The organism is Croceibacterium mercuriale, assembly GCF_000802385.1.
Taxonomy (GTDB): Bacteria; Pseudomonadota; Alphaproteobacteria; order Sphingomonadales; family Sphingomonadaceae; genus Croceibacterium; species Croceibacterium mercuriale.
In genome coordinates this window covers 1,930,376-1,988,046 of sequence record NZ_JTDN01000001.1, presented here as the reverse complement: position 1 = coordinate 1,988,046, position 57,671 = coordinate 1,930,376, and the positions used below count along the sequence as shown (strand labels likewise).

Below are 57,671 nucleotides of genomic sequence, written 5' to 3'. Positions count from 1 at the left end.
CGCCCGCTCTATCCCGAGCAGAAGACCGACTGGGTGACGCACGAAGTCTTCTTGGATGCCGATCACGTCATGTTCAACGTGATGGGCCACAATGCGCCGCTGCGTCAGTACCCGTCCGGACTGATGGTCGCATCGCTGCGCGACGGCACAATTGAGAACCTGGGCCAGACCCGGTGGGAAGCCGGCCGCAGCTACTGGCACGGGAACGGCACCCCCGACGGCCGGCTGGCGCTGTCGGACGATTTCGACGGCAATCTCTGGCTGATCGATCGAGCAACAGGCGGCCGCCGCCTGCTGACGACGGGCCATGTCATGCGCCCGGACCATCTGCACGGCAATTTCAGCCCCGACGGGAAGCGTATCCTCGTCCAGTCCGGCATGCTGTCACAGGGCGAGAAGCTCGATCTCATGGTGCTGCCTGTCCCCGCCGAAATGCTGCCGCCGGAAGGCACCCCGCCAGCACCGTCGCGCTGATCATCGTTCAAGGAACCGCCACAATGCGCTTCACTGCTAGAGCATACGCCTTGGCCGCCGCTTCGGTCCTGGCCTTTGCCCACCTGTCCGCACCCGCAATCGCCCAGACCCAGCCGCCGATCGTCGAGCAGGTTGTCCCGCCCTTGCCGCCGGAGGGCCTGCGCTTCGACCCCGCACTTGTTCCGGATCGCGAGCAGGTGCTCGCAGTGCTGAACCATTCGGCTGCAGCGCAGATGGCGCAGCTGAAAGCCCATCCGACCCGTGTCGGTTCAGGCCGGTGGGGCGGGATCAACCCGAACTGGATCTCCGCCACCTACCTCATCGGTCTGGCCCGCCTGGCGCGGGAGGACGATAGCATCGGTGCGCGCGAGTATCTGCGCAACGTTGCGGAACACTACAATTTCGGGCTGCTGGGTGCCTGGTCGCCGCGCAACATGCTGGATGCGGACAACATCGCGATCGGCGATGTCTATCAAGAACTGTATGCCCGAAGCGGAGCCACGGGTGAGATCGCGCCGCTGCGCCAACGGCTGGATTACAACCTGCCCTACCTGCAGATGGAGCCTGAACCCGACAAGCTGGTGTGGTGGTGGTGCGACGCGTTGTTCATGGCGCCGCCGGTATTCGCCCGCATGGCACAGCAGATGCACGACCACTCCTACCTGCAGGCCATGGATACGCAGTACTGGCGCCTGTACGACCGCCTGTGGTCGGAAGAACATAGCCTGTTCTTCCGGGACGAGCGCTTCGTCACCCGGACGACGCGCAATGATCGCCCGGTGTTCTGGGGGCGCGGCAATGGCTGGGTGGTTGCCGGTCTGGCGCGGACGCTGGAGGTGATGCCGGCGAACTTCGCCAGCCGTGACCGCTACATCACGGTGTTCCGGACCATGATGGACAGCATCGCCAGGTTGCAGCGGGAGGAAGACGGGCTCTGGACCACCAGCCTGCTCGATCCGGAAGACCCGCCGGGTCCGGAGACGACGGGTTCAGCCTTCTACATCTATGCGATGGCCTGGGGCATCAACCACGGCATCCTGGATCGCGCGACCTACGAATCACGGGTGCTGCGCGGATGGGCCGGCCTGGCCAACCTCGTCCAGCCCAATGGCCTGCTCGGCTTTGCGCAGCGGGCGGGGGACCAGCCAGAACCCTCGCGAGCGAGCGATCATGCCCTGTATGGCACCGGAGGGCTGCTGCTGGCGGGGATCGAAGTGATGCATCTGGGCGAAGCCGTCCGCTCGCTGCCGGAGCCGGAACTGACCCGCGATCCTCCGCCCGAAGTGATCCGCCTGCCGATCGCGGCGCGACCGCGCCCGGCGAATGGTTCGGCGGAAGAGCTGGCCCACTGGACACGGGCGCAGGCAGAACGGCAGGCGATGATCGATCTCGGGTTTGATCCGCTGGTCGATGGCGTGGCCCTGAGCGACGCGCCGCCACCCCCGCCGCGTGCCGACGGGATCGTGCCGCCGCGCCTGACCCAGCGCCTGACGCCGCCGCCCGCGGCCGAGCAGGGCCCGCGCGCCAGTGTTGCCCATGCACCCTATCGGTTCGACGATCTGCTGTGGGAAAACGACCGTGTCGCTCACCGGATCTATGGCCCGGCGCTGGAGATGGAGGAGCCGCCCTCGGGCTCCGGCATCGATGCCTGGGGCAAGGACGTGCCCTATCCGTTCATGGAGCGGCAGCTGCAGTCGGGCAAGCAGCACGACTACCTCGGCGAAGGGATCGACTTCTACAATGTCGGCCAGTCTCGCGGAGCCGGTGCACTGGGAATCTGGCAGGACAACAAGCTGTGGACCTCCCGCAACTGGTCGGCTTACCGCATCCTGACCAACGGGCCGGACGTGGCCGATTTCGAAGTGGATTATGCGGCCTGGCCGGTCGGCGTCGGCCGCTCCGTATCTGAGACGCGGCGGTTCACCTTGCCGGTGGGCACCAACTTCACTCGGATCACCTCCACCCTCACCTCCGACAAGCCGGGGGAACTGCTGGTCGGTATCGGGATCCAGAAACGGCCGACGACCACGCCTGGCGCCGGCACCTACACCGCCGACCGGCAGGCGGGACGGTTCAGCATGTGGACGCCGGAAGACCCGGATCGCGGCGCGATGGGCGTGGCGCTGATGGTCGATCCGGGCATGATCGTCGACGTGCGGCAGGATGCCGACAATTACCTGGTGATCGTGCGGGTCCAGCCCGGGCAGCCGTTTGTCTATTATCTGGGCTCGGCCTGGAGCAAGGGTCATCAGGTGCACGACGCTGCAGGGTGGACACAGATGGTGATGGCCGAGCCGGCCGACATCTCCGCCGCGCGGTGACCGGATCGGCCCCCGTGCAGCTCCAGCCAGCGCAGCTTCCCGTTGCGCTGGCCATCATCGCCGGGCTCCCGTCCGGCCCGGGCAACGGGCAGGGCGCTGTCAGCCCTCGCCGCGCAGGCGGTAACCGATGCCGAGTTCGTTGGAGATGACGCTGCCGACTGGGCCGGGTGCCTCCAGCTTCTGGCGCAGATTGCGGATGACGATCCGCAGGTACTCGATGCGCGGATCATCGCCCACGCCCCAGGCGGCCGCGATGATCCGGTCATGCGTGACCACCCGCCCGACATGGCGTGCCAGCACCGCCAACACATCATGCTCCTTGCGGGTGAGGTGCACCTCCTGTCCGCCACGGCAGACCACGCGCCGGTCACGATCGATGACAAGATCGCCCGTGGTCAGGACCTTGGATGAGGCAGCCCCGGCGCCGCGATGGCGCAGCGCCACCCGCAGGCGGGCGAGCAGTTCCTCCGTGTCGAACGGCTTGGTGACGTAATCGTCGGCGCCCAAGTCGAGCGCCGACACCTTCTCGTCCGTCGCATCCCGGGCCGACACGACCACGATCACGCAATCGCCGCCGCTGCGCAGCAAGGGGATCAGCCCCAGTCCGTCGCGATCCGGCAGGCCCAGATCCAGCAGCACCGCGTCGGGACAGGTGGCCGCCGCCTGCGACAGCGCCTCCCGCGCGTTCATTGCCTCCGCCACGATGTAGCCGGCACGCTCCAGCGTGTTGCGGAGCAGGCGGCGGATCGCGATCTCGTCATCGACGACCAGGATCTTGGCGGGCATTCAGATGTCACCTTCAGGGGCGATGTCGCGCACGATGGACGATGGCGGGAACAGGAGCGTGAAGACGGCGCCGCGGCAATCCTGCCGGTTGCCGGCCTGCACCGCCAGCCCCATCGCCTCCGCAAAGGCCTTGACGATGGCGAGGCCCAGGCCGGTGCCGCCGACCGCCCGGTCTGACCCTTCGAGCCGGCGGAAGGTCTCGAACACCTCCGCCTCGCGCCCGGCGGGCAGGCCCAGGCCGCGGTCCAGCACCGCCAGATGCACCTGGCCGAACAGGTGCCGTCCTTCGATGACGATTTCCGTGCCCGGGTCGCCATAGCGCCCGGCATTGTCGAGCAGGTTCAGCAGGCAATGATGCAGCAGCTGCGGGTCGGCACGGACCAGCGGCAGGTTGGGCGGCACGTCCAGCCGTACGGCGTGGCCTTCCAGCGCGCGCCGCGCATCGTGCGCCGCGCCGGTGACCGCGTCGCTCAGGTCGATCGCCTCCATGTTGAACTTCAGCGCGCCAGCCTCCACCCGCGCCATGTCGAGCAGGTTGGCGACGAAACGGTTCAGCCGCAACGCCTCGCTCTCGATCGTGGCGACCAGCGGATCCTCGCCGCGCCGCCGCAATTCGGCCGCGGCGGCCAGGACGGAGGTGAGCGGCGTGCGCAGGTCGTGGCTGACCGACGACAGCAGCGCCACGCGCAGCCGGTCACGTTCGCGCACGGCATCCACGTCGCGCATCTCGCTTTCGAGGCGGAGCCGTTGCAGCACCAGCGCGGTCTGTTCCAGCAGGCTGCCCAGCAGCGTCATGCGGTCGGACCGGACCGGATCGCCGCCATCGTCCCGCGCGAAGCCCAGCACAGCCAGCATCCGCTCGCCCGCCTGCAGCGGCTGGAACTGCCAGTCGGATGCGGTCAGCGTGCCGGTACCGCGGCCGGCAGGTTGGCCGGTGTCCCACACCCATTGCGCGGCGGCGAGTTCCATCGTCTCCAGGCAGGCGCCCGCTTCGCTCTCGCCCTGCACCGTCAAGCCGGCGCCGGTCCGCTCCAGCATGACCACCCGCACGCCGAGCAGCTCGCTCAGCCGGGTGCAGGCGACCCGGGCGACCTCCAGCGGATCGCTCAGCCGGGTCAGCTGCCGGAGGTAACCCGCCAGCGCCGCGTTCGTGCGCGCGCTGATCGCGGCAAGATCGGCCTGCGCGCGCACCCGCGCGGTCAGCTGGCTGGTGACGATGGCCACGCCAAGCAGGACGAAGATGGAGATGATGTTTTCCGGGTTGCTGACGGTCAGCGTGAGGGTCGGCGGCAGGAAGAAAAAATTGTAGGCCAGGCTCGACAGGATGCCGGCATACAGCCCGGGCCGCAGGCCGAACAGGCTGGCCGCCGCCATCACCGGCAGCAGGTACAGCAAACCGACATTGCCGATATCGAGCACGCGGAACAGCGCGCTGCCCGCCGCGGTGACGGCGGCGACCATCAGCGTGATCCAGGCATAGCCCGCGCGGGTGCCCCATCCCCGACCCGGCACATGCGCCGCCGCCCGGCTCCACGCTGGCGGCGCCGCAGATGCCTCCGCCAGCGGCAGGACATGCACCGCCACGCCGGGCGTGCCGCGCACGAGCCGGTCGACCACCGATCCGTGCCGCAGTTCGAACCAGCGCGACCGGGCCGACTTGCCGACCACGATCTGGGTCGCGCGGATGTCGGCTGCATGGCGCGTCAGCCCGTCGACCACGTTCGCCGCCGGGATCGACGCGACCGTGGCGCCGAGCCGCGCGGCCAGGTTCAGGGCCGTGGCAACCTGCCGCGCTGCCGCGGCATCCAGCGTGCGGCTGCGCGGCGTCTCGACGTGGATCGCGGCCCAGCTGGCATGCGCGGCATCGGCGATGCGCTTGGCGGCGCGGACCAGCTCCTCCGCACCCGGCAATTCGCTGACTGCCACCAGGATCCGCTCGCTGCCGGCCCAGGTGCCGCCCAGCGCGTGCAGCCGCAGGTGGTCCAGCATCTGCGCATCGACCGCTTGCGCCGCCCGACGCAGTGCCAGTTCGCGCAAGGCAGACAGGTTGGACTTGGAGAAGAAGTGCGACAGGGCACGGGTCGCCTCCTGCGGCAGGTAGACCTTGCCCTCCTTCAGCCGCTCGATCAGCTCGTCGGGTGGGATGTCTACCACCTCGATCTCGGCCATCTCCAGGATGCTGTCCGGCACCGTCTCGCGCACGCGAACCCGGGTGAAGGAGGCGACCACGTCGTTCAGGCTCTCGACGTGCTGGATGTTGACCGTGGAATAGACATCGATCCCGGCGGCCAGCAGTTCCTCGACATCGCCGTACCGCTTGGGATGGCGGCTGCCGGGCGCATTGGTGTGGGCCAGCTCGTCGACCAGGGCCAGGCCGGGCCGGCGCGCCAGCAGCGCATCCAGGTCCATCTCGGTCAGGGTGCGCCCTTCATGCGCCATCGTGCGGCGCGGCAGGATCTCCAGCCCGCGGGTCAGCGCCTCCGTCTCGCGCCGGCCATGCGTCTCGACCACGCCGATCACGACGTCGGCGCCGGCCCGTTGCCGCGCGGCGCCTTCGGACAGCATCTCGAACGTCTTGCCCACGCCGGGCGCCGCGCCGAGGAAGATCTTCAGGCGGCCCCGGCCTTCCTGCGCCGCGGCGCGCAGGAAGGCTTCGGGGGCAGGGCGCCCGTCACTGTTGGCGCGTTCGCTCAACGCGGTCCGCCGAACCGGTCCAGCTGCATGTTCAGGGCCAGCACGTTCACGCGCGGTTCGCCCAAAATGCCAAGCAGCGGCTGGTCGATGCTGTGCTCGACCAGCGCGCGAACCTGCTCAGCCGGCAGACCGCGGGTGCGCGCCACGCGGGCCACCTGCGCCCGCGCGGCTGCTGGCGAGATGTCGGGATCGAGGCCCGATCCGCTGGCGGTGACGAGATCGGCCGGCACCGGCCCGCTTATGCCCGCTGCCCGCTGCCGGACCAGATCGGCCGACACGCGGTTGGCCAGTACCTGCGAGGCCGGACCGAGGTTGGAGCCGGACGAGGCAAGCCCGTCATAGCCGTCACCGGCGGCGGAGGGCCGCGTCTGGAAATAGCCGTCCGTGGTGAACGCTTGGCCCACGATGGCAGAGCCGATCGCGCGGCCAGACGCATCGCGCACCAGGCTGCCACTGGCCTGGTGGGGGAAGATCGCCTGTCCGATGCCGGTCATCGCAAGCGGATAGACCAGCCCCAGCAGAATCGCGAACAGGATCGTCAGCACGATGGCAGGACGCAGAGCGGTTGTGAAATCCTTGCCCATGGGGCTTCTCCTCAGGCCAGACCCAGGCCGGTGACGGCCAGGTCGATGATCTTGATGCCGATGAACGGCGCGACGAGGCCACCCAGGCCATAGATGGCGAGATTGCGCGCCAGCAGCGGTCCGGCACCCATGGGGCGATATGCCACTCCCTTCAGCGCCAGCGGCACCAGGCACGGGATGATCAGCGCGTTGAAGATGATGGCGGACAGGATCGCACTCTCCGGCGTGCCCAGGCCCATCACGTTCAGCACGCCAAGCTCCGGGTAGAGGACCACGAACATCGCCGGGATGATGGCGAAGTACTTGGCCACATCGTTGGCGACGGAGAAGGTGGTCAGCGCACCGCGTGTCATCAGCAACTGCTTGCCCAGGCCGACCACCTCGATCAGCTTGGTCGGGTCGCTGTCCAGGTCGACCATGTTGCCGGCCTCCCGCGCGGCCTGCGTGCCGGTGTTCATGGCGACGCCGACATCCGCCTGCGCCAGCGCCGGCGCATCGTTGGTGCCGTCGCCGCACATGGCGACCAGCCGCCCGCCCTGCTGTTCCTTGCGGATCAGGTCCAGCTTGTCCTCTGGCGTGGCCTGCGCCAGGAAGTCGTCCACGCCGGCCTCCGCCGCGATGGCGGCGGCGGTCAGGGGATTGTCGCCGGTGATCATCACCGTGCGGATGCCCATGGCCCGCAATTCGCCGAACCGCTCGCGGATGCCGGCCTTGACCACGTCCTTCAGGAACACGGCGCCCAGCAGCCGCCCGTCCTGCGCCACCGCCAGCGGCGTGCCGCCGGCCCGGGCGATCTCGTCGGTGATGCGGCGCAGTTCGGTGGCGGCGGCGGTCTGGTCCGCACCGCCATTGGCCCGCAGGATCGAATCCACCGCGCCCTTCTGGATCAGCGATCCGCCGGCCTTCACGCCCGAGATGCGGGTCTGCGCGGTGAAGGGGATGATCTCGGCACCGGCGGGAAGCGCGGTCGTGGCGATGGCGAACCTGTCCCGCGCCAGCAGCACGATGGAACGGCCTTCCGGTGTCTCGTCCGCCAGGCTGGCCAGCAGGGCGGCCGCAGCCAGTTCCTCGACGCTGGTGCCGGACACGGGGCGGAACTCAGCTGCCTGCCGGTCGCCGATGGTGATCGTGCCGGTCTTGTCGAGCAGCAGCACGTCGATATCGCCCGCCGCCTCCACCGCACGACCCGACTTGGCCAGCACGTTGAAGCGCACCAGCCGGTCCATGCCAGCGATGCCGATGGCCGACAGCAGCGCGGCGATCGTGGTCGGGATCAGCGTGATCAGCAGCGCCGCCAGGATGGCCACCGGGATCGCCCCGCCGGCATAGGATGCGAAGCCCGGAACCGTGCCGACCGCGATCAGGAAGATGATCGTCAGCCCGACCAGCAGCAGCGTCAGCGCAATCTCGTTCGGGGTCTTCTGCCGCTCCGCTCCTTCGACCAGGGCGATCATCCGGTCGAGGAAACCCTTGCCGGGCTCCACGGTGACCTTCACGCGGATCTCGTCGGAGATGACGCGCGTGCCGGCGGTCACGGCCGAACGGTCACCGCCGGCCTCCCGGATCACGGGCGCGCTTTCACCGGTGATCGCCGCCTCGTTGACGGAGGCCACGCCTGCCACGACGTCGCCGTCGGACGGGATCAGGTCGTTCGTCTCGACCAGCACGATGTCGCCGACCTTCAGCTGGCTGGCGGGCACGTCGTCGAACTCGCGTCCGCTGCCTGTCAGGCGCTTGGCGGTCAGCTCCGCCTTGGTCGCCCGCAAGGATGCCGCCTGCGCCTTGCCGCGGCCTTCCGCCAGCGCTTCGGCAAAGGTGCCGAACAGGACGGTCAGCCACAGCCAGACGGCGAGCTGCAGCTTGAAGCCGGTGGCAAGGTCGTCCTGGCCGATCACAAGCAGGATGGTCATCAGCACCGCGATCGTCGCGGTCACGAACATCACCGGATTTCGGATCAGTTCGCGGGGATCGAGCTTGCGGAACGCAGCGGTGATCGCCGGCCCCACAAGGTCGGTCGTGAACAGGCTCTTGCTCTGGGTCTTTGCCATGTCAGGCGCCCCTTCAGGACAATGTGCCGCGGATCATCGCGAGATGATCGGCGATGGGGCCGAGCGCGAGGCCCGGCAGGAAGGTGAGGCCGCCCAGGATCAGGATGATCCCGACCAGCAGTCCCACCCACAGCCCGCCCGTGGTCGGGAACGAGCCGGCGCTTTCCGGTGCGAGCTTCTTGGCGGCCAGGCTGCCGGCGATCGCCAGCATCGGCACGATCACGAAGAACCGGCCCAGCCACATCGCCACCCCCAGCAACCCGTTGTAGTAGGGCGTGTTGGCGGTGAGCCCGGCAAAGGCCGAGCCATTGTTCGCGACGGCGCTGGTGAAGGCGTACAGGATCTCCGAGAAGCCGTGCGGTCCTCTGTTGAGCGGCCCGGCAAGACCCTGTTCGAGCACCGATGACAGGGCGGTGAGGCCCAGGATCATCAGTGGCAGCACCGCGATCGCCAGCACGGCCAGCTTGACCTCGCGCGCCTCGATCTTCTTGCCGACATATTCCGGTGTCCGCCCGACCATCAGCCCGGCGACGAACACCGCCAGGATGGCGAACAGCAGGAAGCCGTAGATGCCTGCGCCCACCCCGCCGATCACGACCTCGCCCAGCTGCATGTTGAACAGCGGGATCATGCCGCCCAGCGCGGTGAAGCTGTCGTGCATGGCATTGACCGCGCCGCAGGATGCAGCGGTGGTGACGACGGAGAACAGCGCGGATGCGGCGATGCCGAAGCGCACCTCCTTGCCCTCCATGTTGCCGCCCGCAACACCCAGCTGGTGCAGCACCGGATTGCCGGCAGCTTCCGCCCAGTAGGCTACGGTCACACCGCCCAGGAACAGCACCAGCATCGCGGCCAGGATGGCCCAGCCCTGCCGGGTGTTGCCGACCGCCTTGCCGAAGCACCAGGTCAGGCCGACGCCGATCGCGAAGATCGACAGCATCTGGACCAGGTTGGTCAGTGCCGTCGGGTTCTCGAACGGATGCGCGCTGTTGGCGTTGAAGAAGCCGCCACCATTGGTGCCGAGCATCTTGATCGCTTCCTGGCTCGCCACCGGGCCGAGCAGGATCGACTGGTCCGCGCCTTCCAGCGTCTGCAGGTCGACAGCGCCGGCCAGCGTCTGCGGCACGCCGCTGCCGATGTAGAAGACCGTCAGCACCACGCAGAGCGGCAGCAGCAGGTACAGCGTGATCCGGGTCATGTCGGTCCAGTAATTGCCGACGCTGCCGGCTTCCCGCCGGGCGAAGCCGCGGAACAGGGCGAAGGCCAGCGCGATACCGGTCGCCGCGGACAGGAAATTGTGGATCGTCAGCCCCAGCATCTGGCTGAGGTTCGCCATCGTGCTCTCCCCGCCATAGCTCTGCCAGTTGGTGTTGGTGGTGAAGCTGATGGCGGTGTTGAACGACAGATGCTCGCCCACGGCGGGCAGGCCCTGCGGATTGCCGGGCAGGGCACCCTGCAGCCGCAGCACGGCATAGGTGAACAGCATCAGCACGGCATTGAACAGCAGCATGTGCACCGCGTAGCGGCGCCAGCCCTGCTCCTCCGCGGGATCGATGCCCGCCAGCCGGTAGAAGCCGCGTTCCACCGGGCCGAGCACCAGGTGCAGCGGCGTGCGCCGCCCTTCATACAGCGCGAACAGCCACAGGCCGACCGGCTTGGCGAGCGCCAGCAGGATGGCGACGAAGGCGAGGATCAGGCTCCATCCCTGGAATGTCATGAGTGCCGCCCCTTCAGAAGCGTTCGGGGCGGATCAGCACCGCCACCAGGTAGAGGAGAAGGCCGAGGGCCGTGATGGCGGCCAGCCAGAGATCGAGTGTCATGTCGCGTTCCTCACGCCCGGTCGCACAGGCGGACATAGGCCAGCGTCGCCGCCAGCAGCCCGCCCATGATCCCGATCCACAGCAGATCCTGCATGGTGCAATTCCTTTGTCAGAAAGATGCGGTGACGGTGACGAGGCCAGTGCTGCCGGCGATCGCGCCGTTGCCGTCCTGCCCGTCGCTGAAGCTCGGCTGCAGATACGCCGCGTCGCGCCCGCTGATGTCCGTGTCGACATAGGCGACGCCCACCGTCAGGTTGCGCCAGGTGGCGTCCAGACCCAGCGACCAGTCGAAATAGGCGCCGGTCGGCGCGAGGCTGGTGGCGTTGGGGCCAAGTCCGGGATTACCATCGGAGTACCCGAGATGCGCCTTGGCCGTCAGCGGCGTGCCGGCGATACCGGCGGCCGCATCGCCCCACAGATAGAGGTTGTCTTCCTTGTCGCCCGGATCGGTATAGACGCCGGCCGCCGCATCGGCGCCGCTTGCGTACCAGCGGCCCAATGCCTGCTGCTTCGGTGCGTAGGCTGCGCCCGCCAGCAGCGTCAGCGGACCGGTCGTGCCCGACAGCTTGATGTAAGGCTCGGCAAAGTCGGTCTCGTCCGCGCCGCCGGGGTACATGTACCAGGTCGCACCGACATCCAGCATGCCGCCGGCCAGCGGCACGCGGTAGCCGCCGATCAGGTCCAGTTCCATGTTGGCACCGCCGAACGTGCCCCAGCCGGCCAGGTTGGATGCCCAGACGCCGGCATACAGGCCGCTGTCATGCACGACGGTGATCCCGCCCTGCACGGCCACTTCCTTGTCGGTCTGCGAAACGCCGCGGAAGCGGTAGTCGGAGGCGAGCGTGGCCGATCCGCTGATGGTGATGGCCGGTGCCGGGCCGGACGAGTCCTGCGCCGCGACCGGAGCGGCCAGCGCGACAACGGTCGCGACCGGAACGATGAGCTTCATGAGTGCCCCTGTGACTGGTTGCCGCCGACAGCCGGGGCACCTTCAGGACCACGCGATTAGGCGCATCGGCCGTAGCTATTCGAGATCGATTCCCGCCTTTCGCATAGTGCTGGCATATGTTTGCTGCCGGCCCGATCGGTCGGGCATCGCCTTTCGCTGATCGTGCGTTGCCAACGGCCACGTCTCCGCCGATGATGGGGCATGACCGTGCCCCCCGCCCACGACAGCGCGCTTGAAGCCCGCATCGCCGCCGATCCCCGCTATGTCGCGCTGGTGCGCGATCGGCAGCGCTTCTCCTGGATCCTGACGGCGATCACCGTCATCGCCTATACCAGCTTCATCTCGCTGATCGCGTTCGACAAGCCGTTCATGGCGCGGCCGATCGGCAACGGGACGACCAGCATGGCGGTGGTGCTGGGCGTCGCGATGCTGATCGGGATCGTCGCCATCACGATCGTCTATGTCGTGCGGGCCAATGGCGAATTCGACCGGCGGCTGGCGGAACTGCTGGCGGAGCCGGCGGCGTGATGCGGCCGCTGGTGTGGTCGGCCGGGCTGCTGGCTCTGGTCGCGTTCGGCACCGGTGCGCTGGGCGCGGACCTGGCGCCGATCGGCAGTGTCGCGCGGCAGGGTCCGAACTGGACGGCCATCGCCATGTTTGCCGGCTTCGTCGCGGTGACCCTGTGGATCACCGCCGCTGCGGCCCGGCGCACCCGTTCCGTGTCCGACTTCTACACCGGCGGCGGCATCACCGGCTTCCAGAACGGCCTGGCCATGGCGGGCGACTACTGCTCGGCCGCGTCGTTCCTGGGCATCAGCGCGCAGATCTTCAACGACGGCTATGACGGGCTGATCTACGCGATCGGCTTCCTGGTAGGCTGGCCGATCGTCCTGTTCCTGATCGCGGAGAAGCTGCGCAATCTTGGCCGCTACACCTTTGCCGATGTGGTCTCGTACCGCTTCATGCAGGGTCCGGTGCGCAGCTTCTCGGCCGCCAGCACCCTGCTGGTCGTGTCGTTCTACCTCATCGCGCAGATGGTCGGGGCGGGGCAGCTGATCCAGCTGCTGTTCGGCCTGCCATATCTGTACGCCATCGTCGTCGTGGGCGGGCTGATGATGATCTATGTCCTGTTCGGCGGGATGCGCGCCACCTCGTGGGTGCAGATCATCAAGGCGGTGATGCTGCTGTGCGGGGCCACGCTGCTGGTCTTCGGGGTAATGGCGCATGTCGGCTTCTCGTTCGAGGCACTGTTCGCCACCGCGGTCGAGGTGAAGACCCGGGTGGCGCTCGACAGCGGCCTGTCGCCGGCGGAAGCGGCGGCGGAGGGGCGCACGATCATGGGGCCGGGCGGCTTCATCAAGGATCCGATCTCCGCCCTGTCCTTCGGCTTCGCGCTGATGCTGGGTACCGCCGGCCTGCCGCACATCCTGATGCGCTTCTTCACCGTCCCCGACGCGCGGGAGGCCCGCAAGTCGATCCTGTGGGCGACGGTGTGGATCGGCTATTTCTACCTGCTGACCTTCATCCTGGGGTTCGGCGCGATTGTGATGATCTCGTTCAATCCCGATTATGTCGATCCGGCTGGGCTGCTGCGCGGCGGCAACAACATGGCGGTGATGCACCTGGCCCATGCGATCGGCGGCAACCTGTTCCTGGGCTTCATCTCGGCCGTGGCGTTTGCGACGATCCTGGCCGTGGTTGCCGGGCTGACCCTGTCGGCCGCCTCGGCGGTGTCGCACGACATCTATGCCAGCGTCATCCGCAAGGGCGCGGCCGATCCGGTGAAGGAACTGCGCGTGTCGCGGATCACCACCGTCCTGCTGGGGCTGTCCGCGATTGTGCTGGGCATCGTGTTCGAGACGCAGAACGTCGCCTTCATGGTCAGTCTGGCGTTCGCGCTGGCCGCCTCTGGCAACTTCCCGGTGCTGATCATGTCGCTGCTGTGGAAGGACTGCACCACGAAGGGTGCAGCCTGGGGCGGCGGCCTGGGCCTGCTGACCGCCTTCGGGCTGACGGTGCTGTCCCCGGCCATCTGGGTGGAGGTGCTCGGCTTCGGCCAGGCGGTCTTCCCCTACAGCTCGCCGGCCTTGTTCTCGGTGCCGGTCGCGTTCCTTGCCATCTGGGTGATCTCCGTGCTGGACCGCTCGCCGCGCGCGGCGATCGACCGGGAGGGCTATGCCGGACAGCGGCTGCGGTCGGAGACCGGGATCGAGGTCCACGGCGCAGCCGCGCACTGATAGGGGGCCGTGGCCGGGTGCGGCTGATCGTCATCGTTCGAACAAGCTGGAACCCGATGCCATGATCCTGTCGCGCCGAACCATGCTGACGGGCAGCCTGGCCCTGCCGTTCCTGGGTGGCGCGGCACGGGCGGAACCGGTCGACGTGCGCCGCGCCGGGGCCAGGGGCGACGGCCGCACGCTGGATCACCACGCGATCAACCGGGCGATCGCCGATACGGCGGAGGCGGGCGGGGGCATCGTGATCCTGCCGGCCGGACGCTATCTCTGCTTCTCAATCCGCCTGCGCAGCAACATCGCGCTGCTGCTGGAGCCGGGCGCGGTGATCGTCGCCGCCGACCCGGCGCAGGACGGCGGCAGCTATGACCTGCCGGAGTTCAACCCGGACGACATCTACCAGGATTTCGGCCACAGCCACTGGCAGAACAGCCTGATCTGGGGTGACGGGCTGGAGAATGTCTCGATCATCGGCGGCGGCCTGATCGACGGCACACGCGGCCTGACCCGCCGCGGCCCCGGCGCGCGCTGGCAGGGCGGCGCCGGCAGCGGTCCCAATTCGCTGGGTCCGGCAAGCGTCCGCCCGCCGGAGGAGATGGACGCTGCCATCGCGCGCATGGCCGGGCTGGGCAACAAGGCGATCGCCCTGAAGAACTGCCGCAACGTGCTGCTGCGCGACGTCCGCGTGCTGAATGCCGGCCACTTCGCGCTGCTCGCCACCGGGGTACAGCAGCTGACTGTCGACAATCTGCTGGTCGACACCAATCGCGACGGACTGGACATCGACGCCTGCCGCAACGTCATCATCCGCAACTGCACCGTCAACACGCCGAACGACGATGCCATCGTGCTGAAAGCCAGTGCCGCGCTGCCCGACATCCGCCCGACCGAAAACGTCGCGATCAGCGACTGCATTGTCAGCGGGTTCGATCCCGGCACCGTGCTGGACGGCACCTATGGCCGCACGCAGACCCTTGCGCCGGACCGTGACGGCATGACCGGGCGGATCAAGCTGGGCACCGAAAGCACCGGCGGGTTCCGCAACATCACGATCACCAATTGCGTGCTCGAACGCAGCCGCGGCCTCGCGCTGGAAAGCGTCGACGGCGGCGTGCTGGAGAACGTCACGATCTCCAACCTGACCATGCGGGACGTGACCACCGCGCCGATCTTCCTGCGGCTGGGTGACCGGCGCCGCGCGCCGCCGGGTACCGGCGTGGCGCAGTTGCGCGGCGTGACGATCAGCAATGTGCAGGCGGCGGGCATCGATCCGGCCTTTGCCGCCACCATCGCCGGCCTGCCCGATGCGCCGGTGGAGGATGTGCAGCTGTCGGACATCCGCCTGCGCTATCGCGGCGGCGGCACGGCGGCGGATGCAGGCCGTACGATCCCGGAGGAACGCGCCACCTATCCCGAGCCCAGCATGTTCGGCCCCACACCCGCCTGGGGCCTGTATGTGCGCCACGCCAGGGGCTTGCGGATCGACGGGCTGGACCTTGCCACCGAGACACCGGACGCCCGCCCGGCGATGCAGCTGGAAGACGCGCACGACGTGTCGCTCAGCGGCCTTGGCGACCCGGGCCGGATCGTCCGCCGGGACAGTTCCGGGGTGCGGATCGCCCGCGACTGACGGTGCTCAGCGGCCTTGCGGCCTGATCACCCATTCGCCGGGCGGCGAGCCGGGCGTCCATCCGGTCAGGCCGGGGGCATCCACGCGGGGATCGTAGGCCAGGTCGCGCGTGGCCTGCATTTCCTGCGCCCGTCGTCGCGCCTCCGCATCCTGCGTCCGGGCTGCGCTGGACGGCGGACCGGATCGTTCCGCTCCTTCTGCCATGCGCGGCGCGCCGGGTGGCGGAACCGGCAGGGCCTGCATCGGCGCACCCAGGTTCATCATCTCCGCCCCGGCCAGCAGGTACGCACCGGTGCCGTACATGCCGACATCGTCCGGCGCGGTCGGCACTGGCTGGTCACCGGTCTTCTGCACCGCGCCCAGTTGCCCGTTCGGCAATATGTGGCGGTTCAGCCCGGCCCAGCCCTGCAGGACATGCGGCAGGTATTCGTCCCGTTCCAGGATGCCGTGGTTCACACCCCATGCCAGCGCATAGGTAAACAGGGCAGAGCCTGAAGTCTCCGGCTCGGGAAAGGCCGCCGTGTCCAGCAGGCTGGCGCGCCACAGCCCGTCCGGCTGCTGCAGGGGCGCGATCCGGGCGGCGATCTGCCGGAACTGCGCGACATACCGGTCCCGCGTCGGGTAATCGGCCGGCATGTGATCCAGCACGCGGGCAAGCCCCGCCAGCACCCAGCCATTGCCGCGCGACCAGAACACCTTGCCGCCCGCATCCGTGCGCCGCTCCACGAAGCGGGGATCGCGGAAGAACAGGTCCTCCGCCGGATCGAACAGCGCCGTGCTGGTGCGCCACCATTGTACGTCCATCGCATCGAGGTAGCGGCGGTCGCCGGTGATCGCGCTCATCCGCGACAGGACCGGGGGCGCCATGAACAGCGCGTCGCACCACCACCAGACCAGCCGCCGTGGCTGCGGTTCGGCGGCGAGATGCGGCAGGGAATAGTCCAGCCGCTGCTGCGTCGGCAGGATGTATCCGTCCTCCTGCCGCAGGGTGTAGAGCTCCTGATACAGCTCGCCGATCGCCTGATCATCGGCATTCAGCAGCCCCTTCGGGGAGCGGGTGCCGCGCATGGCGAAGTTGAAGTGATCGGCCACCGCGGTCAGGAACCGCATCGGCTCCGGCCGGGCAGACACGCGCGCGACGCGGGTCAGGCCGGTGTAGAAGGTGGCCGACACCCAGTTGGCGGTGATCTGGTCCACGCTGCGGCCCAGCACCTGGAACGGCTTGCGCTCCAGGTCGGCGATCTCGGCCAGGGCGGCATAGTCCAGCACTGCCAGCACCTGCGCCGGGTCCGGCACCCGATCCGGCGCGAACGCAAGGTCGGGTCGGGCGGGCAGGGTGATCGGCACCGGCGCCAGGGCTGCCGGGCGCGCCTGTCCGTCGGCGGATTGCGCGGCCGCCGCCTGCAACGGCAGCAGGGCGGCAAGGCAGGTCAGCATCACTCGCAAGGGCGCATGGCTGATCGGGATCGTGTTCAAGCAGCATCCTCCGCGGGATCGGGATATTCCGGCGACGCACGGTGCTCCCGCGCCATGCCTTCGTTCATCATGCGCACCACGTCCGGGTGCTCGGCGGCCAGGTTCCGGCTTTCCCACGGATCGGCCGACAGATCGAACAGCAGCGTGTCGCCGCCGCGTTGCAGCCGGATCGCCTTCCACTTGCCCAGTCGCGCCGCCTGGCGAAACTCGGGCGAGTAGAACTCCCAGTACATGAACCGGTCCGCCGGTATGATGTTCGCGTCACGCAGATGCGGCAGCAGGTCGATCCCGTCGGTCTGCGGCATCGCTGCGCCGGCGGCGGCGAGTGCGGTGGGCAGCAGATCGGGGAAGTAGACCGGCACGTCGCTGCGCGATCCCGGCGCGATGTGGCCGGGCCAGCGCACCAGGAACGGCACGCGCAGGCCCCCTTCGTACATGTCGCGCTTGTACCCGGTCAGCCCGCCATTGGAGTCGAAGGCATCGGCCATGCGCGTCTGGTAGGCGGCAGGTTCCGACCGCGGGCCATTGTCGGAGGAGAAGATGACGATCGTGTCCCCGTCGATCCCCGATGCCTGCAACTGCCCGAGCAGCCGGCCGATATTCGCATCCAGCCGGTCGACCATCGCGGCATAGGACTTCTCGTCATCCGGCCATGGCTGGTCCGCATACAGGCCGAAATCGGGCACGACATACGGGCTGTGGGGCGCATTGTACGCCACGTAGAGGAAGAACGGATCGGCCCGATGCCGCTGGATGAAGTCGATCGACTCGTCGGTGATCAGGTCCGTGTCGTAGATCTGCCTGGCCCCGTCCGCATTCTGCGGAATGTCGACCATCCGCGTGCCGTGCATCCGCTTGATCGGCCAGTAGCCTTCGGTCGTCGGCTCGGTCACCAGCCAGCCCTTGAACTCGTCGAAGCCGAACCTGGTCGGCACCGCATCCCGGTCATACCCGTCGAGGTGCCACTTGCCCATGATGCCGGTCGTGTAGCCGGCGGCCTTGAGGTGCTGGGCGACGGTCCGGTCGTCCGGCGTCAGGCTGGCACGGCGGATCTGCTGCTGCCCCTTGTAGCCGACATGGCCGGCCGCCAGTGCGAAATTGTCGCGGATCCGCGCATGGCCGGTATGCAGCCCGGTCAGCAGCGCGCCGCGCGATGGCGAGCAGACGGGCGCCCCGGCATAGCCTTGCGTGAACAGGCGTCCCTGCTGCGCCAGCCGGTCGATATTCGGGGTGCGGATCCTGGTCTGCCCGTGAACACCGACGTCGCCATAACCGAGGTCGTCGGCCAGGATGAAGATGATGTTCGGCCGCCGGCCGGCAGCCGGCGATGCCGCCAGCGCGGCACCGGAAACGACGGCCATGGCGGCACCTGCCAGAAAAGTTCGACGTATCATCGGCATCCTCATGTGGTCGTTCGTGCCAGCGTTCACTTACGAAAGCAAATTCCACTGGCGAGCAAGGACCGGCTCGGCCAGAACCGGGTGATGAGCATTCCGGACCAGCATCGGCGCGCAACCCTGTTGGCGCTGCTCGCCGCACCCTTCCTGCCCACCCTGGCCCGTGCGGCTGGCCCGGCGGATCGGCGGGTGGACATTCGCGACGCCGGGGCCCTGGCCGATGGCAGCACGATCAATACCACGGCGATCCAGTCGGCAATCGACCGGCTGGCCGGGCAGGACGGCGGGACGATCGTGGTGCCGGCGGGGGTATTCGTGTCCGGTGCGCTGTTCCTGAAGCCCGGCGTGCACCTGCATCTGGCAGAAGGCGCCGTGCTGCGCTGCGCCGCCGATGTGGCGACGCACTTTCCCGCCCGCCGCACCCGGATCGAAGGGCATGTGGAGGAACATTTCACCCCGGCCCTGATCAACGCCGCCGGCTGCCACGGCCTGCGGATCACGGGGCCGGGCACGCTGGACGGGGATGGCCGCGCGGTGTGGGACCTGTTCTGGCAGCTGCGGCGCGCCTCCGCCGATCCGCGCAACTTCCCCAACATTGGTATCCCCCGCGCGCGACTGGCGCTGATCGAGGGATCGCGCGACGTCCGGATCGAAGGGGTCACGTTCAGGGACTCGCAGTTCTGGAACCTGCACCTGCATGCCTGCCAGGATGTGGTGATCCGCGACTGCCGCTTCACCGTGCCCGACGATTACGAACGCGCACCCAGCACGGACGGCATCGACCTGGACAGCTGCCAACGGGTCACGGTGGAAGGATGCTACTTCTCCGTCACCGACGACTGCATCGCCGCCAAGGGGTCGCGCGGCCCGCTGGCGCTGGAGGATCGCAGTTCGCCACCGGTGGAACACATCCGGGTCCGCAATTGTGAATTCCGGCGTGGCGGCAGCGTGTTCACCTGCGGCAGCGAGGCGACGATCGTGCGCGACGTGCTGGTGGAGGATTGCCGTGTGACCGGCGACGTGCGGGTGCTGGTGCTGAAGCTGCGCACCGACACGCCGCAGCTGTACGAGGATATCGAACTCCGCCGGATCACCCTGGCCGCGGACGGTGGCCAGCTGTTCACCGTGCAGCCCTGGACGCAATATGCCCGGCTGGACGGCCATCCCCCGCCATCCTCCGCTGTGCGGAACATCAGGATGATCGGGGTGACCGGCCGTTACGGCGCCTTCGGATCGATCCGTCCGAACCCGGAGCAGACGGACATGTCCGACGTCCTGCTGAAGGACATCGACGTGCAACTGGCCCGCCGGACCTTCACGGTATCCGGCATGCGCAACCTGCGGCTGGAAAACGTCGTCGCGAACGGCGTGCCTGTTCGCGAGGCGTCGCCCGCCGCCGGCTGAGCGCCGCGCCTACTGGCCGCACTCTCCGTCGGTCCCGGCAGGGCGGGTCACCAGGTCCACGCCCTGCAGCAGGCCGGAGGGCTGGGGCGCGATGCGGTCCTGATCCTGCGGCTGGAAGCGTTCGCCATAGCGGGCATTGAGCAGGCGATGATCGGTGCGCGGCTGCCCGGCCAGATGGTTCATCATGGTGTTGGCCACCGCGATCTCGATCCGGTTCGTGCCCGCGCGCAGCGCCGGCGTGATGTCGATGCGGTAGGGCGGCGCCCACACGGCGCCGACCCGCTGGCCGTTGACCTGCACGATCGCGGCATCCCGCACCGGCGCGGCAATCTCCGCCTGCGGGCGCCCGCCCGGCGGCACCGGGGCGGGTCGGGCAGGGCCGAAATCGAGCAGGTAGCACACCTGCGGCTCCGGGGCGGTCACCGCCAGCTGCGTCCGGTATGTGCCGGTGCCGGAAAAGTGACCGAGCCCTTCGCGGGTTGCCCAGTCGCCCCACACATCCTGCGCAATCTGCTGCCCGTCGATCGCCAGCGTCCAACCGCCTGACAGCGTCCGCCGCTGCTCCGGCACCGCCGCGGCTTGCGTTGCGGTCGGCGCTGCTTCGCTGAAGACTAGGAAGCGCGACTGGTATGGCGCCAGCGTCAGCTCGACCGCCTCGCCGCCGCTCGCCGGCCAGCGGTTGCCTGTCATCGGGTCCCACCATTCGCCATTGGCGAAACGGCTGGCGAAGCGCGCAGTGGTGTGCACCGGCTGGTTGCCGCTGTTGGCGATGAAGAAGATGTCGCGATCCGCCGTGTTGCGGCGGATGAAGCCGATCGCCGGATCAGGCGCGGACAGGGTGAGGTCGGGTGTGCCGACCGCGCGCAGGGCGGCCGTGACCTGGGCCGGATCGACCATTGTCACTGCCCCGCTGGCGGTCAGGCGCCGGCTGATCGCCCGCACCTTCGCCGCTTCCGCCGCGCCGCGCAGGCCCCCGGCGGTCTGCGGCAGCGCGCCGATCGTCAGCAGCCGGCCGCCAGCGCCCACCCACTGCTCGATCCGGGCGTAGGCATCGGCGTCGATCCGCTGCACCCCGGGCAGCAGCAGCACGCGATGCGGCAGAGCGCGGTCCCGCAGCACACCGGTATCCACGAAGTCGACGCCGTGCCCGGCATCCAGGATGTCGCTCACCAGCGTGTCCGGCAGCATGCGCCGCACCGTGTCGTTGGCGGACGGGCGCGCGGGCAGCATCGCGGCGAACGCATCCTCGATCGGCAGGTACAACGCCACGCCATTGGCGGGCGCCCCCTGCCGCAGCAGCCACGAGGTACGCGCCAGGTAGCGGCTGACATCGCCCATCACCGGGTACCACGGATTGTGGTCGTTCAGCGCGGCGGCGGCATAGAACGACCAGCCGGGCTCCGCCTCGCCGGGCGGGCTGTAGGGCCAGCCATGGCCGATCAGCTGCGTCACCCCCTGCAGGAAGTGGCGGTCCGCCTCCATCTTCATGTCGAGCGGCGTCGCCGCCCAGGATGGCGAGTGCAGCCAGGTCCAGGTCTCGGACGAGACGACCGGCTTGTCGTAGAGATGGGCGGCGGAGGTCGCCCAGCGGGTGCTGCTGAACTCGCGCCATTCGTCGCCTTCGCCTTCGGGCAGGGCGACCAGTGCATTGCTGGACAGGGTGGCCGGCGGATAGCCATAGACCTGCGCCCGGAACTGCGTGCCTTGCGCCTTCGCCCAGGCATCCAGCGGCGCCAGGTAGTTCTCGTCCACCAGCTCCGACAGGGTCAGCGCCCAGTCGTGCCGCACCGCCGCGCTGTCGGGCCGCTGCAGGAACAGCTCGGGCAGATGCTCCAGCAGGTCATAGCCGCGCCGCCGCACGAACTCGGCCGGCAGATCGGGCGTCCAGCTGGCGCCATAGACCTCCAGGCTGTCCGAAAACAGCGCATGCGGGGGCGCGGCGCCGGCAAAGGCGGTCAGCAACGGGGTCACCACCTGTGCCAGGTGCAGCTCCAGCGCCGCCGGGTCCATATGGTCGAGCACGAAGCCTTCGCCGCCGATGCCCGGCCGCTTCACCTGCTGCCCGGTGCGGCCGGCGATGAACACCAGCGCCTCGCGCGCCTCGTCCGCCGGCTGCACCGCAGCGCGTGCGCCCTCATGGGCCAGCGGGGTCAGCGGGCGGTCGGCCGTCTTTTCCGCCGCCGCCGGGCCGATCATGGCGGACAGGATGTGCTCGCCCGCGCCGGTCGCCGGCAGGATCACCTCGCGCTGGCCCGGGGCGACGGCCACACGCACCAGCCGGATCTCGGACGAGGCGCGATCCGCCGGGATGTGCGGCCCACCATAGGGCCAGCCGCTGCCGCCGGTCACATCGACCCGCATGCCCTCCGCCCGCGCGGTCGTTGCCGCGTGCCGCAGATTGGCCAGGAATTCCGGCGACAGGTAGGGCTGGTTACGGCTCGGCTGGTCCGTCCGGTCCAGCTGCATGGGATAGACCGGCTGGATCTCCACCCCGCCGATGCCGCCGGCCTTCATGGCGCGCAGCTCCCGGTCGATCTCCTCCGGCGTGACGGCCGCGCCGAACCACCACCAGCGCATCATCGGCGCTGCCTCGGCCGGAGGCTCGGCGAAGCCCTGCCACAGGGCGTCCGGCCCGTCCTGCGCGCGCAGCATCGTGGCGCCGGCGAGCTGGCCCAGCGCCAGCAGCGGCAGGGCGACCAGGCGCGCAAGGCGCGTGTTTTCAGGCTTCATCGTGGTGCTCCCTCCATCGCGGTCATCCGCCGCCGATTGCGACTGGTGTCTTGAACCATAAACCCGCTTCTGTGAAACACGCTTTCATGAACACCACGCAAGTCGATCGCCGGACCTTTGTCGCCCTGCTAGGCGCTGCCATGACAACGCCGGTGGCGCTGCATGCCACGTCCGCCGCGGCGGCGCCGGTGCGGGAGGCGGCGGTGTCGCTGGCGGGCGAATGGCGGTTCGCGCTGGACCCGGCGGACGTGGGCACCGCCGATTACTGGTTCAACAAGACAATGCCGTCCGACCTGTCGATCCGCCTGCCCGGCATCCTGCAGACCCAGGGCTTCGGGGACGAGATCACGGCCGAGACGCAGTTTGTGGCCGCCCTGCCGCGCGACATGCGCTGGTACCTGCTGCCGCAATACGAACCGTACACGCAGCCGGGCAACGTCAAGGTGCCGTACCTGTCGCAGCCGGTGCGGCACTATCTGGGCGTCGCCTGGTACCAGCGCGATATCGAGGTGCCGGCGGAATGGGCGGACAAGCGCATCGTGCTGCACCTGGAACGGACCCGCTGGCGCACCGATGCCTGGATCGGCAACCGGCCGGTCGGCACCGACAGTTCGCTGGTCGCGCCGCACGAGTTCGACCTGGGCATCCTGCCCGCCGGCACCCACCGGCTGACGCTGCGGATCGACAACAGCATGCAGGAGCCGGTGTACCGCCCCGACGGCCATTCCGTGACCGATGGCGCGGGCGTGACGTGGAACGGCGTGGTCGGGCGGATCGAGCTGTCCGCCACGCCGACCGTGTGGATCGCGGATGCGCAGGTCTTTCCTGACCTGGCGAACAAGTCCGCGCAGGTGCGGGTGACGATCGGCAATGCAGGCGATGCCGGGGGATCTGGCATGGTGCGGATCGGGCGTGTCACGGCGCCGGTGCAGTGGACGCCGGAAGGTGGCGAGGCGACGGTCACCGTGCCGCTGCCCGACGCGCGGCCATGGTCGGAGTTCACGCCCCACCTGCAACACCTGACCGTCACGCTGGACAGCGCCGCAGGGGAGGACCGGCGCGAGCTCACCTTCGGCATGCGGGAGATCACGACCGAGGGGCACCGCATCCTGCTGAATGGCGAGGTGCTGGACCTGCGGGCAACGCACGATGCCGGCACCTTCCCGCTGACCGGCTACCCCGCGACCGATGTGGAAACGTGGAAGCGGATCATCGCCATCTGCCAGGGATGGGGCCTCAACGGCATGCGGTTCCACAGCTGGTGCCCGCCGGAGGCGGCGTTCACCGCCGCGGACGAGCTGGGCTTCTACCTGCAACCCGAATGCGGGATGTGGAACAATTTCGACCCCGGCGGACGGATGCTGGCACTGCTGCATGACGAGACGGAGCGGCTGATCCGGGCCTATGGCAACCACCCCTCCTTCGTCATGCTGGGCGGCGGCAACGAGCCGGCGGGGCAGTACCACGCGCAACTGCCGGAATGGGACGAGCGGTGGAAGGCGGCCGATCCGCGGCGGCTCTACACCGACGGGACCGGCCGCCACGCGCGCCCGCCGGCCGGGCCGGGCACGCCGTTCGCCGCCGACTTCCTGGTGATCGGCAGCGATGTGCGCGGCCCGCGCGGCTGGTTCGGCGAGGATTACGAGGAGGAGCTGCAGGGGCAGCTGGGCGGCGTGGCGCAGCCGGTGATCAGTCACGAGACCGGCCAATGGTGCGCCTATCCCGACTTCGCGGTGATCGACAAGTTCGCCGGGCAGGGCGACTATGCCGCATTCCACACCGGCATCGACACCGGCACCGCACCCTACATGATCCCCGGCAATATCGAGATCATGCGCGATCTCGCGGCCGAGCATGGCCTGCTGCCGCTGAACAGGGCGTTGGCCCACGCGTCGGGCCGGTTCCAGCTCGCCTGCTACAAGGAGGAGCTGGAGGCCAATCTGCGCACTCCGTCCCATTCGGGGTTCCAGATGCTCGACCTGCATGACTACCTGGGTCAGGGCGGCGCGCTGATCGGTCTGCTGGATGCGTTCTGGGAAGAGAAGAACTACGTCGCCGCGTCCGAATGGCGCGAGTTCTGCAGTGCCACCGTCCCGCTGGTGCGGCTGAAGGATCGCGTGTTCGGCAGCGACGCCAGGCTGGAGGCGGTGGCGGAGCTGTACCATCATGGCGAGCGGCCGCTCCGCTCCGTCCGGCCGCGCTGGCGGATTGTCGACGATACCGGCAAGGCGGTCCTGTCCGGCTCGCTTCCCGCCCGCACCGCGCCACGCGGCAAGGGCATCGCGCTCGGCACCATCAGCGCCGACCTGTCCGGCCTGAAGGCGCCCGCCGCGTACGAGCTGGTGCTGGAGCTGGCGGGCACGCCGTTCCGCAATCGCTGGCGCTTCTGGGTCTACCCTCCCGCCGTGCCGGCGCAGTCCGCGCAGGAGATCACCACCACCGCTTCGTGGGACGAGGCCCGTGTCGCACTCGCCGCGGGCAAGCGGGTCCTGTTCCTGTCGGGCAGTCCGGCGGAGCCCAATCCCGATCTGGCGCTCACCACCGTGCCGATCTTCTGGAACCGGCTGATGAATCCCAGCCGCGCCTGGATGCTGGGGCTGCTGAACGACCCCGCGCATCCCGCGCTCGCCAGCTTCCCGACCGATGCGCATTGCGACTGGCAGTGGGTCGACCTGATCGACGGCACGACGGCGATGAATGTGGAGGCGCTTGCCCCGGATCTGCGCCCGATCGTGGCGCCGATCGACGACTGGAACCGCAGCCTGCGCACGGCCATGCTGTTCGAGGCGCAGGTCGGGCCGGGCACCCTGATGGCCAGCGCGTTCGACCTGACGGATGGGGCGCTGGCGGAGCGGCCGGGCGGCCCCACGCTGCGCCGATCGATCCTGGACTACATGGCGTCCGACCGGTTCCGGCCCACCGCCATCCTGTCGCCGGAGGCGCTGGATGACTGGGCCACCCGGCGCCATGGCGCGCCGGCGACGATCATCGTGCCGCCGCAGACCGGCGACGTGGTGGATCCGGGGCAGGTCCGCCGGTAGGCGGGCCGTGGATCAGGCGATCGCTGCCGCCACCAGTGTCAGCAGGCCCAGGCCGGCGGACAATGGCGTGCGCAGCGACATCCACCAGGCGGGCGCGAGGCCCTGCGCCGTCAGCCGGTGATCGACCAGCAGGCTGGCGAGGAGCGACAGGCCGAGCAACAACAGCGACGGCACCGGCCAGCCAGCACCGATCGCCCATGGCACCGCCGTCGCCAGCGCGATCAGCGAGGGGGCGATGGCCGCCAGCCAGATCCAGGCCGGCGGCGCGCTCGTCTGGCGGGCGGCGAGGCCCCACCACAATCCGCCAAGAAAGCTCAGGATGAGCGCCGGATAGGCATAGGCGAGCGACAGCGCCGAGAAATGCCAGGCGGCCGGCCCGAACGCCATGGCCGCCACGGCCGCGGCCTGCGGCAGCAGGCCCGCATAGCCCAGCGTTCCGGGCAGCGCCGGCGGGCGGGACATGGCCTGCATCGACACGGGTTCCATGTGGCTTGCTCCTGCAACGGTTTGCGGGGGCCGGGCAGGCACAAGTCTGCCCGGTCCGACGTAGCAACGCGCCAGGTCGGCAGAGGTGGCCGATGATGCCGCAATGATTGTTGCGGCAGTGGCCGCCCCTACTTCGATCCCGGCGCCGCCGGCTTGACGTACCGGTCCAGCCAGTCGGTCATCTGCCACAAGGTTTCACCGGTGGACTCCATCGCCCGGTAGCCATGCCCCTCGTTCGGCAGCACGACATAGCGCACGGTCGCGCCATTGCCCTTCAGGGCCGCGTACATCCGTTCCGACTGAACCGGGAAGGTCCCGGAATTGTCGTCCGCCCCGCCATGGATCAGCAGGATCGGCTCCTTGATGCGGTCGGCATAGGTGAACGGGCTCATCTGCGTGTAGATGTCCGTCGCTTCCCAGTAACTGCGCTGCTCCGCCTGGAAGCCGAACGGCGTCAGCGTGCGGTTGTAGGCGCCCGAGCGGGCGATGCCGGCGCGGAACAGGTCGGTATGGGCCAGCAGGTTGGCGGTCATGAACGCGCCGTAGCTGTGCCCGCCCACGGCCATCCGCCCACGATCGCCCACGCCCATGGCGACCACCGCCTCCACTGCGGCCTCCGCATCGGCGCGCAGCTGTTCCACATAGGTGTCGTTCGCCTCGGCCCCGTCCACGCCGATGATCGGCATCGCCGGATCATCCAGCACGGCATAGCCCTGCGTCAGCATGAACAGGTGGCTGATCCCGCGCGGGCGGGTGAAGCGGTTGCCCGTGTCTACCGTCTGCCCGGCCACCGCCGGATCGGTGAACTCCGCCGGGTAGGCCCACAGGAGCGTCGGCAGCGGTCCGTCGCGCTGCGCGTCATAGCCGGCCGGCAGGTAGAGCGTGCCCGACAGCGGCAGACCGTCCGCCCGGTTGTAGGTGATCGTCTGCCGGGTCACCCCGGCAAAGACCGGCGCCGGGTCGGCGAAGTCGGTAACCGCGCGCGCATCCCCGCCACCAACCTGCCGTACCATGTAGTTGGGCGCCTGTTCCGCGCTCTCCCGCCGCGTCAGCACGCGCCCGCCGGTGTCGTCCAGCAGCGCCACGACCTCCTCGTAGAACGGCGCCTCCGCCGTCCACAGCCGCGTCTGTTCCCCACCAGCAACCGGCATGGTGCCCAGGAACGGGAACGCCCCGGCCTTGGTGGCACCTTCTCCCGCAACGAAGACGGCGTCACCGCTGGCGGTAAAGCGCATCACCGGCTTCCCCGCCGCATTGCCTTCTGTCAGCGGGAAGCCGGGATCGTTGTACTGTTCCTGGAAATTACGCGTCAGCAGCGGCGCGGCCTCGCCCGGCCGATCAGGCGCCACGGCATAGCGGTGTTCGGTCCGGGTGTTCCATTCGCGGTCCACCACCATCGCGAAATCGCCCGTGCCCCAGAATGTCGCGGCATAGCGCCGCTCCAGGTCCGCCAGCTTCGCCGGAGCGGCCGTGAACGGGGCGGCCTGCACGAACAGGCTGTCGTGGAACGGCACCTCGACATTCGGATCACCGCCATCCTGCGCTTCGGCCCACAGCAGCGTCGCGGGCGCATCCGCACGCCATTCCACGTCGCGTGGCCCGGTCACCACCGCGTCGAAGGCGATGGGCAGATTGTCGGCCAGCGGGCGGTCGACCAGCGTGCGCACCGCCGTCCCGTCGATCGCCGCCACGGCGATCTCGGTCGGGAAGGAGGGGGCGGGCAGCAGGTAGGAGAACGGCCGCTTCAGCCGCTCCGTCAGCAGGTACCGGCCATCGGGGCTGATGGAGAACCGGCGCCACAGCCCGGCCGGCAGGATCGCCGTGGCCCCGCTGCCGTCGGCGGCCACGCGGGTCAGGCTGCCGCTGAAGTAATGGTCGAACAGCGCCTCGTCGTGCGGGCCGGCGAGCAGATCCTGGTAGGTGCGCGCCGCGGCCTTGCGGCCGTTGCTTTCCTGCACCACCGGCCCGGCCGGCGTGTCGCTCGCAACCGGGGCCGGGCCGCGCTGCGCGTCCACCGTGCGGACCACCAGCCCGCTGCTATCCGGCAACCATTCATAGGCTGGGCCGGAAAAGGCCGCGTTCACGCCGCCGAGCACCGGGGCTGCCCGGCCATCCACCGTGGCGGTCCACAGTTGCAGTTCGGTCGGCAGCTGCACCAGCATGGCCAGGCGCTGCCCGTCGGGCGACCAGCTGGGCTGGGTGAAGCGGGCGTCTGCCGGCAGGGCGACGGTGACCTGCTGTCCGCTGTCGATGTCCTGCAGCGTCAGCGCATTCAGCCACTGCACCCGCATCTCCGCCTGGCCGTTGGTCGCCGGGTCGATCCGGTATCCGCCCAGCCGCAGGATCGGCCGGGACACGGCGGCGATCGACGGCAGGCTTTCGCGGCCCAGGATGGCCAGCATCCGGTGATCGGGGCTGACCGCCACGATCGGCGTCTGCGGTGCTTCCAGTATCTGCGCGATCGCGTCAGGCGCCCGATGGTAGATGGTCGTCTCCGTTGATTGAGGTGCTGCGGTCTGGGCCGCCGCCGGCAGGGACAGCGCGGTCGCGGCCAGCAGCAGGCAGGCAGTCGTGATTCGGCCCATGATCGCACTCCGGCTTTCGTGATTGTCGGCTGTGGCGCGATGGTGCCGCAGCCGTGGAACAGGCTGTGGCCTAAACCACCGATCACCGTCGGTGTGCAATGCGGAAAAGGCAGGCACAATCCGGCAGGCTGCACGTCGGGGGCAGATACGCTACAGCCCGCAGCCGCACACGAACCGCCGTGCCGCCCACAAGGATTTCCGACGATCTTCCACCTCATCTTCGCCACGCCGGTCCTGTACCTGCTGGTCCGCACCCTCTGGCCGCTGGGCCTGCCGCTGCCGGCGAAGATCGGCATCGCGGTGCTGATGCTGGTCGCCTCGCAGTACCATCTGTGGAGCCGGCTCTCCTCCGGCTCGGTCTTCGCTCCGGAATTCCCGCGCGCGGTCGTCATCCTGTTCAACTGGGCGCTGGGCACGATCCTGCTGCTCGCGGTCCTGCAGATCCTGCTGGATCTTGGTGCGCTCGTCGTGGCGGTGGTGCGATGGCAGGGCATCACGATGCCCGACAGCCTGCGTTACGCCGCAGCCGGGCTGGCGGCGATCCTGGCCGCGATCGGCGTGGCCAACGCGACCCGCGTACCGCCGCTCCGCGACGTGGAGATCGCCATTACCGGGCTGCCGCCGGAATTCGACGGCTATCGCGTGCTGCAGCTGACCGACTTGCACATCAGCCGCCTGTTCCCGGCAAGCTGGGCCAGTGCAACCGTTGCGCGCGCCAATGCCAGCGGGGCCGACCTGATCGTCGTCACCGGCGACTTCATCGACGGATCAGTGGCCATGCGGCGCACCGATGTGGAGCCGCTGCGTGACCTGCGCGCACCGGACGGGATCTACGCCATCCCCGGCAACCACGAATATTTCTTCAGCTATGACGAGTGGATGCGCCACCTGGCCGGGCTGGGCATGCGCATGCTGCCCAATGCCCATGCCGTGCTGATGCGGGACGATGCCCGGCTGGTCCTTGCCGGCGTGGCCGATCTTTCGGCCCCGCAGCATGGCCGCCCCGGTCCCGACCTCGCCGCCGCGCTGGCCGGTGCGCCGCCGGGGGTGCCGGTGGTGCTGCTGGATCACCAGCCCCGCCAAGCGCGGGCCGCCGCCGCGCGTGGCGTGGCGCTGCAGCTGTCGGGGCATACGCATGGCGGCATGGTGGTCGGATTGGACCGGCTGGTCGCGCCGGCCAATGGCGGGTTCGTGTCCGGCCGGTACCGGGTCGGCGACATGACGCTTTACGTCAGCAACGGCACCGCCCTGTGGCCCGGCTTCGCGCTGCGCCTGGGCCGCCCGTCCGAACTGACGCGGATCACCTTGCGGTCCCGTCCATAGCCGCGCCGGGCTTCCGCCGCGGGGGTAGCGCGGCACCCAGGCCGGATGCGGCGATCAGCATCATTCCGACGACGCTGAGCCAGTCCGGGATGTGCCCGAAGATCAGCCAGCCGAGCAGGCCGGCCCAGAACAGCTGCAGGTAACTGAGCGGCGCCAGGACGGAGGCGGTCGCGTGGCGATAGGCGGCCGTGAAGAGGTAGTGGCCCAGCCCGCCATACACCCCCAGGCTGAGGAACAGGACGAGCTCCAGCCCGGTAGCGAACTCGCCCTCCCACAGCCACAGCCCCATGATGCCGAAGATGACGGTGCCGACCAGTGCGGCGTAGAACAGCAGGGCGGTCGTCCGCTCCGTGCTGGCCAGCGTCCGCGACAGCAGCTGGTAGACGACATTCGCCACGACCGCTGCCAGGGCACAGGCGAGCCCGGTCAGTTCAAGGCCGCTGCCGGGCCGCGCGATCAGCAGCACGCCGGCGAAGCCGATCAGGGCGGTGGTCCAGCTGGTGGCCCCCACGCGCTCCCCGAGCAGCGGCCCCGCGACTACGACGACGAGCATCGGGGCAAGGAAGTTGATCGCGGTGGTTTCCGCCACCGGCATGCGCTGCAACGCCAGCCCGACCAGCAGCGAGGCGGCCGCCAGGCTTCACGCCCGCACCAGCACCAGCCCGGTGCGCTGCGTCTGCACCAGCAGCCGGCCGCGCACCGGGGCGACGATGGCCACCAGCAGCAGCCAGTTCACCAGGTAGCGCACGGCGACGATGATCGGCACGTCGTGCCGCATGGCCAGGTACTTGATGGTGGCGTCCATGCAGGCGAACAGCAGCACCCCGATGCAGCAGAACAGCACCGCCTGTGCGGAGCCGGGCAGGCGCAGGCGTTCGCGCCAGGCAGTGGGTGCGAGCATGGGCGAAAACATTTCCTGGAGGCAGCGGGAGAGCGGCGCAGCCCCGGCCTTGGCGAACAGTGCCGTGCCGATCAAGGCCGTTCGGTGCCGCGCCCCCTGGCCGGCACAATCGGTTTAGTTTTGGACCGATCGGCGGGCCGGCGCGTTAGCGGGGAGACCAAGGAGAAGCGATCCATGCAGCTGACGATCAATGGAACCGCGCACGAATTCACCGGCGACCCGCGGACCAGCCTGCTGGATTTCCTGCGCGACGGCTGCGGGCTGACCGGCACCAAGAAAGGCTGCGATCATGGCCAGTGCGGCGCCTGCACCGTGCTGGTGAACGGGCAGCGGGTGAATTCCTGCCTGACCCTGGCGATCATGCAGGATGGCCATGCGGTAACGACGATCGAGGGGATCGGCACCCCCGACGCGCTGGACCCGCTGCAGGCCGCCTTCGTCAGGCATGACGGTTACCAGTGCGGGTACTGCACGCCCGGGCAGATCTGTTCGGCCAAGGGGATGCTGGCGGAAGCCGCCAATGGCTGGGCCAGCTTTGTCAGCGACAATCTGGAAGGTCAGGTCGAGCTGTCGGCGGAGGAGATCCGGGAGCGGATGAGCGGCAATCTGTGCCGCTGCGGCGCGTACAGCAACATCGTGGATGCCATCACCGAAGCCATGCAGGCCGAAAAGGTCGGAGCTGCCTGATGCGCCCGTTCCAGTACATGCGGCCCGAAGGCCTCGATCATGCCGGCCAGCTGCTGCGGGACGGTGCCCGCCCGATCGCCGGCGGCACTAACCTGCTCGACCTGATGAAGCTGGAGGTGGAAGCGCCCGACCGGCTGGTCGACATCAACCGCCTGCCGCTGGGCGGGATTGCCCCGACCGACGATGGCGGCGTGCGGATCGGTGCGCTGGTCACCAACAGCGCCTGCGCCGCGGACCTTCAAATCCGGCGCGACTATCCGGTGCTGGCGCGCGCCATCCTGGCCGGAGCCACCTTCCAGCTGCGCAACATGGCCACGACCGGCGGCAATCTGTGCCAGCGGACGCGATGCTACTATTTCACCAATATCGACCAGCCGTGCAACAAGCGGCAGCCCGGCAGCGGCTGCGGCGCGATCGGCGGGCACAACCGCATCCATGCGATCCTGGGCGCCAGCGACGCCTGTATCGCCACCTATCCGGGCGACATGGCGGTCGCTCTGGCGGCGCTGCATGCCGATGTGGAGATCGAGCGGCCGGACGGCACCAGCCGCACGGTGCCGGTGCGCACGTTCCATCGCCTGCCCGGCGACACCCCGGACCTGGACAATGTGCTGGAGGCGGGGGAGGTGATCACGGCCGTGATCCTGCCGCCACCGGCCGGCGGCACGCAGCTGTACCGCAAGGTGCGCGACCGATCGTCCTACGCTTTCGCGCTGGTGTCCGTGGCGGCCGTGGTGCGGATGGACGGCGACACGATCGGCTCCGCCGCGCTCGCCTTCGGCGGGCTGGCGCACAAGCCGTGGCATGATCCACGGGTGGAGCAGCTGCTGGCTGGTCAGCGCCCGTCCGATGCCCTGTTCCACCAGGCCGCCGACCTGCTGCTGGAGGATGCCGAGGGGCAGGGCGAGAACGACTTCAAGATCCCGCTGACCCGCCGCACGCTGCTGGCAAGCTTGCGCGAAGCGACCGGAGGTGCCGCATGACCCGTTCCCTCACCATGGATCGTCCCGACGATCGCAACCGGCTGGACGCGATGGCGCAGGGCGTGATCGGCCAGCCGCTCGACCGGCCCGACGGCCCGGCAAAGGTGACCGGCACTGCCCGCTACGCCGCCGAGTACCAGATCGCCGGCTGCGTGGAGGGCGTGCTCGTCACCGCCACGATCAGCAAGGGCGACGTGACCGCGATCGACGAGGCATCGGTGCTGTCCATGCCCGGTGTCATCGCGGTGATCTCCGACGAACGGATGACGGCGCGCGCCGCACAGGGTGGCGCGGGCGAGGCACCGGTGCAGCAGGTTCGGCAGGTGCAATATTATGGCCAGCCGATTGCCGTCGTGGTCGCCGAAACCTTCGAACAGGCGCGCGACGCGGCCAAGCACCTGAAGGTGACCTATCGCGCGGACGATGCGGCCATCACCGATCCGCATTCCGCCGCCGCGCCGACCGAGACCTATGACGAGCCGATCGAACAGGGCGACCTGGCGCAGGCCATGGCGCAGGCTGCCCATGCGGTGGACGTGACCTACACCACCGAAGGCCACAACAGCGCGGCGATGGAGCCGCATGCCAGCATCGCGCAGTGGGATGGGCAGATGCTGACGTTGCATGCCAGCCTGCAGATGCTCGCATACAACCAGAAGGAGCTGGCTGACTCGCTCGACCTGCAGCCGGAGCAGGTGCGGCTGGTCTCGCCCTATGTCGGCGGCGGGTTCGGGTCGAAGCTGGGGATCAGCCCGGAAGGCGTGGCCGCCGCGGTGGCAGCGATGCAGCTGAACCGGCCAGTGCGCGTGGTCATGCTGCGCCAGCAGGTGTTCCAGTGCGTGATGCGCCGCTCCGAAACCGTGCAGCGGTTGCGGCTGGCGGCGGATGCCGAAGGTCGCCTGACCGGCTTCGGGCACGAGGCGCGGGTGTCCAACCTGCCGGAGGAGGAGTTCGCGGAGCCGGTGACGCAGGCAAGCGAGTTCCTGTATCCTGGAGAGAACCGCCGGCTCGCGATCGAGCTGGCCCGCGTCAACCTGATGACCGCCGGATCGGTCCGCGCCCCGGGCGAGGCGGTGGGGATGCAGGTGCTGGAATCGGCGATGGACGAACTGGCCAACGCCATGGGTCTGGACCCGGTCGAATTGCGCCTGCGCAACATTCCCGACAGGCATCCCAGCGAAGGCATCCCCTACAGCTCCCGCAAGCTGGCCGAATGCCTGAAGGCCGGCGCCGACCGCTTCGGCTGGAACGGGGCCGACCGGCGCCCGGCGCAGCGCCGCGAGGGTGAATGGTGGATCGGCACCGGCATGGCCAATGCCTGCCGCGTACACAACATCAACGAGGCGCAGGCGAGTGTCACCCTGATGGCGGACGGCACGGCGATCGTCGCCAGCGACATGACCGATATCGGCACCGGCACCTACGCCATCCTGGGGCAGATCGCGGGCGAGATGCTCGGCCTCGACCCCACGGATGTGCTGGTGCAGCTGGGCGATACGGACCTGCCGCCCGGCTCTGGATCCGGCGGCAGCTGGGGTGCGGCGTCCACCGGCTCTGCCGTGTTCGAGGCGTGCGAGGCGATCCGCGAGCACCTGGCCGAACGGCTGGGCACCACGGAGGCGGAGCTGACGCTGAAGGACGGCTTCGCTACCGCCGGCAACCGCCGGGTGGCACTGCCCGAACTGCTCGCCGGGGCCGAGGTGGAACGTACCGGCCACTTCAAGCCGGGCGAGATCACCGAGGCATTTGCCGCGGCCATGTACGGCGCCTTCTTCGCGGAGGTAGCAGTGAACGCCTATACCGGGGAGGTGCGCGTGCGCCGCTTCACCGGGGCCTTCAGCATGGGCCGGGTGCTGAACGCGAAGACCGCCACCTCGCAATGCATGGGCGGCATGGTCTGGGGCATCGGCAGCGCCCTGACGGAGGGGCTGACCTTCGACCCGCGCGACGGGCACATCGTCAATCCGGACCTTGCGGAGTACCACATCCCCGTGAACCTGGACGTGCCGCATCTGGACGTGGTGCTGGTGGACGAACGCGATCCTGCCGGCAGCCCGCTGCAGGCCAAGGGCGTGGGCGAGCTGGGCATCTGCGGCGCGGCGGGGGCAATCAACAATGCCATCCATCACGCCTGCGGCGTGCGGGTCCGCAGCTTCCCGATGACCCCGGACAAGCTGCTGGCGGAATTGCCGGACCCCTGATCGTGCAGGGGCCGGCGTTCAGGCGATCGTCCTACAGTGCGGCAAAGTCGATCTCTGCGTGGCGGTCGAGCGTGTCGGGTGCGGGCGGCATCGGGTACTTCAGGCCGGTGGCGCAGTTGAACAGCACCACCTGCTCGGTCTCGTCCACCTCGCCGGTCTTCAGCGCCTCGCGGTAGGCGGCCAGCGTCGCGCCCCCTTCGGGGCAGAGCAGCAGGCCTTCGCGCCGGGCGCAATCCTCGACCGCCTGCATGATGGCCGGGTCGCCGACGGCCAGCGCCTTGCCGCCGCTTTCGCGGACCGCCCGCAGGATCAGGAAGTCGCCGACGGCGCGCGGCACGCGGATCCCTGCGGCGACGGTGTGCGCATCCTCCCAGCGCTCGGCATGTTCCTCGCCCGCCTCGAATGCGCGCACGATCGGCGCGCAGCCCGACGCCTGAACGGCATACATGCGCGGCCGCTCCGGGCCGATCCAGCCGAGCTGCTCCAGTTCGTCGAACGCCTTCCACATGCCGATCAGGCCGGTGCCGCCGCCCGTGGGGTAGAAGATCGCGTCGGGCAGGCGCCAGCCGAGCTGCGCGGCCAGTTCCAGGCCCATCGTCTTCTTGCCTTCGATCCGGTACGGTTCCTTCAGGGTCGAGAAATCGAACCAGTGACCCTCGGCCGCGCCCTTGCCGACGATGGCGCCGCAATCGTCGATCAGCCCGTTGACCCGCCACACGCGCGCGCCCTGCATGGCGATCTCGCGCACGTTCACCTCCGGCGTGTCTTCCGGGCAGAAGACGATCGTCTCGATCCCGCAGCGGCTGGCATAGGCCGCGAGCGCGGCGCCGGCATTGCCGTTGGTCGGCATGGCGATGCGCTTCACGCCCAGCTCCCGCGCCATGGCGACGGCCATGACCAGCCCGCGTGCCTTGAAGCTGCCGGTGGGCAGCCGCCCCTCGTCCTTGACTAGGACGCGCGGCCCGCCGCTGGCGGGAATCGGAATGAGCGGGGTCTCGATCTCGCCCAGCGAGACGATGTTCTCCGTCCCGCGCACCGGCAGCAGTTCGCGCCAGCGCCACATGTCGGTCTGCCGCGTTTCCACCTCGTCACGCGACAGGCGGGCCCTGACCGCCGCAAGATCGTAGCGCACCAGCAAGGGCCGTCCGGCTCGGGACAGGCCATGCAGCCTGTCCGCATCGTAGCGTTCGCCCGAGATCGAGCATTCCAGATGCGTCACGAAGGTCGGGCGATCGGTCACGACGTTGTGGTTCATGATCTCGCCTATAGCGCCATGCCCGGCCCCCGGGGAACCGGATACGCCGGGCCGTGCGCGGCAAGGGGTGTGCCGGGGCATGCCACCGCCGGCGGCAGCACACCCCGGCCGGCCATTACCGTTCGTAGGCTTTTGGCAGGCTGCCCGGCTGCGCCTGGCGGTACCGGTCGCGCAGGCGGCTCATATGGGTGTCTAGCGATTGCTCCACCCCGTCGATGAACACCTGTTCCACGCCCGATTGCACCTCCAGCGGGTCACCGTCCCAGATCACCACGTCCGCCCGGCGCCCCGGCAGCAGGGAGCCGAACTCCGCGCCCATGCCGACGATCTCTGCCGGGGCGGAGGTGATGGTGGCGAAGGCAGCGCCCCAGTCCAGCCCGGTTGCGCCCGGCAGCTGTGCCAGGGCCACCAGGTTGCCGGCCTCCTGCGCGGTGTTGCGCGTGGTCCGCAGCGCCACCTTCACGCCGGCGGCCCGCAGCCGCCCGACATTGGAACGGGTCGCGGCCAGGCTTTCGAAGGTTTCCGGCAGGTCGGTCAGCGCGGTGGTGATCACCGGCACGCCCGCGGCGGCGATCTGCGGCGCCACCATCCATCCCTCATGCGCGCCGACCAGCACCAGCCTGATCGCCGGGAATTCCTGGTTGAAGCGCAGCACGGTCAGGATGTCGCTGGCACGGTTGACGTTGACGAACAGCGGCACGCTGCCGTCGACCACGGCCACCAGCGCCGCGGCGTCCAGCCGGGTCAGCTGGCGTTCGAACCCGTCATGGCCGGTCCGCAGCGCGGGGCTGAGCGCCTGCTGGTCGCGCCGGTACGCTTCCGCTTCGAACAGGGCGTTGCGCAGATAGGCGAAGACGCCCGGGCGACCGCCGCCGACATTGCGCCCGCCAACCTGCCCCAGCTCCGCATACTGGAAGGCGCGCGCCTGCATCAGCGCATCCATGTCGGTGCCCAGGTCGATGATCGCGCCTTGCCCGGCGAAGATCGAGTTCCCCGCGACCGGCCCCACGATCGCGCGGGTGTAGCCTTCTGCCCGGGTCACCTGCAGCGGCTGCGCCCGGGGATTGATCGCCGACGCCACGTCGATTGCGGCGGAGAAGGGCGACTTGCCGGGATCGGTGTCGTCCGTCTCCTCCACGCCGCTGACCTCCACCAGCCCGACCGGCGCCAGGCCGACGACCAGCCCGGGGGACACCCACTTGCCGGTGGCATCGATGGTGCGGGCACCGGCGGGCACCGCCACGCGGCTGCCGGCGGCGATCACCCGCCCGTCGCGCAGGATGACGGTGCCATTGGGGATCGGCTGCGATCCATCGCCGATCGCCACGGTGCCGCCGGTGATGGCGATGGTCTGTGCGCCCGCAGGCACGGCCAGCAGCAGCGCTGCGGCGCCCAGCAATGCGCGCTTCACTTCACATCTCCTTCGCCGACCTGGCCCAGTTCGAAATCGGATACCGGGCGGCGCGTGGGATCATCCGCATCATACAGCAGCGCGCCATCGATCCACACCTTCTCCGTCCGGGTGTAGGTGCTGAACGGGTTGCCGCTCCACAGCACGATATCAGCCATCTTTCCGGGTTGCAGGCTGCCGGTCTGTTCGGCGATGCCCAGCGCGGTGGCGGGGTTGAAGCTGAGCCAGGTCCATGCCTGTTCGTCGCTGATGTCGATGCCCATGCGGCGTCCGTCGCCCAGCGCCTTGCCGACCTCCTGGTTCAGCCGCTGGATGCCGTCCTGATCGTCCGAATGGATGGTGGCGCAGGCGCCCTGCGCCTCCAGCAGGGGCAGGTTCTCGTAGATGGCGTCGTAGGATTCCATCTTGAAACCCCACCAGTCCGCCCAGACGCTGGCGCAGGTGCCGTGTTCCTTCAGCAGGTCGGCGATCTTGTACGCCTCCACCGCGTGCTGGAAGCTGGTGACCTTGTAACCGAACTCCTCCGCCATATCGAGCACGACGGCCATCTCGTCTGCGCGGTAGCAATGGTTGTGGACCAGGATGTCGCCCTTCAGCACGCCGACCAGCGTGTCCATCTGCAGGTCGCGTTCCGGCACGTCGCCGCCTTCATCCGCGTACTTGTCCCATTCGGCCATGTATTCGCGGGCTTCCTGCCAGGTGGCCCGGTTGACCGCGACATTGCCCATGCGGGTGGACGGCATCTGGTTGCGGCTGCCGTAGACGCGCTTGGGGTTCTCCCCACAGGCCATCTTCAGCCCATAGGGCGCGCCCGGGAACTTCATCTCCTGCACCGTGCGGGCATAGACGTTCTTCACGGTGACCGACCGCCCGCCGAACAGGTTGGCGGAGCCAGGCAGGATCTGGATGGTGGTAACGCCGCCATTGGTCAGTGCGCGGGCGAAGCCGGGGTCCTGGGGCCAGACCGAATGTTCGGCCCAGACCTGCGCGGTCACGGGATCGGTCGCCTCGTTGCCGTCGGAATGCGCATCCACGGAAGGGGTGGGATAGTCGCCCAAATGGCTGTGGATGTCGATGATGCCCGGGGTGACGAACTTCCCCGTGCCGTCGATCACCACGGCGTCGGCCGGCGCGTTCACGTCCGTGCCGACCGCCACCACCTTGCCGTCGGCCAGCAGGACCGATCCACCATCGACCCGCCCGCCTTCGCCGTCGAAGATGGTGGCGTTGGTGATCAGCGTCGTGACCCCGGGATAAGGCTTGTAGGTGGACGGGAACGGATCGCCCGGGAAGGCGACCCGCTCAGCGGGGGAGGAGGAGGCGCTGCCGGTCCGCTCCGGCTGTCCGCAGGCGGCAAGCGCCAGCATCGCGGCGCCCGTAAGCCATCGTAATCTCATGGTAGTCCCCCTGCTGCGACACACCGGTGCGGCCTCCGCCTGCGCCCGGACGATCATGTGCCCATCTGATCACAAATCGGCGGCGGGGCAAACCGTAAGCGCAAGGGGAGCCTCGGCCTGTCGCATCCGGTCGAGGCCGCCGCACCTCTACGAAGCAGCGCCGCCAGGTCACCCGGTCGAGGCGAGGGTGTGCGCGACGATGGCGTTGGCGTGACCATGCCCCAGTCCATGTTCGTTCTTCAGCATGGCGACCAGTTCCATATGCTTGCGCGACGGATGATCGCGGACGATCTGCTGCCATTCGGCGACGGGGCGCCCGTACTTCTTCTCGATCGATGGAAAGTAGGATGCCGGTCCCTTGATGGTCTGGTCAGCCATGGTGGTACTCCCTTGAAGTCGGAGGAAAGGTCGGGCTGTCTCGTCAGCCGCGAAGCGACGGGTCGGATCAGTTGCTCTCGGCCAGGGCCTTCAGCTGGTCGGCCATCGTGCCCCAGCCTTCCTCGAACCCCATGTCGCGATGCTGCGCGAACGCCTCTTCCGTCCAGTGCCGGGCGGTCGCGCGGAAGATGCTGCGCCCGCCATCCGCTGTCACTTCGAAGATCCCGACCATGAACGGCCCGGCCGGGTGCCAGTCGGCGGTGAAGGCGTCCGTGAACACGAAGCGCCGGTTGGGCTCGAATGCCAGCACGACCCCCTCGTTCGGCATCTCCTCGCCATCGGGACCGTGCATGACGATCAGGCTCCGTCCACCGGGGCGCCATTCCAGCACCCGCGCTTCCGCTCGCCACGGCCTGGGGCAGAACCATTCCTCGATGCGGTCGGTCATGGTCGACCATACCTGTTCCACCGGGGCCTCAATCGTCCGCTCCACGCTCAATGCCAGACTGTCGGTCATTCGGCTTCTCCTTTGCAGATCATCATTATGTACGTCTTCAGATGGCGCACACTCTGGCGCGCAGTCGCCAGATCGCCCTGCGCCTTGGCGATCACGAAGGCGCCCTGCAGCACCACCTGGATGTGCATCGCCAGACTGTGCGCCTGCGCGGCACTGCCGGACCCAGGGCCGAGGACAGTGGCCAGATCGGCCTCCAGCGTGCGGGCATGGTCCTCGATCGCGCCCTGCGCGGCGCGGGCGATCATCGGGTGGGACTGGTGAACCTCTTGCGCCAGCGTTCCGGCCAGGCAGGTGAACGCATCCGTGTCCCCTTCGATCATGGCCTCGCGCAGGTCGAGATAGCCCAAGACGCGATCCAGCGCGTCCGATGCCGCATGGTATGCGGCGGCGGCGAAGAACGGCTCCGTCGTGGTGCTCCAGTGCTGGGCGGCGGCGATCCCCAGCGCCTCCTTGGAGGCGAAGTGGTGAAAGAACCCGCCCTTGGTCGTGTGGGCCATGGCGCACAGCTGGTCGATCGTGGTTGCGGCGAACCCCTGCCGCCGGACGAGCACCAGCGCAGCATCGAGGAGTCTTTGCCGCGCGTCAGAAGGGGTGCTTGCCTTTGCCATAGCTTCACATACCGACTGGTTGGTATGTCGTCAAGCGCAGCCATCGAATGGACGAGCGAATACGTCCTTCATCGGATTGTCCCGGAGAGTTCGCCGGATGATCCTCTGTGTCCCCGGAGCGGTGCGGCGCGTGAACGGCGGCCCCGGGCGAATTGCATTGACGCGCACGTGGCGTGGCGACAGCTTTCCGGGCCTCACGATGCGGCGATGGAGAGAGCATGATCAGGCAGGTAATCTCGGGCAGTCTGGTGCCATTGCTGGCGGCCCTGTCGCACCTGCCGGCGGCAGCCCAGACCATTCCCGTCGACGACAGCTACACGGTTTCCCGGCGTCTCGCGGCGAACGGGGCGGAGCATCCGGAGTTCCGCCTGCCCGTGCTGACCATGGTCGAGGGCCAGCAGATGCTGTTCGATCGGCTGTACAAGACGATCGGCGAGAGGGAACTGCACAGCGACATCTTCCTGCCGCCTGCGACGGCGAAGCTGGGGCAGGCGATCGTGCTGGTTCATGGCGGCGGCTGGCATGCGGGCAACAAGTCGAACTTCTACGCCATGGCCAGCCTGCTGGCGCAGCGCGGCTATGTCGTCGTCCTGCCCGAATTCCGCCTTGCACTCGAAGCCGGGTATCCGGCGGGCCTGCTCGACGTGAACGATGCCATCCGCTGGACCATGGCGCAGGCGGGCGAGTTCGGCATCGATCCGGCGCGAATCGCGATCGGCGGCGAATCCTCGGGCGGGCAGATGGCTTCGCTCCTCGCCTATACCGGCGGGTCGGCGCTGTTCAGCAGCGGACCGGACGATGCGCCCAGGGTCAACGCGTTGATCGATATCGATGGCGTGATCGACTTCACCGTGCCGCTGGCCCTCGCCAACGAGAACCGCAACGACGCCACCCCGGCGGCGCGATGGCTGGGCGGCTCGTGGGAGCAGGCGCCCGACCGCTGGCGCGAGGCGAGCGCGGCGACCCATGTCGGCCACCGCTCGCCGCCGACACTCATCATCAGTGGCGAGCAGGACCGGTTCACGGCGGGGATGGAGAAGGTCCTGCCGGTTCTCGACGCGCACGGCATACCCAATCGCCATGTCCACTTCGCGGACCAGCCGCATGCGTTCTGGCTGTTCGAGCCATATGCGAGCCAGATCGTGGCAGACATCGACGGCTTCCTGCGAAGCATCGCACCAGCCCCGGAGCCGCGCCCGTGAACGCCAGCGCACTCCTCCTCGCGCCGGTGCTGGCGCTTCTGGCCGTCTGCTCGCCCGCGGGTGCGCAGGACACGCTGGCCGGACTGGGTCACGTGCAGGGATATACCGGGATCGACTTTGATACGCGGGCGGAGCGATACGACATCCTGGTCGATGCCTCCCGGCCGGAGGACCCGGCCAGCGGACGGTATCGCACGATCCATGCAGCCTATGCAGCCGCCCCGGCCGGCATGCCCGGGCGGCCGACGATCATCGGCCTGATGCCTGACGTCTACCAGCTGAACGGGACCGAAGCCGATACCGGGCTGCACATCACCAAGCCCGACATCACCTTGCTGGGCCTGACGCAGGATCGGCGCAGCGTGGTGCTGGCGGACAATCGCGGCAACCGGCAGGGGGCGAGCAATAACGGCTTCTCGATGATGGTCGATGCGGATGGCTTCTCGGCGATCAACCTGACGATCCTCAACCATTGCAACCTGGACTATGAGTATCCGGGCGATTCTTCGAAAAACCTTGCCAGGCGCTCGGACGTGATCACGCAGGCGGTCGCCCTGCAGGCTCGCGGCGATCGCCACGTCTATTCGCACGTTGCGTTCCTCAGCCGGCTGGACACGCTGTTCAACATGACAGAGCGATCCTACTTCACCCATTCCTACCTTGAAGGAACCGACGACTATCTCGGCGCTCCCGGTGCCAGCGTCTGGGAAGATTCGGAGATCAACTTCATCGAAGGGGGCGGCATCCTCTTCGCCGGCGGCACGACCTTCATCCGCACCCGTTTCCGGGCGACCCGGACGATGCAGTTCTACAAGGTGCCGGTTGCCCCTGTTGCGCTGATCGAGTCGATCCTGCCCGACGTGCCAATCGCCTGGTTCGGCTGGCGCGCGCCGGAAACGACCAGCGAGCATTCGCTGACCTGGCACACGAAGACCGGGGCTGGCCAGCCGGTGACGATCGTCGACAGCATCGTCGGCGAACCCCGGCACACCATCGCGCGCGAGCTGACGGACGGGCAGGCCCAGGCCTTCCATCCGTGGAACCTGCTGCGCTGGACGGCGGAGGGCGTGGACGATGGCTGGGACCCGGCCGCTGCGCGTGCCAGCTACCAGGGGGCCGGGCCGCTGCCATTCCGTCTCCAGCTGACCGAAGGCGCCATCCGCCTGCGCACGGGCGAGGCCCCTGCCGAGATCTCCGCGCGCGTCTCGCCTCCCGGATCGACGCGGCACATCCGCTGGAACACCGCTTCCCCGCTCGTGACGCTCAGCGCCGCGGAGGGCGACAGCGTCGTCGTCACGGCCGCCAACCACACGGACGACACCCAGGTCGTGCCGATCGAGGTGCGCACGGACAACGGCTTCGTGAGCCGCGCCTTTGTCACCGTGGATCCGGCATATCGCCCGGCCCCGGTGCTGGCCGGGGCGCCGGTCATCCGGCCTGACGGGCCGCAGCGGATGCGGCTGGACTACACACTGGGCGGGCTGGACGGGCGAACGGACCGGTCGCCGGTCACCTGGCTTGCCTGTGCCGACGCGACCTGCACCCGGCCGGAGGTGGTCGCCGTGTCGCGCGGGGACGTCCCCTTGCAGGAGCTTGCCATCTCGCCCGGTCTGGCCGGCCGGTACATCATGGCGACAGTCGCACCCCGCCACGATCTCAGCCGGCCAGGTCCTGCGCAGCGTTCGGCTGCCGTCCGCACTGTATCCGCCGAGGAGGCCGCCATCGCCTCGGCCGACTTCCGCAGCCTGCCCGACAGCAGCGTTGCCGGGCGGTGGGAAGGCGACTGGCGGCTGACCGGCGCATGGTCGAGCGAAGCGCCGCTGGATGATCGCAGCTGGGGGCTGCGCGTCGGACGGGAGGACAGCACCCTGCTGTATGTCGGCCGCCCGTCCGCCGGGGACATGGATGTCAGCGTGGTGCTCGACACCGACAAGCTGGAAGGGCAGGGCTTCTCCATCCCCGGTGCGCCGCAGGATGATGGCCGCCCGCGCGCCGACATCCTGTTCAAGTACGATCCCGCGACCCGCAGCGGCTATGCCCTGCGCTTCTGGCGCAGCACGCGCTCAGCCACCGCTGTCGTGTTCCAGCTGTACCGGATCACCGACGGCCAGGGCACGCCGCTGGGCCCTGAGGATCAGCTGACCGGCGTGCTCAAGCCGCAGACCACCATCCGCATCTCTGTTCGCGGGGGCGATGTCACGGTCAGCGGCACCAACACGGCGGACACGGAGACCCTGAACCTGACGGGCACGATTGATCCGAACGGGTATGGCGGCGCGGGATTCTACTGGACCGCGTCCGGCTTCGGCGGCTCGGCCGTCCTGCGGGCGTTCGAGGTGGACTATCGACCCGATCCGTCCACGCGGTGATCTCCGGCCCGGCCCAGCGGTGCCGCCCGCCGCTGCTGCAGCAGCCAGAGGTACAGCGCGGGGGAGTCATAGGCCGGATCCCACGCGTTGTGACCCAGGTCGGGATAGATCGTCAGCCGTGAGCGCAGACCGCCACAGGCACGGATCGCGCGGGCCATGGCGAAGCTGCCTTCCGGCACCACCACATCGTCCCGATCGCCATGCAGCGCCCAGACCGGTACGTCGACCAGCGCGCAGCCGGTCGTCGGATCGCCGCGCCCGGCAACGGGTGCCAGGGCAGCAAAGCGGCCAGGCTCCAGCGCGCCCCAGCGCCAGGTGGCATGGCCACCCCGGCTGAGCCCGGTCAGGTAGATGCGGTCCCGATCGACCGGCAGCCGCGCGGTGACATGATCCACGATGGCGTCCAGCTTGCCGATGTCCCAGTCCTCCTCCGCCGGCAGCAGCGGGGACACCAGGATGAACGGGAAGTCCGGGTCACGGTCGGCGATCTTCGGCGGTCCATGCGCCTTGACCCGTGCGATGTCCGCGCCGCGCTCACCCGAACCGTGCAGGAAGATCAGCAGCGGCCAGCGCGCCGCCTGCTCCCGGTCGGCCGCTGCCGCCCGCGGGATGAACAGCTGGTAGGGGTAGCCGCCATCGGCCAGGGCCGGCTGCGGGACTTGTCCTGCCGTCAGCGGCGCCGGTGCCGCCCCGTTGGCGAGCGGGGCGACACAGGCGAACAGCGGCGCCAGCAAGGCCGGCAGCAGCAGCCGGCGGAGGCGTGACCAGCGGGCGGGGGCCTTCATCGCCGGATCCGCCTCAGACCAGGGTGAATTCGCCGGACACGCCATCCGCCTCGGCAGACGGGGCGATCCACAGCTGGAAGCGACCCGGCTCCACCGTGGGCTTCAGTTCGGTGCCGACGAACAGCAGGTCCGCCCGGCGCAAGGTGAACGACACTGCCTTGCTCTCTCCCGGGGCGAGCGCCACGCGGCGGAACGCCTTCAGCTCCCGCACGGGGCGGGTGATGCTGGCGGAAAGATCCCGGATGTAGAGCTGCACCACCTCTTCGGCAGCATGCCGGCCGCTGTTGGCGACCGTGGCGCTGACGGTCAGTTCGCCGTCCGGTGCCAGCCGGCCATTGCCGAGGTCCAGCCCGGAATAGGCGATCGCGCCATAGGTCAGGCCATGCCCGAACGGAAAGCGCGCGGCGTTGGGCCAGTCGCGGTACCGGGCCTTGTATTTCTGCAGATCGCCCGGCGGATTGGGGCGCCCGGTATTCTTGTGCGCATAATGATACGGCACTTGGCCGGTGGCGAAGGGGAAGGACACCGGCAGCCGCGCGGACGGGGCGACCTGGCCGAACAGCACATCGGCAATCGCCGGCCCGTCCTGCGATCCCAGGAACCAGGTGACCAGGATCGCCGGCGCATCCAGCACCGGCTGTTCCAGCGCCAGCGCCCGCCCGGTGCGCAGCAGGACCACGACCGGCTTGCCCGTTGCAGCTACGGCGCTGGCCAATGCCATCTGCGCCGCCGGCACCACGATCTCCGTCCGCGATTGCGCCTCCCCGGACATCCGCTGCGTCTCGCCTATGGCCAGCACCACCACATCCGCGTCCTGCGCCGCGGCCACCGCCTGATCGATGCCGCCATCCAGCGCCGCGTCGATGCCGGAGCCTTCGGTGACCGTGACCTGCGCAGCATCGGCGACCGCCGCCCGGACACCGGTGGCAAGATCGACCGCCTCGGCATCGGTGCCATAGACGTTCCACGGTCCGATCAGATCGTGCTGACCGGCCGCGAACGGGCCGATCAGGGCGATCCGCCGCCCGCTACGGGGCAGCGGCAGCAGGTTGCCATCGTTCTTCAGGAGCACGATCGAGCGGCTGCCCGCCTCCCGTGCCAGTGCCAGATTTCCGGGCGTCCGCACCCGGGTCCGCTCCCGATCCGGATCGATGCGCCGGAACGGATCGTCGAACAGGCCAAGCTGCACCTTCAGCGCCAGGACGCGGCGGACCGCCTGGTCCAGCCGCGCCATCGGCACCTCGCCCGCGGCCACCAGCCCGGGCAGATGCTCAATGTAGAACCCGCTGTGCATGCTCATGTCCACGCCCGCCATGAAGGCCAGCCGGGTCGCCTCTCGCGCATCGGCGGCGAAGCCGTGTGCGATCAGCTCCATGTCGCCGGTGTAGTCGGACACGACCAGCCCGCGGAAGTGCCACTCATCCCGCAGCACCTGCGTCAATAGCCATCTGTTGGCGGTGGCCGGCACGCCCGACAGTTCGTTGAACGATGCCATGGTGGTCGGCGCGCCGGCATCGAACGCGGCCTGGAACGGCGGAAAGTAGATCTCGCGCAGGGTGCGTTCGGACACGTCGACGGTGTTGTAGTCGAGCCCGGCCTCCGCCGCGCCATAGGCGGCGAAATGCTTGGCACAGGCGGCCACGGCATCGGCTGCATCCAGGCCGTTCTCGCCCTGGAAGCCGCGCACGCGGGCATCGGCCATGATGCGGTTGAGCAGGACATCCTCGCCCGACCCTTCGATACCGCGGCCCCAGCGCGCATCGCGCGCCACATCGACCATCGGCGCAAAGGTCCAGTCGATGCCGGCTGCTGCCGCCTCGGCCCCGGCGGCGCGGGCGGTGCGGCGCGCCAGTTCAGGATCGAAGCTGCCCGCTTCGGCCAGCGGCATCGGGAACACGGTGCGGAAGCCGTGGATGATGTCGGCGGCGAACAGCATCGGCACCTTCAGCCGCGTCTCGCGCGTGGCGGCGATCTGCATCTGCCGGGCCATCTCCGCCCCGTTCCCGTTGAACACGCCGCCGATCCGCCCGGCGCGCACCTCCGCCAGCTGCGCATCGAAACTGGTGGCGGAGCCTGCGGGATTGAGCGAGACCGCCGCCCCGCCCGCCCAGGCCGCGGCCATCAGCGTCAGCTGGCCAGCCTTTTCCTCGACCGACATCGTGGCGATCAGCGCCTCGACCGCAGAGGGCAGCGGGGTTCCGTCAAGCTCCTGCAGTGCGGCGCGGGCAGGGCTGGCCAGCCACGCCGCGGTGGCGCCGGCGCCCATCAGCACCGCACGCCGCGATGCCCGGTAATGTGTCATGTCCTGCTCCCCTGACGTGGCGTTCATTCCTTTGCCCTGATCGGAACAGCGAGTTCGGCCACGAAGGGTTCCGCCCTCGCACCCGGCCGCGGGAACATAGAGGCTGGCCGCGCGTCCTGCGGACATGCGTCGGCCAGCATGGGTTCATCCCCGGTGATGGGCGATGCAGGAACCATAAGAAAACGCAGCAGGGACAAACCATGAACAGCTTCAAGATGCGGATTGCGCTTGCCAGCATGACAGCGCTGGCTGGCGGGCTGACGCTCATCCCCACGATCGCCCACGCGCAGGTCGGGCAGGCCGCGCTGCGCGGCATCATCACCGCGCCGGAGGGCAATCCGGCGGTGGAGGTCACCGCCGTCGAGGTGAACAGCGGCATTCGCCGGGCCATCGCCGTGGCACCCGGGGGCGTGTACAATTTCGCCTCGCTGGGTGCGGGCACCTACCGGCTGGAGATCCGGACTCAGGACGGCACGACCCGCAGTTCCGATCCCTTCACCCTGAACGTGGGGCAGAATGCGGGGCTGGACATCGATCTGTCGGTCGGGCCCCCTGCACCGGCACAGGGCGCGGGGACGGAGGGCGTCGGGACCGATGGCGATACGGGCGCCGCGCCGACCACCGCCGGTAACGAGATCGTCGTCACCGCAGGGCGCATCCGCGAGCTGTCCGGCGGGCAGGTCGGCATCAACATCACCCAGCGCCTGATCGAGCAGCTGCCGCAGAACAACCGCAACTTCCTGGCCTTTGCCGACCTGGCGCCGGGTGTGCGGCTGGTGGAGCAGGGCGCTGACGGGCAGGTGTCGATCCAGGGTGGCGCGCAACGGTCCAACAGCGTCAACGTGTTCATCGATGGCATCAGCCAGAAGGACTACGTGCTGCGCAACGGCATCACCGGTCAGGATTCCACACCCGGCAACCCGTTCCCGCAACTGGCAATCGGCGAGTACCAGGTGCTGTCGTCGAACTACAAGGCGGAGTTCGACCAGGTCAGCTCCGTCGCGATCACCGCGACGACCAAGTCGGGCACCAACGAGTTCCATGGCGAAGGCTTCTTCGACTTCACCAACCAGGACCTGCGTTCGCGCCGGCCGATCGAGGTCTTCCCCACCCGGATCGACAAGGTCGAGACGGTCGACAAGCAGTTCGGCGTGGCGCTGGGCGGCCCGATCATCCAGGATGTCATGCACTTCTTCGCCAGTTACGAAGGCAAGCGGCAGGAACGCCCGGTCGATGTGACACCCGGCCAGGGTTTCGCCGTCAGCAACCTGCCGTCCGAGTACCAGGGCCTGTTCGGTGCCTTCACCAACCGCTTCAACGAAGACCTGTATTTCGGCAAGATCGACATCGTCCCCTCCGATGCGGACCTGCTGGAGTTCTCGGTCAAGTACCGTGACGAAAGCGGTTTCCAGCTGGGCACCGGGCTCAACACCGTGTCCACCGGCAACAACAACCGGGTAAAGGAATGGCGCGGCCTGGCCCGCTGGCAGCACACCGCCGACAGCTGGGTCAACGATTTCCGTGTCGCTTACGAAGACGTGATCTGGTCCCCCACGCCCACCAGCTTCGGCAATGGCCAGCTGTTCCAGGCCACGCAGCGCAATGGCAACACCACCAGCCGGTTCGACATCTTCCGCACCGGCGCCGGTGCCAACTTTCAGCGCAAGGGCCAGAACGGCTGGACCGTGCAGGACGACTTCACGTGGACCGGGTTCGAGAACCACACGATCAAGGCCGGCGTGAAGCTGCGCTGGATCAAGCTGCAGACCACCGAACAGAACCTGCTGAACCCGCTCTACACCTATGACGTGAACCTGTTCGGCCAGAACAGCTTCAACGACGACGTGCCCTACCGCCTGCAGTTCGGCGCGCCCGGCAGCTTCGGCACGCCGGAGGTGGAATCCGACAATTTCCAGTTCGGGATCTACCTGCAGGACGACTGGGATGTGAACGACAGGCTGACGCTGAATATCGGCCTGCGCTGGGATTACGAGAAGACGCCTGCCTATCTGGACTTCGTGACGCCGGACTCCAACCTGACGGCGGTGTCGGCGACCAATTACCCGAACCTGGGCAATGCGGGATACAACATCGCCGACTACATCAGCAGCGGCAACAACCGGGAGGCGTTCACCGGCGCGTTCCAGCCGCGCATCGGGTTTACCTACCGCCTCGACGAGGACGAGAACTGGACGGTGTTCGGCGGCTATGGCCGGTCATACGATCGCAACCAGTTCGACTTCCTGCAGCAGGAGCTCAGCTTCGGCGCGTTCCCGCAGCGGGACTTTCGCTTCCTGGGCAACAATTCGCTGACGGCAGAAGAATGCACGCCGTCGGCCACCTGCATCCCCTATGATCCGATCTACCTGACGGAAGAAGGGCGTCAGCGCCTGCTGAACGCCGCGGTCGGCGGCGGGCGCGAACTGCGGTTTATCGATAACGATCTGGACACGCCCTATTCCGACCAGTTCAGCCTGGGGCTGCGCACCCGGGTGGCGGATCCGGTCCAGCTGGAGTTCGGCTACACCCACATCTCCAGCCGCGACGGCTTCGTGTTCCTGCTGGGCAACCGCCGGCCGGACGGCACTTTCTTCTTCGACAATCCGGCCAGCACCACCGACACGCCGGGCGCGCCGTTCGGCTTCGCCCCGCCGGGTTACGGCTCGATCATCATCGGCACCAACGGCCTGGAGACCAATGCGGACAGCGGCTACGTCAAGGTGACGAAGCCTTATACCGGCAGCTCCCCGTGGAGCCTGGACGCGACGTATACCTTCACCGAGGCGGAGGAGAACCGGCAGTTCGGAGAGACTTTCTCGCTCGATTACGAATCCATCGACGATTACCCCTTCATGCGCTCCGTCGGGGTGCCGCGGCACCGCTTCGTGATGGCGGGCACGGCCGACGCCCCGTTCGGCTTCTCGGTTTCCGCCAAGTTCCAGATCGAATCCCCGCTGTACCAGGTGGCGTTCCGCGACACCTCCGTACCGTTCGAGCGGACGGTGGTCGGCAGCTTCCGCGACGGCAACGGGTCGCGCTGGGGCCGGCGTCAGCTCGACATGGCGATCACCAAATATGTGCCGCTATCCTTCATCAGCGACGAGACGGAGCTGCGCTTCCGCGTCGACATCATCAACGTGCTGAACGACCGCAACTATACCGAGTTCAACAACAATCCCGGCGACACGTCCCGCGATGATGGGTCGCCGTCGGTCTATGGAGAGCGGATCGGCTACAGCATCGGCGGCAATCCGCCGCGTACCGTGAAGCTGTCGGCAGGGTTCAGCTTCTGATCCCCTGAACAGCCGGGTACCCGCAGCAGCGCGGCCGCCCGGCTGTGTCTTTCCCGATCCTTGCCCCGGAGGAGCCATGCTCGCCCGCCGTCAGTTCGTAGCCTCCACCGCCATCGCGGCGCTTGTTGCCGGTTGCACGCGGGCTGGGGCGGGCCTGCCCGGGGGCGGTGCCCCGGCCGCAGCTGCCTCCGATCCGCTGGTGAGCGAGCTGCACCAACGTAGCTTCCGCTTCTTCTGGGACACCACCGACCCCGAGAACGGTCTGGCGCCCGACCGCTGGCCGACGCCGTCCTTCGCCTCGATCGCGGCAGTCGGCTACGCGCTGACCGCCTATCCGATCGGTGTGAGCAATGGCTGGATCACCCGCGAACAGGCACGGATCCGCACGCTGGCGACGCTGGAGTTCCTCGCAAGCGCGCCGCAGGGTGACAGCCAGAGCAGTGACAGCGGCTACAAGGGCTTCTTCTACCACTTCCTGGGCGTGACGGTCGGCCATCGGTTCGCCCGGTGCGAGCTGTCCACCGTCGACACGGCGCTGCTGCTGGGCGGAGTGCTGTTCGCCCAGAGCTGGTTCGATGGCGACCATCCGGAAGAAGCGCGGATCCGCAGCCTGGCCGAGCAGATCTATGCCCGCGTGGACTGGCGCTGGATCACGCCGCGCCCGCCCTTCGTGTCGATGGGGTGGCATCCGGAAAGCGGGTTCATCCCGCATGACTGGGACATCTACAACGAGGCGCTGCTGCTTTACGTGCTGGCGCTCGGCTCCCCCACTTATCCGCTGCCGCCGGAAACATGGAATGCCTGGACCGCGCGGTTCGATGCGCAGTGGACCGATGGATGGGGTGGCGAGCCGCACCTGCATTACGCCCCACTGTTCGTGCATCAGTACAGCCATGTCTGGATCGACTTTCGCGGGATCCAGGACGGCTACATGGCGGGCAAGGGCATCGATTATTTCGAGAACAGCCGCCGTGCGGTGCGGGCGCAGCGCGCCTATGCCAGCGCCAATCCCGGCGGGTGGGCCGGCTACGATGCGGAGGTCTGGGGCCTGACCGCATGCGACGGACCGGGCGACTTCGCCCAGGCCATCGACGGACGGGAGCGGCAGTTCTTCAGCTATTCCGCGCGCGGGCCGGGGGACCGGGATGATGGCACCATTGCCCCGACGGCCGCCGCCGGCTCCATCGCGTTCGAGCCGGAGCTGGCGACACAGGCCATCACCGCGATGCACCGGCGTTACGGTGCCGGCGTCTGGGGCGAATACGGCTTCCTGGATTCCTTCAACCCCACGCTGACCGCGACGAACCAGAAGTTGCAGCATGGCCGGATCGTGCCCGGCGTCGGCTGGGTGGACAGCGATTATCTGGGCATCGACCAGGGCCCGATCGTGGCGATGATCGAGAACATGCGCTCGGGCCTGGTGTGGGAGACCATGAAGCGCAATCCGCATATTCGGCGCGGCCTGCAACGGGCCGGCTTCACCGGCGGGTGGCTGGCATGAGGCGCACCGCATGGCTGATGGCGCCATTGCTGGCGATCGCTGCGCACGCGGGCGCGCAGGAGGCAACGGTGCTGGACGGGTTCGAGCAGCCCGGTGGCTGGGCGGCCAGCGCATCCGACGGGGTGGCAGCGGCGGTGGACGTCGCCGGGGGCGCGCTGGCGCTCCGTTACGATTTCCGGAACGTGTCGGGCTACGCCGTCGCCCGGCGCACCCTGCCGATCGCGTGGCCGGACAATTTCGTGCTGACGCTGAAGGTCCGCGGGACCGGAGGGATCAACGATCTGCAGATCAAGTTCACCGATGCCGATGGCAGCAATGTCTGGTGGATCCCGCGTCCGAATTTCCGCCCGTCGGCTGACTGGCAGACCCTGCGACTGCGCCCGCGCGATGTGGAGTTCGCCTGGGGGCCGACCGCGGACAAGCGCCTGCGGAGCACCCGGGCGGTCGAGATCGTGATGGTTCGTGGTCGCGATGGCGGGGCGGGCACGCTGGAGGTGGACGATCTGCGGCTGGAGCCCCTGCCGATGCCGGGGCCACTGGCCGAGCCGACCGCCAGCGATCCTGCCGTGCTGGACGGACGCCAGGAGACGGTGGCTTCGCTGACGGGCCCTCTGCTGGTGGACCTTGGCGGGCTTCGCGAACTCGGTGGACTGGCGCTGGACTGGGCGCCCGATTCTGCGTCTGCCTACACTGTCGAAGCGTCCGATGACCGCCGTGCATGGCGCCTGCTGCGCACGGTCGAGGACGGAGATGGTGCCCGCGACCTGCTGCCCATGCCGGACACGGAGGCGGCATGGCTGCGGATCGTTGCAGACCGGCCGGCACGGCTGGCCGAGCTTGCGGTGATGCCGCGCGAATGGTCGGACACGCCCAACGCGATCATCGCCGCTCTGGCGAAGGAGGCGCCGCATGGCACCTATCCGCGCGGCTTCACCGAGCAGAGCTACTGGACGCTGGTGGCCAGCGATGGCGGCGCGGTCAGCGGGTTGATCGGGGAGGATGGCGGGATCGAGATCGCCAAGGGCGGCTTCTCCATCGAACCCTTCATCATCGATGGCGAACAGGTGATCGGCTGGGCCGGGGTGGACAGCCGCCGGAGCCTGGAAGACGGCTATCTGCCGCTGCCCCATGTGACCTGGGCCGGGCCGGGCTGGACGCTGGACACGGCCCTGACCGCCGATCAGCACAGCCCGCGCCTGCTGGCCCGCTACCGCCTGACTAACACCGGCACCGCCCCGCGCAGCCTGACGCTTGCCCTGGCCGCGCGGCCGTTTCAGGTGAACCCGCCGGCACAGTTCCTGTCACAGCAGGGCGGCGTCAGCCCGATCGCCGGCATTGCATGGGATGGCAGCCGGCTGGCCGTGACCGCGCCGCCGGCTCTGGCCGGCGATCCGGCGGTCACCCGGCAGGTGGTGCCGCTGGTCGCCCCGCAGGATGTCGCCGCGCGCCCCTTCGATCACGGCGCGCTGGCATATCCGGCTGCGCCAGACGGAGCATCGGAGGTCAGCGACCCGGCGGCACTCGCGTCGGCGACCATGCGCTGGACCGTTGCGCTGGCTCCCGGGGAAAGCTTCGACCTGCCGGTCGTCCTGGGCGACGAGGTGCCGGCGGATGCCGCCGCCTTCGACGCGGCCATCGCCCGGACCGCCGATTACTGGCGCGGCACGCTGGGCGGGGTGGCGCTGTCGGTGCCAGCGGACAAGCAGGCGGTGGCCGACACGATCCGCACCGCGCTCGCCCATGTGCTGATGAGCCGCGAAGGGCCGGCGCTGAAGCCGGGTACGCGCTCCTACGACCGCAGCTGGATCCGTGACGGCGCGATGATGGGCGACACGCTGCTGCGCCTGGGGCGACCGGAGCCCGTGCGCGCCTACGCCGACTGGTACGGAACGAAGCTGTTCGACAATGGCAAGGTGCCATGTTGCGTCGATGCGCGCGGCCCCGACCCGGTGCCGGAGAATGACAGCCAGGGTGAGTATATCCATCTGGTCACGCAGCTCTACCGCTACACCAATGACAAGGGCGCGCTGGAGCGGGACTGGCCGCGCCTGGATGCGGCGCGCCGGTACATGGATGCGCAGCGCCTGTCCGAACGGACGCCGGCGAACCAGGTCCCCGGGCGACGGATGCTGTACGGCCTGCTGCCGCCTTCCATCAGCCACGAGGCCTATTCGGCCAAACCGCAATACAGCCTGTGGGACGATTTCTGGGGCCTGGCCGGATACAAGGACGCGGCGTTCGCGGCCGAGGTGCTGGGCAAGCCGGACGCCGCCGCCATCGCCGCGCAGCGCGACGAGTTTGCCGGCGACATCCATGCCGCCATCGGTGCGGCGGTGGAGCACTGGGACATCGACTACATCCCCGGTGCCACCAGCCTGGGCGATTTCGATGCGACCTCCACCACCATGGCGCTGGACCCCGCGGGCGAGCAGGCGCGGCTCGATCCCGCCCTGCTCGACGCCACTTTCACCCGGCAGGTCGAACGGGTGCTTGGTCGCCAGGCACCGGATGCGGAGTGGGCGGACTACACGCCCTATGAACTGCGCAACGTGTCGGCGCTGGTGCGGCTGGGACGGCGGGAAGAGGCCAATGCGCTGCTCGACGCCTACATGGCTGATCGCCGTCCGCCGGCCTGGAACGGGTGGGCGGAGGTGGTCGGCCGTGATCCGCGCGAGATCCGCTTCATCGGCGACATGCCGCACGCCTGGGTGGCGTCGGACTTCATCCGCGCGGCGCTCGACTTGTTTGCGTACGAGGATATCGGGGCCGGACGGGTGGTGCTGGCTGCGGGCCTGACGCCGGTGTGGCTGGCGGGGGAGGGTGTGCGGATCACCGGACTGCGCACCCGCTGGGGCACGGTCGATCTGACAGCGCGGGAGCGGGACGGTGCTTTCGAGATGACGGTCAGCGGCACCGCCGTGCCGCCGAACGGCCTGGCGGTGCCTTGGCCGCTTGGCGGCACGCCCGGCACAGCCACCGTGAACGGGGCGCCAACGCCCGCCAACAACGGAACCCTGATCCTGCCTGCGGGCGGGTCGACCATCCGCTGGGCACCCGCATCGCCATAACGGCACGGTCCGGCCGCGACGTTCAGGTCGGCCGTCAGTCGGCGGCGATGATGTGGGGCACGAAGCGGGACAGGTTGCGGGTGATGCGGCTGCTGTCCTCGCGCAGGCCGAGACCTGCCGCGCGATCGCCGATCACCCAGCTGCCGAGCACCGCATGTTGTCCGCCAGCCTCGAACAGCGGGGCATAATCCTGCACGATCCGCGCCGCATCCGCGTAATCGCCCGCCACCGCGTCCACCGCCACGCCGTTCTCCAGCAGCGTCACATTCTCGCCCTCGCGCGAGAAGAAGGGCTTGGACGCGGCCCGCGCCAGCCCGGCAGCGCGCGGATCCCCGTCGAAGAAGGCGGGCAGCAAATTCGGGTGACCCGGAAACCGCTCCCACAACAGCGGCAGCATCGCCTTGTTCGACAGGATCGCCTTCCACGGCGGCTCCACGAACAGGCCGGGCCGCAGATGCGCCGCGAACGGCTCGCGGAACATGTCCTCCCACGGATACAGCTTGAAGCAGCGGTCGATCGTCCGCTCCGCCATGTCGGTGAAGCGGCCCTGCGCATCGGTGCCGATGTCCCTGATGTCGATCAGGTCCACCTGGTGGCCGGCCTGCACCGCGCAATCCATCAGGTAGGTGACGGTGCCGCGATCCTCCTCGTTCGCCATCCAGCAGGCGAAGTGGAACAGCCGGTCGGCAGGGAAGGCGGCCGCGAACGCTTCCACCAGGCTTTCCTGCAGGTAGTTGAACTGGTCGGTCCCCTGCGGCAGGTGACCCGCATCGATCCGGTCGATCAGCCAGTTATGCTGGAAGAATGCCGCTTCGAAGATGGAGGTCGGCGTGTCGGCATTGTATTCCAGCAGGCGGGCCGGGCCGGTGCCATCATAGGCGAGGTCGAACCGGCCATACAGATGCGGGTCGCCCTGTCGCCAGCTTTCGCGCACCAGGTCGAAATGTTCGCGCGGAATGGCGAGCCGTTCCAGCGCAGCCTCGTCGCCGACCACGTCCTCCACCAGCGACAGCGCCATCTGGTGCAGTTCCTCCGTCGGCCCCTCGATATCCCGCTCGATCTGCTCCAGCGTGAAGACATAGGCGGCATCGTCCACCCAGTAGGGTTCGCCATACATCTCGTGGAAGCCGAAGCCGACCGCCTGGGCCTGATCCCGCCAGCCGGAGCGTTCGGGCAGGGTGATCCGTCGCATCAGCCGCCCCAGCCACCGCCGCCGCGGGACATGCCCCGGCCGCCGAAGCCGCTGCGGGCGACCGTGGTGGTGCCGACATTGACGGGTGCCATCCGCGTGGCGGCGATCCCGTCCCGGCCGGGAACTGCGGTGACCGCCTGCCCGCCGCGGCTGCGATAGATCGGCGACCCGTAATAGCCGGAGCCGCCATAATAGGAATTGCCCCCGCTCAACGCCCGGCCGACCAGGAAGCCGGCCAGCAACGGCGTGAACATGCTGCCTCCGCTGCTGGCGCGCTGGCAGCCATTGTCACCCCATTCCGCCTCGCACTGCGCCGCGTTGCTGTATTGCGGGGCGCTGCGCTCGTGCTCGGCCAAGGCGGCCGACTGGGTGGACTGGCAGAACGGCCGTTCATATCCGGCACTGACGCATTGCTCCACGCTGGAGAAGCGCAGCGGCTCTGCCGGCGGATCCTCGCAGCCCGACAGGGTGAGGCTGGCCACGGCCAGCCCGCCGAAGGCAAGGCGGGCACGATGGTGCGTGGCGAAACGGCGGCGTGGCAAGTCGCTCATTGGGGCAGGCTCCCGCTCAATAGGTCATGCAGGCGGCGTTGAGCAGTCCGACGATCAGCGCCAGGCCGCCGGCCCACAGGCCTGCGCCCATCTCGCCATCGGTGATCCGCCGCGCCAGGCCGGACTGCGTCAGGGTGGCGATGCCGAACGCGACCAGCTGGATGATCCCGCCGATTGCCGCCCACAGCATGAAATCGATCAGGCTGACCGAGTTGGCGGCGGCGGAGGCCAGCGGCAGGCTGAAGCCGATCAGCGCACCCAGATAGGCGACCGCGGCCGTCGCATTGCCGGCGCGGATCAGGCTGAGTTCCTTTTGCGGCGTCACCAGCGTGTACACCACGGCGAAGATCACCAGCATCGCCAGTCCGCTGCCGAAATAGGCGAGAAATGCGGGCAGACCCGCAACGTAACCGTACATGCACCTCTCCGTTGTCAGACCTTGCCGTCAGACCCGTTTGTCAGACCCGGCGGACATCCGCTGCGCCCAGGCCATATCCTATCATGAAGGCGATGGCTGCGCCCTGGCGCTGGCTGCCTTCGGCAAGGTCCTGCTCCAGGCTGATCAGCAGCATCTCCTCGCCCCGGCCCACCGGCCGCGCATACAGCATGCAGCGTTGATGGATCCTGCGCGGTTGCCCGCCATCCTCCACCGTTTCCACGAACTCCACCAGCGGGGCGTGTTCCGGCCCGCTGCCCCAGTAGCGGCGGAACAGGATGCCGTCCGCATCATATTCGGGCGCACCCACCAGGCCGCCGGGGCCGATCCAGCGGGCCCATTCGGCAGGCCCCGCCGGCACGACGCTGTCCCATGCGGCATACAGGCTGACGTCAGCGACCGTGTCCGGCCCGCCGCCGGGCGCGGCGATCACCTGCAGCAGGCGGTCATATTCGTCGTAATAGCGGGTCAGTTCGCTGGTGGCGTCCAGCATCGCGCTGCCCACTGCGGCGACGATGAAGGTGCCGTCGGTCGGGGGTCCCATCGCCGGCTCGCCGGACGCCAGCAGCGCCTGCAGTCCCAGCGTGTCGATCTCGATCGCGCCGCCCACCGCGCATTGCAGCGGGCCCAGTTCCCTGGGTGCGGCGTCGTC

General features: G+C 68.8%; 42 protein-coding genes (2 of these 42 running past the window's edge). 16 read left to right on the top strand and 26 right to left on the bottom strand.

Annotation, left to right across the window (positions count from 1 at the left end; all coding sequences use genetic code 11):
* Together PK98_RS09255 and PK98_RS16350 are read left to right on the top strand one after the other, a co-directional pair.
* Positions 1–474: the end of a hypothetical protein gene (locus PK98_RS09255; protein WP_152608573.1), read on the top strand. Its footprint begins 675 nt before the window's first position; the window shows 474 of its 1,149 coding nt (coding positions 676–1,149); the start codon falls outside the window, past its left edge; the stop codon is at positions 472–474.
* A gap of 23 nt (positions 475–497) precedes the next feature.
* Positions 498–2,795, top strand: coding sequence for a glycoside hydrolase family 88 protein (locus tag PK98_RS16350; RefSeq protein ID WP_081996108.1), 2,298 nt, complete (start codon positions 498–500; stop codon positions 2,793–2,795).
* A 99-nt stretch (positions 2,796–2,894) separates the two neighbouring features.
* Here the strand turns inward: PK98_RS16350 and PK98_RS09245 are convergent, their stop codons facing one another.
* From PK98_RS09245 to PK98_RS09215, 7 genes are all read right to left on the bottom strand, one after another.
* Positions 2,895–3,581, bottom strand: coding sequence for a response regulator transcription factor (locus tag PK98_RS09245; RefSeq protein WP_039095939.1), 687 nt, complete (start codon positions 3,579–3,581; stop codon positions 2,895–2,897).
* A complete protein-coding gene (locus tag PK98_RS09240; protein ID WP_039095937.1) occupies positions 3,582–6,275 on the bottom strand; it encodes a sensor histidine kinase in 2,694 nt (897 codons plus the stop codon).
* A complete protein-coding gene (gene kdpC / locus PK98_RS09235) occupies positions 6,272–6,859 on the bottom strand; it encodes a potassium-transporting ATPase subunit KdpC (RefSeq protein ID WP_039095935.1) in 588 nt (195 codons plus the stop codon). Before kdpC ends, PK98_RS09240 begins: the two co-directional genes overlap by 4 nt.
* Before the next feature lie 11 nt (positions 6,860–6,870).
* On the bottom strand, positions 6,871–8,907 hold the full coding sequence (kdpB, locus tag PK98_RS09230) for a potassium-transporting ATPase subunit KdpB (RefSeq protein ID WP_039095933.1): 2,037 nt from the start codon (positions 8,905–8,907) through the stop codon (positions 6,871–6,873).
* Positions 8,908–8,920: 13 nt separating this feature from the next.
* Entirely contained in the window at positions 8,921–10,624 is a 1,704-nt protein-coding gene (gene kdpA, locus PK98_RS09225) for a potassium-transporting ATPase subunit KdpA (protein WP_039095931.1), read from the bottom strand.
* Between the two features lie 13 nt (positions 10,625–10,637).
* Positions 10,638–10,727 carry a K(+)-transporting ATPase subunit F gene (gene kdpF, locus PK98_RS09220; protein WP_039095929.1) on the bottom strand — a complete coding sequence of 30 codons (90 nt, stop codon included), beginning with the start codon at positions 10,725–10,727 and terminating at the stop codon, positions 10,638–10,640.
* Positions 10,728–10,836: 109 nt separating this feature from the next.
* A complete protein-coding gene (locus PK98_RS09215) occupies positions 10,837–11,676 on the bottom strand; it encodes a TorF family putative porin (RefSeq protein ID WP_039095927.1) in 840 nt (279 codons plus the stop codon).
* A 201-nt stretch (positions 11,677–11,877) separates the two neighbouring features.
* Between PK98_RS09215 and PK98_RS09210 the strand changes: the two genes are divergently transcribed.
* The 3 genes from PK98_RS09210 to PK98_RS09200 all read left to right on the top strand — a co-directional run bounded on the left by PK98_RS09210 (position 11,878) and on the right by PK98_RS09200 (position 15,540).
* Positions 11,878–12,204, top strand: a complete 327-nt coding sequence (locus PK98_RS09210) for a DUF485 domain-containing protein (RefSeq protein ID WP_039095925.1) — start codon at positions 11,878–11,880, stop codon at positions 12,202–12,204.
* Positions 12,204–13,913 (top strand): cation acetate symporter, encoded by a 1,710-nt coding sequence (locus PK98_RS09205; protein WP_039095923.1) that lies wholly within the window; start codon positions 12,204–12,206, stop codon positions 13,911–13,913. Before PK98_RS09210 ends, PK98_RS09205 begins: the two co-directional genes overlap by 1 nt.
* 82 nt (positions 13,914–13,995) lie before the next feature.
* Positions 13,996–15,540 (top strand): rhamnogalacturonidase, encoded by a 1,545-nt coding sequence (locus PK98_RS09200; RefSeq protein ID WP_052208463.1) that lies wholly within the window; start codon positions 13,996–13,998, stop codon positions 15,538–15,540.
* A 6-nt stretch (positions 15,541–15,546) separates the two neighbouring features.
* Here PK98_RS09200 and PK98_RS09195 read toward each other — a convergent pair whose 3' ends face one another.
* Together PK98_RS09195 and PK98_RS09190 are read right to left on the bottom strand one after the other, a co-directional pair.
* Positions 15,547–17,016, bottom strand: coding sequence for a glycoside hydrolase family 88/105 protein (locus PK98_RS09195; RefSeq protein ID WP_052208264.1), 1,470 nt, complete (start codon positions 17,014–17,016; stop codon positions 15,547–15,549).
* Entirely contained in the window at positions 17,013–18,377 is a 1,365-nt protein-coding gene (locus tag PK98_RS09190; RefSeq protein WP_200884987.1) for an arylsulfatase, read from the bottom strand. Before PK98_RS09190 ends, PK98_RS09195 begins: the two co-directional genes overlap by 4 nt.
* A gap of 123 nt (positions 18,378–18,500) precedes the next feature.
* Between PK98_RS09190 and PK98_RS09185 the strand changes: the two genes are divergently transcribed.
* Complete coding sequence (locus PK98_RS09185) at positions 18,501–19,817, top strand: glycoside hydrolase family 28 protein (protein WP_052208262.1); 1,317 nt, start codon at positions 18,501–18,503, stop codon at positions 19,815–19,817.
* Positions 19,818–19,826: 9 nt separating this feature from the next.
* Here PK98_RS09185 and PK98_RS09180 read toward each other — a convergent pair whose 3' ends face one another.
* Entirely contained in the window at positions 19,827–22,547 is a 2,721-nt protein-coding gene (locus PK98_RS09180) for a glycosyl hydrolase (RefSeq protein WP_039095919.1), read from the bottom strand.
* An 86-nt stretch (positions 22,548–22,633) separates the two neighbouring features.
* On the opposite strand from PK98_RS09180, the gene PK98_RS09175 reads away from it, so the two are divergent.
* Complete coding sequence (locus PK98_RS09175) at positions 22,634–25,588, top strand: sugar-binding domain-containing protein (RefSeq protein ID WP_052208259.1); 2,955 nt, start codon at positions 22,634–22,636, stop codon at positions 25,586–25,588.
* A 12-nt stretch (positions 25,589–25,600) separates the two neighbouring features.
* On the opposite strand, the gene PK98_RS09170 is transcribed toward PK98_RS09175, so the two are convergent.
* The gene (locus tag PK98_RS09170; protein ID WP_235425441.1) at positions 25,601–26,074 is read right to left on the bottom strand and encodes a DUF3429 domain-containing protein; all 474 of its coding nucleotides are present in this window, start codon (positions 26,072–26,074) and stop codon (positions 25,601–25,603) included.
* Between the two features lie 128 nt (positions 26,075–26,202).
* Positions 26,203–28,659: a S9 family peptidase gene (locus tag PK98_RS09165; RefSeq protein ID WP_081996106.1), complete on the bottom strand. Its 2,457-nt coding sequence runs from the start codon at positions 28,657–28,659 to the stop codon at positions 26,203–26,205.
* Positions 28,660–28,698: 39 nt separating this feature from the next.
* Here PK98_RS09165 and PK98_RS09160 point away from each other — a divergent pair, with 39 nt between their 5' ends.
* On the top strand, positions 28,699–29,982 hold the full coding sequence (locus PK98_RS09160) for a metallophosphoesterase (RefSeq protein WP_081996105.1): 1,284 nt from the start codon (positions 28,699–28,701) through the stop codon (positions 29,980–29,982).
* Here PK98_RS09160 and PK98_RS09155 read toward each other — a convergent pair.
* Together PK98_RS09155 and PK98_RS17265 are read right to left on the bottom strand one after the other, a co-directional pair.
* Positions 29,960–30,601 (bottom strand): DMT family transporter, encoded by a 642-nt coding sequence (locus PK98_RS09155; protein ID WP_456062129.1) that lies wholly within the window; start codon positions 30,599–30,601, stop codon positions 29,960–29,962. The two genes, PK98_RS09160 and PK98_RS09155, sit on opposite strands and share 23 nt — an antisense overlap.
* A 21-nt stretch (positions 30,602–30,622) precedes the next feature.
* Positions 30,623–30,883 carry a hypothetical protein gene (locus tag PK98_RS17265; protein WP_200884985.1) on the bottom strand — a complete coding sequence of 87 codons (261 nt, stop codon included), beginning with the start codon at positions 30,881–30,883 and terminating at the stop codon, positions 30,623–30,625.
* Between the two features lie 174 nt (positions 30,884–31,057).
* Between PK98_RS17265 and PK98_RS09150 the strand changes: the two genes are divergently transcribed.
* Genes PK98_RS09150 through PK98_RS09140 form a run of 3 tightly spaced genes read left to right on the top strand, consistent with a single transcriptional unit; the run spans position 31,058 to position 34,754 of the window.
* Positions 31,058–31,570: a 2Fe-2S iron-sulfur cluster-binding protein gene (locus PK98_RS09150; protein WP_081996171.1), complete on the top strand. Its 513-nt coding sequence runs from the start codon at positions 31,058–31,060 to the stop codon at positions 31,568–31,570.
* Positions 31,570–32,553, top strand: coding sequence for an FAD binding domain-containing protein (locus PK98_RS09145; RefSeq protein WP_039095917.1), 984 nt, complete (start codon positions 31,570–31,572; stop codon positions 32,551–32,553). Before PK98_RS09150 ends, PK98_RS09145 begins: the two co-directional genes overlap by 1 nt.
* Complete coding sequence (locus PK98_RS09140; RefSeq protein WP_039095915.1) at positions 32,550–34,754, top strand: xanthine dehydrogenase family protein molybdopterin-binding subunit; 2,205 nt, start codon at positions 32,550–32,552, stop codon at positions 34,752–34,754. The genes PK98_RS09145 and PK98_RS09140 overlap by 4 nt, the downstream gene beginning before the upstream one ends.
* 31 nt (positions 34,755–34,785) lie before the next feature.
* Here PK98_RS09140 and PK98_RS09135 read toward each other — a convergent pair whose 3' ends face one another.
* From PK98_RS09135 to PK98_RS09110, 6 genes are all read right to left on the bottom strand, one after another.
* Entirely contained in the window at positions 34,786–36,009 is a 1,224-nt protein-coding gene (locus PK98_RS09135) for a threonine synthase (RefSeq protein ID WP_039095913.1), read from the bottom strand.
* Between the two features lie 115 nt (positions 36,010–36,124).
* Positions 36,125–37,420 (bottom strand): amidohydrolase family protein, encoded by a 1,296-nt coding sequence (locus PK98_RS09130; RefSeq protein ID WP_039095911.1) that lies wholly within the window; start codon positions 37,418–37,420, stop codon positions 36,125–36,127.
* Positions 37,417–38,817, bottom strand: a complete 1,401-nt coding sequence (locus PK98_RS09125) for an amidohydrolase (RefSeq protein ID WP_039096557.1) — start codon at positions 38,815–38,817, stop codon at positions 37,417–37,419. Before PK98_RS09125 ends, PK98_RS09130 begins: the two co-directional genes overlap by 4 nt.
* 168 nt (positions 38,818–38,985) lie before the next feature.
* On the bottom strand, positions 38,986–39,195 hold the full coding sequence (locus PK98_RS09120) for a DUF4287 domain-containing protein (protein ID WP_039095910.1): 210 nt from the start codon (positions 39,193–39,195) through the stop codon (positions 38,986–38,988).
* A gap of 67 nt (positions 39,196–39,262) precedes the next feature.
* Positions 39,263–39,712, bottom strand: coding sequence for an SRPBCC domain-containing protein (locus PK98_RS09115; RefSeq protein WP_039095908.1), 450 nt, complete (start codon positions 39,710–39,712; stop codon positions 39,263–39,265).
* Complete coding sequence (locus PK98_RS09110; protein ID WP_039095906.1) at positions 39,709–40,320, bottom strand: TetR/AcrR family transcriptional regulator; 612 nt, start codon at positions 40,318–40,320, stop codon at positions 39,709–39,711. The genes PK98_RS09115 and PK98_RS09110 overlap by 4 nt, the downstream gene beginning before the upstream one ends.
* A gap of 218 nt (positions 40,321–40,538) precedes the next feature.
* Between PK98_RS09110 and PK98_RS09105 the strand changes: the two genes are divergently transcribed.
* Positions 40,539–41,522 (top strand): alpha/beta hydrolase, encoded by a 984-nt coding sequence (locus PK98_RS09105; RefSeq protein WP_039095904.1) that lies wholly within the window; start codon positions 40,539–40,541, stop codon positions 41,520–41,522.
* Positions 41,519–43,891, top strand: a complete 2,373-nt coding sequence (locus PK98_RS09100; RefSeq protein WP_039095902.1) for a pectinesterase family protein — start codon at positions 41,519–41,521, stop codon at positions 43,889–43,891. The genes PK98_RS09105 and PK98_RS09100 overlap by 4 nt, the downstream gene beginning before the upstream one ends.
* Here PK98_RS09100 and PK98_RS09095 read toward each other — a convergent pair.
* The gene (locus PK98_RS09095) at positions 43,864–44,676 is read right to left on the bottom strand and encodes a carboxylesterase family protein (RefSeq protein WP_052208255.1); all 813 of its coding nucleotides are present in this window, start codon (positions 44,674–44,676) and stop codon (positions 43,864–43,866) included. The two genes, PK98_RS09100 and PK98_RS09095, sit on opposite strands and share 28 nt — an antisense overlap.
* Before the next feature lie 13 nt (positions 44,677–44,689).
* A complete protein-coding gene (locus tag PK98_RS09090; RefSeq protein ID WP_039095900.1) occupies positions 44,690–46,978 on the bottom strand; it encodes a glycoside hydrolase family 3 N-terminal domain-containing protein in 2,289 nt (762 codons plus the stop codon).
* A 200-nt stretch (positions 46,979–47,178) separates the two neighbouring features.
* On the opposite strand from PK98_RS09090, the gene PK98_RS09085 reads away from it, so the two are divergent.
* From PK98_RS09085 to PK98_RS09075, 3 genes are all read left to right on the top strand, one after another.
* Positions 47,179–50,271 (top strand): TonB-dependent receptor, encoded by a 3,093-nt coding sequence (locus PK98_RS09085; protein ID WP_039095898.1) that lies wholly within the window; start codon positions 47,179–47,181, stop codon positions 50,269–50,271.
* Between the two features lie 76 nt (positions 50,272–50,347).
* Positions 50,348–51,772: a glucoamylase family protein gene (locus PK98_RS09080; protein WP_039095896.1), complete on the top strand. Its 1,425-nt coding sequence runs from the start codon at positions 50,348–50,350 to the stop codon at positions 51,770–51,772.
* Positions 51,769–54,840: a hypothetical protein gene (locus tag PK98_RS09075; RefSeq protein WP_081996103.1), complete on the top strand. Its 3,072-nt coding sequence runs from the start codon at positions 51,769–51,771 to the stop codon at positions 54,838–54,840. Before PK98_RS09080 ends, PK98_RS09075 begins: the two co-directional genes overlap by 4 nt.
* A gap of 34 nt (positions 54,841–54,874) precedes the next feature.
* Here PK98_RS09075 and PK98_RS09070 read toward each other — a convergent pair whose 3' ends face one another.
* The 4 genes from PK98_RS09070 to PK98_RS09055 form a co-directional block, all read right to left on the bottom strand.
* Complete coding sequence (locus PK98_RS09070) at positions 54,875–56,032, bottom strand: glutathionylspermidine synthase family protein (protein WP_039095894.1); 1,158 nt, start codon at positions 56,030–56,032, stop codon at positions 54,875–54,877.
* The gene (locus tag PK98_RS09065; protein ID WP_407637617.1) at positions 56,032–56,451 is read right to left on the bottom strand and encodes a DUF1190 domain-containing protein; all 420 of its coding nucleotides are present in this window, start codon (positions 56,449–56,451) and stop codon (positions 56,032–56,034) included. The genes PK98_RS09070 and PK98_RS09065 overlap by 1 nt, the downstream gene beginning before the upstream one ends.
* Before the next feature lie 148 nt (positions 56,452–56,599).
* Positions 56,600–57,001 carry a DUF350 domain-containing protein gene (locus PK98_RS09060; RefSeq protein ID WP_039095892.1) on the bottom strand — a complete coding sequence of 134 codons (402 nt, stop codon included), beginning with the start codon at positions 56,999–57,001 and terminating at the stop codon, positions 56,600–56,602.
* A gap of 40 nt (positions 57,002–57,041) precedes the next feature.
* Positions 57,042–57,671, bottom strand: partial view of a DUF2491 family protein gene (locus PK98_RS09055; protein ID WP_039095891.1) — the 3' portion only. Its footprint extends 30 nt past the window's final position; 630 of the gene's 660 nt are visible here — the last part of the coding sequence; its start codon lies off the right edge, out of view — the gene reads right to left on this strand; the stop codon is at positions 57,042–57,044.

Coding starts and splice junctions, on each gene's coding strand:
- PK98_RS09190 (WP_200884987.1), bottom strand. CDS start 18,377: ATGGCCGTCGTTTCCGGTGCCGCGCTGGCGGCATCGCCGGCTGCCGGC.
- PK98_RS09245 (WP_039095939.1), bottom strand. CDS start 3,581: ATGCCCGCCAAGATCCTGGTCGTCGATGACGAGATCGCGATCCGCCGC.
- PK98_RS09215 (WP_039095927.1), bottom strand. CDS start 11,676: ATGAAGCTCATCGTTCCGGTCGCGACCGTTGTCGCGCTGGCCGCTCCG.
- PK98_RS17265 (WP_200884985.1), bottom strand. CDS start 30,883: ATGCTCGCACCCACTGCCTGGCGCGAACGCCTGCGCCTGCCCGGCTCC.
- PK98_RS09125 (WP_039096557.1), bottom strand. CDS start 38,817: ATGAGATTACGATGGCTTACGGGCGCCGCGATGCTGGCGCTTGCCGCC.
- PK98_RS09060 (WP_039095892.1), bottom strand. CDS start 57,001: ATGTACGGTTACGTTGCGGGTCTGCCCGCATTTCTCGCCTATTTCGGC.
- PK98_RS09090 (WP_039095900.1), bottom strand. CDS start 46,978: ATGACACATTACCGGGCATCGCGGCGTGCGGTGCTGATGGGCGCCGGC.
- PK98_RS09160 (WP_081996105.1), top strand. CDS start 28,699: ATGGTGCCGCAGCCGTGGAACAGGCTGTGGCCTAAACCACCGATCACC.
- kdpF (WP_039095929.1), bottom strand. CDS start 10,727: ATGACACTCGATCTCTGGCTGGCCGCCATCACGGCCCTCGGCCTTCTC.
- PK98_RS09140 (WP_039095915.1), top strand. CDS start 32,550: ATGACCCGTTCCCTCACCATGGATCGTCCCGACGATCGCAACCGGCTG.
- PK98_RS09175 (WP_052208259.1), top strand. CDS start 22,634: ATGAACACCACGCAAGTCGATCGCCGGACCTTTGTCGCCCTGCTAGGC.
- PK98_RS09200 (WP_052208463.1), top strand. CDS start 13,996: ATGCTGACGGGCAGCCTGGCCCTGCCGTTCCTGGGTGGCGCGGCACGG.
- kdpB (WP_039095933.1), bottom strand. CDS start 8,907: ATGGCAAAGACCCAGAGCAAGAGCCTGTTCACGACCGACCTTGTGGGG.
- PK98_RS09165 (WP_081996106.1), bottom strand. CDS start 28,659: ATGGGCCGAATCACGACTGCCTGCCTGCTGCTGGCCGCGACCGCGCTG.
- kdpC (WP_039095935.1), bottom strand. CDS start 6,859: ATGGGCAAGGATTTCACAACCGCTCTGCGTCCTGCCATCGTGCTGACG.
- PK98_RS09210 (WP_039095925.1), top strand. CDS start 11,878: ATGACCGTGCCCCCCGCCCACGACAGCGCGCTTGAAGCCCGCATCGCC.
- PK98_RS09185 (WP_052208262.1), top strand. CDS start 18,501: ATGAGCATTCCGGACCAGCATCGGCGCGCAACCCTGTTGGCGCTGCTC.
- PK98_RS09115 (WP_039095908.1), bottom strand. CDS start 39,712: ATGACCGACAGTCTGGCATTGAGCGTGGAGCGGACGATTGAGGCCCCG.
- PK98_RS09085 (WP_039095898.1), top strand. CDS start 47,179: ATGAACAGCTTCAAGATGCGGATTGCGCTTGCCAGCATGACAGCGCTG.
- PK98_RS09205 (WP_039095923.1), top strand. CDS start 12,204: ATGCGGCCGCTGGTGTGGTCGGCCGGGCTGCTGGCTCTGGTCGCGTTC.
- PK98_RS09075 (WP_081996103.1), top strand. CDS start 51,769: ATGAGGCGCACCGCATGGCTGATGGCGCCATTGCTGGCGATCGCTGCG.
- PK98_RS16350 (WP_081996108.1), top strand. CDS start 498: ATGCGCTTCACTGCTAGAGCATACGCCTTGGCCGCCGCTTCGGTCCTG.
- PK98_RS09135 (WP_039095913.1), bottom strand. CDS start 36,009: ATGAACCACAACGTCGTGACCGATCGCCCGACCTTCGTGACGCATCTG.
- PK98_RS09180 (WP_039095919.1), bottom strand. CDS start 22,547: ATGAAGCCTGAAAACACGCGCCTTGCGCGCCTGGTCGCCCTGCCGCTG.
- PK98_RS09150 (WP_081996171.1), top strand. CDS start 31,058: ATGCAGCTGACGATCAATGGAACCGCGCACGAATTCACCGGCGACCCG.
- PK98_RS09170 (WP_235425441.1), bottom strand. CDS start 26,074: ATGGAACCCGTGTCGATGCAGGCCATGTCCCGCCCGCCGGCGCTGCCC.
- PK98_RS09105 (WP_039095904.1), top strand. CDS start 40,539: ATGATCAGGCAGGTAATCTCGGGCAGTCTGGTGCCATTGCTGGCGGCC.
- PK98_RS09145 (WP_039095917.1), top strand. CDS start 31,570: ATGCGCCCGTTCCAGTACATGCGGCCCGAAGGCCTCGATCATGCCGGC.
- PK98_RS09080 (WP_039095896.1), top strand. CDS start 50,348: ATGCTCGCCCGCCGTCAGTTCGTAGCCTCCACCGCCATCGCGGCGCTT.
- PK98_RS09110 (WP_039095906.1), bottom strand. CDS start 40,320: ATGGCAAAGGCAAGCACCCCTTCTGACGCGCGGCAAAGACTCCTCGAT.
- kdpA (WP_039095931.1), bottom strand. CDS start 10,624: ATGACATTCCAGGGATGGAGCCTGATCCTCGCCTTCGTCGCCATCCTG.
- PK98_RS09095 (WP_052208255.1), bottom strand. CDS start 44,676: ATGAAGGCCCCCGCCCGCTGGTCACGCCTCCGCCGGCTGCTGCTGCCG.
- PK98_RS09070 (WP_039095894.1), bottom strand. CDS start 56,032: ATGCGACGGATCACCCTGCCCGAACGCTCCGGCTGGCGGGATCAGGCC.
- PK98_RS09120 (WP_039095910.1), bottom strand. CDS start 39,195: ATGGCTGACCAGACCATCAAGGGACCGGCATCCTACTTTCCATCGATC.